The organism is Bacillus sp. CGMCC 1.16607, assembly GCF_042683745.1.
GTDB lineage: Bacteria > Bacillota > Bacilli > Bacillales > Cytobacillaceae > Pseudoneobacillus.
The window spans coordinates 115,344-173,014 of the sequence record NZ_JBHUJX010000007.1; the positions used below are offsets into that span (position 1 = coordinate 115,344).

Genomic DNA, 57,671 nt, shown 5'->3' on the forward strand with positions numbered 1-57,671 from the left:
TTACTTGATTTGACTCAAATGGATTTAGCAAATGGAATTTGTACACAAGCCCAAATTAGTAAAATAGAAAATGGGGACATCAATCCATACAGTTCTACCTTATACCAGATTTCACAGCGATTAGGGGTAGATGTCAACTACTTCTTTGATATCGGTTCGACTCCAAGACTTGATTATGTAAATGAAGTTAGCCGACAATTAATGATTGCCAGAAGAAATGTTAACTACGAGGAAATGAAGCAATTAGTCGAAAATGAGGAACAAAATCCTTTATTTACACAAAATCGTAAAAATCTGCAATTGTTATTATGGCACAAAGGGATTTACGAATATAAATTATTTCGAAGAATTGAACGATCGATTGAACTATTAGATGAGGCTATTACACTTACACATACAAAGCATTGGACAGAGCGGGAAATTGAAATTTATATAAGTAAAGGAGTCATCCTTTTTGAAGAAAATCAATTGGAGGAGGCACTGTCTATTTATAATCCGGCTAAAGAACATTTGAGACTCCTTCCCCATCTTCAAGATAAAACGATTATCAGCAGACTATATTACAACATTGCACGAACACTCACTCGGCTTCAGGATTATGAACAATCCATTACAATTTGCAAAGAAGCTATTAACTGGTGTATTGAGAAGGACAATCTATATTTGCTTGGTGAACTGCACTACCATATCGGATATAACTACGAGCTGCTAAATAATTTAAAGCAGGCAAAAGCTTATATGGAGAAATCGTTAATCATCTTTGAGCTCCAAGCCGATCAAAAATACATAGCATTTATTCGGACGAAAATGAAAGATTGGTAGTTGGCTAGTTTATTTATAATCGAAGGAATAATTCACTAAAATGTCGAATGTAATAGGTTGAAGAAAAATTAATCTTTCACAAGAGGAGTGAATACTTTGAGAATACCTCATTTTAGTAAATTCATTGTTTGGGTGGCTACTTTAACCCTATTGTTAGGGATTGGTGCCCCTACCATAGCTCAAGCAAATACACAAAAGGTTAACTATGTGGCATTAGGTGATTCATTAGCCGCAGGTATGACCCATGAAACGGATTTAGCAAAAAAAATCAGCAAAGGGTATACAGGCATGATTGCAGATGCTCTTGAAAAACAAGGCACTTTAGAAAGCTACACAAACAAATTTGCAGTACCTGGTTACACCACTCAAAATGTATTGGATGATCTTGTTAATAACAAAGCGATTGACGAAAAAAAAATCCAAGATACAGTCAAATCAGCACATATCATCACGCTATCTGCTGGAGGCAATGACTTCTTACAGGCTGCAAAGATTGATAAGGAAAAAGGAACAGTAACCATTACCCCGGCGCAAGCTTTTCAAGTTGCAGGAAAGATCGAAGCTAATCTGGCAAATATTTTTAAAACAATAAAGGAACTGAATCCTTCTGCAAAAATATACATCTTAGGCTATTACAACATCCTACCTTATCTATCGGCCGAACAACAGCCATTAGTTAAGCAAGTTCTAGAATCTCTAAATGGAATTATCCACAGAGTGGCGAATGAAAACAAAGCAACTTACGTACCACTATACGGTCTTTTCGATGCAGATGTCGCTAAGTATTTACCAAATAAAATGGACATTCATCCATCCCTTGATGGATATCAATTGATTGCCGATGCCCACTTAAAGGCGTTTAAAACAACACCGAATTTCGAGGATGTAACCGAAACTCATTGGGCTTATAAAGAAATTATGCAGCTTGTTGAAGGAAATGTTTTAAAAGGTGTGTCTAATTCCGAGTTTGGTCCTGAAAAAACGCTTACTCGCCAAGAAGCAGCTGAAGCAATTTTCCAACTTATCCCATTAGAAAATTCAGTTCCACCAAACCCAGGCTTTACTGATGTAGCAGTGGATCACGAGTCTTACCCTGCTATTGCCAAACTTACTCAAAAGGGAATTTTCGCGAAGGCTGAAAAGTTTAATCCCGATGCACCTTTAACAAGAGCACAAATGGCAAAAATTTTAACACTTGCTTTTCAACTAAAAGGTAATCAATCAGCGAATTTCAAAGATATATCTGCTAATCATTGGGCAAAAACATATATCGATGCTCTATTCACTTCAAAAGTAACAACCGGCTATTCGAATCATACGTTCAAACCTGCAGCAAATACAACAAAAGCGGATTTTGCGGTGTTTTTAGTAAGAGCATCCTCTGTTAAGTAGATATCTTCGGCCATTCCTTAAAGGGATGGCTTTTTATTTGTGGATAACTGCTGGGGAATGGGGAGAACCTTTTAGAATTTGTGACAAAGTCCGATAGAATTGTGAACTTGTCCGATAGGCGGCTGAATTTGTCCGATAGAACGCATGAATGGTCCGTTAGCCGACTTAATTTGTCCGATAGACTGTATTTGTGAGGCGAAAGTCGCCGTGAGCTACGTGATAGAACTTCATTTATTCCACTAAAATTAAGTTAGCCTGTGAGAAATGTGGGTAATTCGGTTGATAAGTGGACTTTTTTTAAGTGAAACGGCTTCATTTGTTGATAACTGATCAGGATTTTCCCGACTATTCAATATAAATCTGTTGATAACTTCACTTATCAACAATTCCTCCAATAAAAAACCCTTTAGAGATTAATTTCTCCAAAGGGTTGATGTTTTATTAACGGTTTCTCGCAACATTATACTTGATACCTCGTGCAATCTTATGCAGTGGACGGTGATCTTTGCCCATGAGGCCAATTTTTTCAGCAAATACTTCAATGACAAGAAGCAATACCGCAATGACCACGAATGAGCCCCAAATCTTCGCTTGCGAGAAGATAACAGCTACTAAACCGAAGAAAGCAGCTAAAGCATAAATCATTAATACCGTTTGACGGTGTGTATAGCCTAAACGCAACAAACAGTGATGCAAATGTGATTTATCTGGTGCAGACAACGGTTTCTTATTAACAATCCGGCGAATAATCGCAAAGAATGTATCAGAAATCGGCACACCGAGGATAATAACGGGAACAATGAATGAGATTAAGGTTACGTTCTTAAATCCGAGTAACGATAACACGGAGATAATATAACCTAGGAACAACGCGCCTGTATCCCCCATGAAAATCTTAGCAGGATGGAAATTATAGATCAAAAATCCAAGTGTACTTGCCATTACAATCGAACCCATGGCAACCACATACGTATCACCCATAATGATTGCCATACCAGAAATGGTAAGCAATGCAATAGTGGAAACGCCCGCTGCTAAACCGTCTAGACCATCGATCAGATTGATGGCATTCGTGACACCAACGATCCAAAGAATCGTAAGCGGAATACTTAGCATTCCGAATTCTACGGAGCCATTGAAGAACGGAAGGTTAACTTCGGTAACATGTACGCCGCCCCAAAGGACAACAACAAGGGCTGCAGCAATTTGACCGAAAAATTTAATTTTCGCTGAAAGCTCAATGATATCATCCAATATACCCGTAATGATAATGATGACACTCCCAATTAGAATCGCTGTGTTAAGAGAGGAAGTATCTAGGTTCGGATCATAAATATCAAATGGTCTTAAAACAATCACGCCCACGATAAAACTAATATAGATAGCCAAGCCACCGAGGCGCGGCATAATTTTTTCATGAACTTTCCGTTGATTGGGTTTATCTGTTGCGCCAATTTTAAAGGCTAATTTTTTCACTAGCGGTGTGATTAAAATGGAGGTAACAAAACAAATAAACATGGTCAAGTAAATCATGTAATTCCTCCTTGAATATTAGCATAACCATTCCAAAACAATTTCCAACATATAAATGATGTATTTTTCGACATTAATTAACAAAAAATAGGACCACACAAAATGGATTATAGCATACTCGCCCATACTCTTAAACAACTATTTTGCTAATCTTAGAAACTTAAATGTTTAGTCACACTCTCTTAACAAATTCGTTACATACTGATTTTTTATGTACGTCGTATTAGGCTCATCCATTATTTGACGAGGGATTCGCAAGAAAGTTTCACATTTCTTAACAAATTTTGTTATTATTCTAATCTGTACTATAATAATAAAATAAATGGTATACTAATAGACGAATTTGCATAAGGAGCGTAAAAAAATGCTTTCACTGCTAAAAAAAACATTCGGTGATTCCAATGAACGCCGTCTCAAAAAATATAAAAAACTTGTTGATAAAATTAATGCCATAGAACCTCAGCTTGAACAGTTAACGGATGAGGAACTCAAGCAAAAGACTTTTGATTTTAAAAATCAATTAGAAAACGGTCAAACGGTTGAAGACATTAAAGTAGAAGCATTTGCTGTCGTACGTGAAGCTTCTAAACGTGTACTTGGAAAACGTCATTATGATGTGCAATTAATTGGTGGTCTTGTCCTAAGTGAAGGAAATATTGGAGAAATGCCGACTGGAGAAGGGAAAACACTTGTTGCCTCTCTTCCAAGCTATCTTCGCGCACTAGAAGGTAAAGGCGTTCATGTAATCACGGTGAATGACTACTTAGCAACACGTGACCGTGATGAGATCGGAAAAATCCATGAATTCCTTGGACTCACTGTTGGACTTAATATTCCAATGATGCAGCCTGAAGAAAAAAAGCAAGCATATGAAGCAGACATTACTTACGGAATCGGCACAGAATTTGGCTTCGATTACTTAAGAGATAATATGGCTGGAGATGTTTCGCAACGTGTTCAGCGCCCCTACCACTTTGCCATCATTGATGAAGTAGACAGCGTATTAATTGACGAAGCAAAAACACCGTTAATTATTGCAGGCAAAATGCCATCTAACTCTGACCTTCATTATATTGGCGCAAAGTTAGCCAAACGATTCAAATTAGATGTCGATTATGAATTTGATGAAGAAACAAAGGCAACAAGCTTAACCGATGAAGGTATCGAAAAAGTGGAAAAGGCTTTTGGCGTCGATAATTTATACGAATTAGAGCACCAAACGTTATATCATTATATGATCCAAGCTGTTCGTGCTCATGTGATGTTCGAGCGTGACGTCGATTACATTGTCAAAGACGGTGAAATCATGCTTGTCGATATGTTTACTGGACGGATTATGGAAGGTCGGACATTAAGCGATGGGCTCCATCAAGCGATTGAGGCTAAAGAAGGACTTGAAATTACCGACGAAAATAAATCACAAGCAACGATTACCATTCAAAACTATTTCCGTATGTATCCACTTCTATGTGGTATGACTGGAACAGCCAAAACAGAGGAAAATGAAATTCGTCAAGTTTACGGGATGTCTGTTATTCAAATTCCAACGAATAAGCCTGTAATCCGGGATGACAGACAAGATCGGATTTATAAAACGAAAGATCAAAAATATCTTGCCGTAACTAAGGAAGTAAAAGAATGTCACGAAAAGGGGCAGCCTGTCTTAGTCGGTACGACTTCCATTCTGCAATCTGAAAAAGTGGCTGAATATTTAACAAAAGAAAATCTTCCGTTTGAACTATTAAATGCGAAAACGGTTGAACAAGAAATTCGCCTGATTTCTCAAGCAGGTCAGTTAGGCCGGATTACGATTGCGACGAATATGGCTGGACGTGGTACAGACATTCTTTTAGGAGAAAGCGTTCCAGAGCTTGGTGGACTCCATGTTATCGGCACAGAAAGACATGAAAGCCGTCGCGTTGATAATCAATTAAAAGGCCGTGCTGGTCGTCAAGGGGACCCAGGATCAAGCCAGTTCATCATTTCCTTAGAAGATGATATGTTCCGTCGATTCGCGAAGGAAGAATTGGAGAAATTATCTCCAAACCTTACTTCGAATGATGAGGGTCTAATTCAAGATAAAAAAGCGAAGGAATTTGTTGATCGGGTGCAACGAATTGTTGAAGGCTCCAATTCCTCCTTCAGAGAATATAATTTAAAGCTAGATGATGTCATAAACGAACAGCGTAATGTTGTTTATCATCTACGTAACAAGGCCTTAGAGGAAGATGATTTAGTTTCTATCGTTATTCCAAGGATTGAAGCAACAGCCCATCATCTGATCACGAAATATTGTTCAGATGAAGTGATCCCAGAGAAATGGCCACTGCCACAACTAAAAGCTGAGATTGAAAATATCCTAATTGATAAAGAGATTAACTTCCCTAGTGACCAATATGAGCTTGAAGACATTCAAAAAGTGGTCATGGCAAGTATCCATGAACATATCGAAGTACTTCAAACTTATGTTGAAAATGAGAATCTTCAATACGGGTTAAAACAAATCATGACTGCAGTTATCGATCATAATTGGATCAAGCATTTGGAGAATATGACCCGTCTAAAAGAAGGAATCGGCATGCGTCATTACCAGCAAGAAGACCCAATGCGACTATATCAACAAGAAGGTTTAGAATTATTCGAACAAATGTATGCTCAGCTTTCCAAAGAAATGAGCATTCACACTACTGCTCTGATTAAAAATTTGTAAGGTTTAAAAAGGCATTAAGGGGCAGGTTAAGTCATTTCTGCCCCTTAAATTTATTGCGATAAGAAAGGATACATACTTATGTCAATGCTATCTTTTTTCAAAAAAAAGAATAAAAGTGGAAAAGACAGTACGATTTCTTCAAAAGAGTTACTAAAAGATGTAACTGAACTACAGGACGAATCTGAAATTACAACAGAATTATCTATCCATCCTAGTCTCGACATTCCTCAAGAGCAGCAATATGTACTTAGATTTTTAAATAATGATCTTCCCCCACTAAAGCCTAACCAAATTTCCTTGGCTGGAATTGAGCTGCATCAAACAGGTGATGCCGTGATTGTCTCTGCTTTTGTACGTAATAGCCTACTGCAAGCGGTACGATTAAATCAAACACATTTATTATTAATCGGTCCAAACGACGAGAAACTCGCTCGTAAGGCTTTTGATTTATCAGAACTTGGGGAGTTGCCAGCGAGAAGCAGTCGTCCATGGAATTTCACTTTTGAAAAATCAACTCTATTAACTGAAGAAATTCCTAAAGAGGGATGGAAGCTTGCATTTGAACTTAAAACGAAGCATCGATTAGACTTGGCAGAATCATGGGAGAAAAGCCTCTCCCCTGAAGATAAGGAAAAACTAACAACTATGGTCGAAAAAATAGATCCTCCAAAAGAGGGTGAAGTTAATTTCCTTGGATTACAGGCAAAAATCACAGAACAGAAAGAATTACATGTAACGATGTTGATTCGAAATGGTAGTGACAAGAATATCAAGTTGGAGCAGCTTCCATTACTGGTTGAGGATGCGACTGGCGACGCTATCGCAAAAGGTGGATTTAAGCTTGAAGATTTTGAGGTAAAAGCTAACACAAGCAAACCTTGGACATTCATTTTTCCAGAGTCATTATTATTAAAGGAATCTCCTGACTTAAGCCGTTGGAAAGCATCTGCTATACAAGGCTAAAAACAAGATGCGTAAGCGCCTTGATCAGCCCCGATAAAGAAGACTGGTCGATTGGCGAGAGTAGCGAAGCCAGAGACCCTAGTCGCACTTATGCAAACCGTTCTATGGTTTGCCAAGCAAATGCTTCACGGGCCCGGAAAGTAGTTCTTTGACTTTTTGGGCCCGCGAACATTTGACCTCGAGGTCGACAAGAGCGCGACGTCCTGTCGCATTGTCGACACTTGTACATCCTGTACGTCGGGGCTAGGCGCTGGAGCTGGATTACGATAAACTTCTTCAGAGTAAACCACATCTTGTTATTTTATAAAATCTTTAAGCTAAAAAAAAATCTGAGCCCATTGGCTCAGATTTTTATATATCAAGGTATAATTGTCATAAAAAAAAATGATGAGTACCTACTAATGTAGGTACCCCCCACCGGCCTGAACCCAACCATTTTTAATTATATAGGGTAGAACAAAACAGGAATTGTCTCTACTTTTTTATTTTATCACATAACAAACGATATACAAGGTTAAATTTGGGCAAAATGGAATTTTTAATTAAAAATATTATCGATATTTCTCGTAAAAATAAAACAAATTTTGCAAATACTCACTTAGCGACTACAACATAAAAACAAGCTGTTCCTAAGAACAGCCTGCTTTTCGAACTAGTTCATATATACCTTTAACTTATACGGTGTGATTGTTGCGTTACCAAAGAAATCCTTAACTTTCACATGGTACGTACCTTTTTTGAGGCTAACGGACATTACTTCCGCATCACCTGCTGGATAGAAATCAGCAGATGAAATCAATTTACCGTCTTGATATAGTTCAATTTGTCCATCGATTTCCAGCGATGTCTCTAATTTAATCGTCCCACTTGCATTTTTGTCCAAAGTTAACGTATACCAATCTTCATCACCGAAGTCAATTCCTGCATTGAAATTTCCAGCTGATTCCCAAAGTTGTTTGTTAATTTTTTTAAGAGCAATTGGTTTTGATGGTTTATTATTAACGACTTTGTTTCCAGCGTCCTCATCCTTAGCATCCACCGCACCAATGGAAACTTTATAAGGCATCAAGGTTAAAGGAACGATGCTTTCTGTATAGCCAGCTACCGTAATAATATAATTCTTGCCTTTTTCCGCTTTAAACGAACCGAATGTAACCCCATTTAAACCACCTTTTTGAATCATTTGAACCGAATTATTTTCACTAATATCTAGTTTACGGTTATTATTCGTATCTTCAAAGATAGTCATATAGCCATAGAACGGGCTAATAATTTCTTTCGGTAATTTATTCAACTTTTCGTCTAATTTTCCACGTTCGATCTTCACACCATAAACTTGTTCGGATTTAGATTGGAAGTAGAACACATCTTGGTCATTCGGCATTGCAAAATTTCCTTCGAATACAAGTCCTGGGATATCCTTCACGTTTTCAGTTTCATTGTTATCTTCATATTTGTCACCAGGATTTTCAATTAAAAGATTAGAAGTAAAATTATAAGGATCAAAGGATATCTTATTGTCAAACCAGCTTGTGCTTACTTTGACATAATATGTTTCCCCTGCCAGTAATCCTGTAAGGAGCTTTTGAGTCATTTCAGGAGCTGACCATCCATAATTCATGTTTGATCCAATAATATTTAAATTGGAGTATTCTTCCCCTTTATCATCCTTCTGTTTCTTCAATTGATATACTTCCATCATTGGTAAATCAGTGGAATTGGTAAAGTTGAACTCATAGATTCCTGTTGCAGTTGGAGTAACCGTAAACCAATCCTCATCACCCATAAATTGAAGGTAACCATTAGAAGCATCACTGATAGCATGAGGTCTTGCCGCTTCTTTTATTTTTGTAAAATATTCGTCAAACCATGGATCGTGAGCAGCTTTATAAGTATTAAGCTTGTTAATGATTGTTTCTGTCTTTATTTCTTTCGTTTCTTGACCAGGCATTTCACCCATCATTGGATAGTTATCTTCGTCTGTTGGCAATACCTTTCCATCAATATTGACGGAATATGGAATAACAGATGCTTCCGCCTTAGCAGGTTCACTCATTCCCATATAAGGGTCAAACATTCCATAATAGTTATAGAAATTTGTTGGTTTGTTTGAAACTTTAATTACATATGGAATTTCTGGTTCAGCTACAAATGTTAATACTTCTCCTTCACTAATTCCTTTCGAATTAGCAGAGAACATCGGATAAATTTCTTCTTTAGGAACTTCATGTGCCGCAGTAACCTTCCCCTCTTCTGGTTGAGCTGGAGGAACTAGCATATCTGCAGTATATACGCTAATACTTGAGTTAACACCTGGGACAGCACTTGTGTTAATTTTAATGACTTGCTTTTCCTTCACTGAGAATTTCAGATAGTCATCGTCGCCTTCTTCTCCAGTGAATGTCATTGGAATTTCTTTCGATTGGAATGGAAGCTCCTTTACTTCAATTGGAGCTTCTAATGTTGATTCATCCTTCGGAAGCTCCGTTAGTTTTTCAATGGATAAAGTATACTGTGATAATTTCTTATCCGAATCATCATAGCTGCCATTCACGTCTTTCACACCGATGGCGACTGTACCGCTAAATGGTGCTTTTATCAGCTTACCTTCCGCTTTACCTTCACGGACTTCATTCACATTCTCCATATACTTTCCGTCTTTAGAATAAAAATGAATCATCATTTTGTAATCATAAAGTCGGGAAGCATTTAATACGGCTTGAATCGATTGACCTTCTTCAACCGTAAATTGTACCCAATGCTCTTCATATGGCGCTGTAATGGATTCTGTTTCTAAAACGGCTTGTTTATTCGGATTAATTTGCTTTGCTTGTGCTAATATTTCTTTTTCTGTTAATGGTTTTAAGGTGCTTTTCGGTAGCTTATTTATATCAAAATTAAGAGCCGCAACAGGGTCGATTAACCCATTGGCAAACTTCACATCGTAGCCAGGATCTCCTAAATCTTTCGCTGTATGCTCAAGGATATATTCCACTTGAGCAGGAGTAAGATTAGGGTGTTTTGTTAATAGCAAAGACGCTACCCCCGCCACCACTGGTGAGGCCATTGAAGTACCGCTCATTTTTCGGAAAGAAGATAGTTTTTCAATTTCATAAATACTACTATATACTTCTTCACCTGGTGCAACTACATCTACAGAGGTACCGAAAGAGGAATAAGTAGAAAGCTCCTTTTTCGCATTGGTTGATCCAACACTAATAACTCCTTCATAGCCTGCTGGGTAGTTGGTCCAGTCGCTTCCCTCGTTCCCTGCTGCCGCAACAACGACTATATTTTTTTCAACGGCCTGCTTAACAGCATCCTCAATTAAAGGAGAAGTAAAAGGACCGCCAAGACTCATATTGATAACCTGCGCACCACTTTTAATTGCTTGTAGAATCCCTTGAGCGATGGCATAATCGGTAGCGCCCCAGCCACGATCAAATACATCTATTGGGATAATCGTTGCATTCGGATTAATTCCATAACCGCCAATTCCGTTATCCTTTTTACCAGCAATGATCCCTGCTACATGCGTACCATGGGAATCCGGCAAACCAGGATTGATCGGACTTACCGTGTTAAAGCTTGGCAATAATTGTCCCTTAAGTTCTGGGTGCTTGCTGTCCATACCAGTGTCAATGACAGCCACTTTTACTTTATGGCTTCCTGCAAGCTTTTGAGCCTTTTCTATTTGAAGCTGTGAGAGATGGTATTGTTCCCCTACTTTAGGATCTGCCATACCGTAAGATTTATAGAGTACAGATGGACTGACAGAAACGACTGAATTCAGCTTTTGATAATTAGAAATAACATTATGTAATTTCTTTTTATCCTGAACTTTAACCACTGCATAATTTAATTCGGAGATTTGTTTTACTAACGTTGCACCCATTCGTTGATGATCGGCGACTGTTAGTGGCTTTTGATAACGTATAACTAATGTATCCTCGCTAAATGGAGATTGCTTTGCTTCATCTATTTTCTGTTGTAACCAAGGCTGATTCATATCGATTGAGGCAGCCGTATATTTGTTCACTAAACCCTTCGTTGATAATGGCTCAGCAAGTGCATTTACTGGAGCAAGGGCTACACCAGCTAGCAAACTTGCACTTAAACCAACCGTGGCAACCTTTTTCTTCCACTCTCTCATTTCCATCCTCCTAATCTCTCCTAAAAAACTGACTGTCATTCTATACTAAACTCTAAATCTCATAGACACAACAGGTAAAAGGGATTATTTTCCACCCAATTCACCCAATTAAAATTTCGACACCTTAATAGACGATTATAACCACAATTTGGTTTCAAAAAAATAGAAAAGAATTGTGACAAATTTCTTACTAAATAAATAATACGCTTTACCCCTTTAAAGCACCGGGGGTCAGTCCCCCGGAACGTTAAAGCACTAAAGTGTATTAAAGTAATGTAAAACTATTAAAATATCTCTGCAATAAGGAGGTTACTTTGTTACAATTATTATTGGAAACTACTATTTCTACTTTTCGCTAGGTATAGAATAGTAGTCTTTAAATCACAAGAATCGAGGAGGAAGTAAAGGATGAATTTCACTAAGTCTTACAGAAAGTTGTTAGCAACAGCTACTACCGCTACTCTTGTTGCAGCTGCGATGACACCTGCTGCCTTTGCAGCGGATAGTCAATTTACTGATGTGCCAGATAGTCATAAAGCAGCGGTTGATTTTCTAATATCTAAAGGAGCTACAGGAAAATCAGCTACCCTTTTTGGAATCAACGATTCGATCAAGCGTGCAGATGCAGCGATTCTACTAGCCAAGGTTCTTGGATTAGATACAGAAAATACTCCTGATGCAGACTTTACAGATGTACCTGAACAAGCCAAAGGCGCCGTTAATGCGTTGAAAGCAGCAGGAATCACTTCTGGAAAAACAGCCACAACCTTTGGTTCTGACAGCACGATTTCTCGTGGTGAATTAGCGATTTGGATTACAAATGGCTTCAAGCTAATCGGTCAAAAGGAATATACTTATACAGATGTAAATAGCAAATATGGAACAGCTATTCAATCTATCGTAGCAAACAATGTAATCAAGGGCATATCTCAAACGAAATTTGGATTTAATCAAAGTGCAAATAGTGGCGAAGTGGCTATTTTCCTTTATGCTGCAGCTCAAGCCATTGAAAAAGGTAAATTAGATTTGACGATTATGCACACGAATGACACCCATGCAAACGCTGCAAGATTTGCTAAACGTGCAACGGCAGTGAAAGAAGTTCGTGCCCAAAAACCAAATAACCTTTTAATTGATGCTGGGGATGTTTTCTCAGGTACATTATATTTTAACGAGTTCCAAGGACAAGCTGACCTCGAATTAATGAATTATCTTGGCTACGACATGATGACATTCGGTAACCATGAATTCGATTTAGGCGCTAGTCCTGATGGACATAAAGCTCTTTCCGAATTTGTGAAAAAAGCGAAATTCCCGTTCATCAGTGCCAATGTTGATTTTTCAAAGGATGCTTTATTTAACGGCTTACAAAACCGTGGCACTGTAGCTGAGAAAATTGAAAATGGACAAATTTTTGACGGAATCATTAAAGTTGTTGACGGTCAAAAAGTGGGTATTTTCGGTCTAACGACAGCAGAAACCGCTGGCATTTCCAGTCCAGTTAACGTAACCTTCAGTGATTATGTGAAGGAATCAGAAAGAATGGTACAAGAGTTTAAAAAGCTTGGTGTGAACAAGATTATCGCCGTATCGCATTTAGGCTACGATGATAATGTTGCGTTCGATAACGATTTAGAGTTAGCTAAGAAGGTAGAAGGAATTGACGTCATCATCGGTGGTCATACTCATACGAAGCTAGCTGAACCTACTGTCATTAGTGAAGGAAAGCAAGAGCCTACGATCATCGTTCAAGCTTATGAATATGGTCAAGCTCTAGGTACATTAGATGTTACTTTCGACTATTATGGAAAAATTACTGGCCATGCAGGCAAACTAATCGTGACAGACGATAAAGCAACGATTGAAGAGGATGCTGGTGCGCTAGAAATCTTAAAACCATATAAAGAACAAGTAACAAAGCTTCAAAACCAATCCATTGGAGCGGAAACAACGACTAAACTTGATGGCGAACGTGCTAATGCTCGTACGAGAGAAACAAATTTAGGAAATTTAATTACGGATGGAATGTTGGCGACAGCGAAAACAATTAACCCTGACACAGTAATCGCCTTAACAAATGGTGGCGGAATTCGTGCGTCTATTGATGCTGGAGATATTACATTAGGGGAAATTTTAACCGTTATGCCATTCATTAACACTTTAGGGATTATGAATTTAAAAGGCTCTGAAATTAAGACAGCTCTAGAGCAAAGCGTAAGCCAAGTACCTAAAGAAAACGGTGGTTTCTTACATGTATCTGGATTAAAATTCACGTATGACAGCAGCAAAGAAGCTGGAAAGCGAGTTGTATCTATTGAGGTAAAAGGTAAAGATGGCAGCTTCACCGCTTTAGATGAAAGCAAAAATTATATCGTTGCCACGAATACCTTTACAGCTAAAGGTGGAGACAATTATGACGTATTTAAGAAAGTTTATGCCGAAGGTCGTGTAAGTGAGCCTGGTAATGTCGACTATGAAATGTTCCGCGACTATTTACAAACATCTAAGAAAATTGATGTTAAAGTTGAAGGTCGAATTGTAGATGTGAAGAAATAAATAAAAACAAAAAACACAGTAGCCTTACTCATCCTGAGTCTGGCTATTGTGTTTTTTTGTTTTCTATTAAACTTTTACAAGTGAGACTTCTTCCTTTTCCAATATAACCTTGATTTTCTCCTTTAACTCCTCCACCATGACATCTGCTGTCATTGATTCACTATTTATTCCTCTTTCATAGGCTTCGAAGATAATGGAAAGGATTTTTTCCTTTTGTTCGTTAGACATTTTACCAATAACCTTCCATTTGAAATTCTTAACTCTACTATAATGGTAAATTCGACATTTGAATAGTTTTATTGTCACATTCTAATAAAAGTACCAAAAAAGCAACTGCTCACCTTCAAATAAAAATTGGTAACAGTTACCTTTCTCTTTACCCCTTTAAAGCACCGGGGGACTGACCCCCAGCCGTTTAACGCGTTAAAGGGGTGGGGGTCAGTCCCCCGACGGTTTAGTGCGTTAAAGTGAGATTTTTAAAAGATAAGCATAACATTTTCGGACTTCGAAATTGTCCAGCGCAAGCGTCCTAGCCCCGACGTACAGGATGTACTAGTGTCGACAATGCGACAGGACGTCGCGCTCTTGTCGACCTCGAGGTCAAATGTTCGAAACCCAAAAAGTCAAAGAACGACTTTCTTGGTTTCGAAGCATTTGCTTGTCGGGGCTGATCAAGGCGCTTACGCTTTTCTTATTCGCCTTTGATTTCGAGTAGTTTGACTCTTAGTTGGCCTTCCATTTGTGCAAGTTCATGTTCAGCTTGACGACGTTTGTTTCGTCCGTCTTCTTGAATGCGTAGTGTTTCTTCAAGTGTAGAGATAAGGCTTTCTTGGGTTTTCTTTAATGTTTCGATATCGACGAGGCCACGCTCGTTTTCTTTTGCGGTCTCGATCGTATTGGTTTTCAGTAATTCTGCGTTTTTTAATAGCAGCTCATTCGTTGTTTTCGACACTTGCTTTTGCGCCTCTACCGCAGAACGCTGTCTTAACAAAGTTAGCGCAATTGCCACTTGGTTTTTCCAAAGCGGAATCGCTGTGACGATGGACGATTGAATTTTCTCGACGAGCACTTGGTTTGTATTTTGAATCAAACGAATTTGCGGCGCGCTTTGAATCGTCATTTCACGGCTTAATTTCAAGTCATGTAAACGTTTATCCAGTCGGTCCGCAAACTGGATCATGTCGCTCACTTCTTGGAACTTCATTTGATCGTTTGTCGCTTCCGCTTCTTTTCTTAAAGCAGGAATTGTCTTCCCGTGCAATTCTTCTAGCTTAATCTCTCCCGCTGCAATATACACATTCAAAGCATGGAAATATTCCTTATTCGTTTCATAAAGCTTTTCCAACATGACAATATCTGATAAAAGGACATTTTTACTACGATCCAGCTTCACACTGATGCGATCAATTTGCGCACCTGTCTTTTGGTACTTCGATAATACCTCTTGAACAGAGCCTGAAATCTTCCCGAACATTCTTCCAATTAATGAGCGCTTCTCCGGACTTAACTCGTCTGGGCTCATCTCATTCAAGCGCTTCATTAAATCAGCGATGATTTCCCCGACCTCACCTACATCTTTCTTCTGTACATGCTCGAGCATCGAATGCGAAAAAGACAATAGCTTTCCTTGCGCCTGTGACCCGTATAAAATCATGGATTGATGATTTTTCGGATCAATTTGCGCAGCTAGCTGATAAGCCTTCGCTTTGTTTTCTTCTGGAATTACATCAATTAATTTGACCGGCTTCTCTTCTACCGATTGCGGTACAGATACTTCTTCTTTTACATCTCCAAATGGATTAGCAAGTATATCGTCTAATAAATTACCTGTATTTTGTTCACTCATTTTTTAACCCCCTAAGGATTTCGGGTGCACTGCCCCTATTTTTTCAATGTATTAATTGTATTCTTTGCGACATCAATTTCAAAATTAAGATGATCAATATCGTCTGAAATGACTTGATGCAAATCATTTTCTAAAATTTGTGCTAATTCACTTAATGTACGACGTGTCTCGTTCAGGGATAGTTCCAGCTCGTGATTCTTCTTTGGCTGTGACGCTAAAAAGGCGTATTTTTCTGTTAACTCTAAAATTGAATCAAGATGAGAAAAGTAAAAGGGCTCAGCCTTGTAAAATCGCTTCGGCTCCATTTTCGTTAGTCGGTAAATTTTCCGAGTAACTCGCAGCACATCAATTCGTTCTTTTAATGAAGGTATATGGCGAATCTTAAATAATGACTTATTCAAGCGAGCAATTTTCGGCTTCGCTTCCTTCAAATTCTTCTTTATATATACATATTCCTTTCGAGTGAGCTGGTGTTTTTTCAAGAATCGGTGTTTCGTGTACACACCTGTTCCTAAAAAGGCAACCGCTCCACCTCCAACTGAAATGGCAGAGGAAAGTAGTAAAGTTTGACCGAATGCAAAAAAACTCACTGGCAACACAATGAACGCCGTTGGCAAAGCTACAGACGTTCTTATAATAAATGAAAGAAACGGATTCATCATAATCAACTCCTAGTTCGAGCAAAAAATATCTTACTATTTCATACGAATGAAAAGGAAAAAATGTTTCGTATGTCGATAAAAATTTTCACGAAATTCTATAATTCAACAATACACGATTTTTGTCTTGCTTTCCATTAGTCTGTATCTGTAAATCAATCTAGGTCTTGAGACGTAGTTTATTTATCTTGATTACAATTACATCCATTAAGTGTGTTTTCATTCTATTAATCTACATCCTTATAATCTGAGAAAATTTATCTACGGGGAGGTCTCTTATTATGAAAGGTTATTACATATTAGGAGGGAAATACCTGAGGAAAAATAAACATGCGGGGCAATTCACCCATCTTCATTCGACTATACATTCAATTTGATGAAGCTTATATCATGAGACTCAATTCAATCAAATGTTTGATTGAATTGAGTAACTCCTTCTCTTACTAGTCTTCTTATATATTTTTCTAAATCTATGATTTCTTCATTTTTCGCCTTATTTGACTCGCTACGCTACACAAGCCTAGCCCTGTCACTGCTCCAGCGCTATCAATCAGCACATCCTTCACTTGACTACCTCTCCCAGGAACAAATAGCTGGTGTATTTCATCGGTAATTGCGTAGAGGACACAAACAAGGAGTGCCCATGAAAAGGCTTTATACTTATTCATCCCACTTTTCTTCAATGCCATCCAAATGAAGCAAGCAAGGATGAGATAAGTGAAAAAATGAGCATTTTTTCTAACGATATGATTTAGTCTATCTGTACTCAGATCCATTCCCAGAGACACTTTCTCTACTGTTTCTACAACCGTCTTTGTTACTCCTTTACTTAGTTTGTTCGATTGAGAGACTGGCTGTGCAGATAGACTAAAAATAAGCATCATCTCCAATAATACGGCGATCCATAATAAAAGGGCTTTAGACTTTCTCCCGTTAGACACAAATAATTTCATCCCTTTTTGTAGACAATTTATCAATAATCAACTTTTATTAACTCACCATACCCATTTGGATGAGTCGAATGCCACTTCCAAGCATCTTGAATGATTTTGTGGATCGATGTGCGAGTTGGTTTCCAGTCAAGAACTTGCTTTGCTTTTTCGGAAGACGCTATAAGCTTACTCGGATCACCCTCTCTTCTTTCTGCTACTATTGCAGGAATGGGATGACTTGTTACCTCCCTAGCCGCATCAATGATTTCTTTTACCGAAAAACCGCGGCTGCTGCCAAGGTTAAAGATGTTACTTTTACCTCCGGCTTGCAAATATTTTAATGCAAGAATATGTGCATCAATTAAATCTTCTACATGGACGTAATCCCGTATGCACGTACCGTCTTCTGTTTCATACTCATCACCGAAAATAGAGATGTATTCCCGCTGTCCTAAAGCCACTTGAAGAATCACCGGAATCAGATGCGTTTCAGGATCATGAGCTTCTCCGATCTCCCCTGTTGATCTTGCCCCCGCTACATTAAAATAGCGAAGCGAAACAAACTTTAAACCGTGTGCCACATCGCACCATTTCATTAATTTTTCCATCGTTAATTTCGTCTCACCGTAAGCATTGGTCGGAACGGTCAGCATATCTTCCCTAATCGGCATCACCTCTTGTTCTCCGTAGGCGGCAGCAGTGGATGAGAAAACGATCTGTTTCACCCCGAATTCAACCATTACATCCAATAATATTTGCGTTCCGTATACATTATTATCAAAGTATTGGATCGGATTTTCCATCGATTCACCGACAAGAGAATAGGCGGCAAAATGAAGTACGGCCTCTATCTTTTCCTTTTGGAATACATGCCGTAAAAATTCTTTATCTCGAATGTCCCCGTGAAAAAATTTCGCTTTCGGATGAATGGCTTGGGCGTGACCTGTCTGTAACGAATCGATCACAACGACATCATACTGGTTCTCGATCAGCTGGTAAACCGCATGGGAGCCAATATAGCCTGCTCCTCCTAGAACTAGAATACTCATTTTTACACCTCCAAGTTCATGCTCGAATCAATATCATCACCAGTTATGAATAATTTCCTTCACTTCTTCCATATTAGGAATCCAATAGTAAAGCTTTCTCCTTAATATAGGATCCTGAGCTATATCAGAGTGACCAGGCACTTGAAAATAATGAAGCTGTTCTCCTGACATCCCTTTATAGATAAAGGCAAGACTTAAGATATCCATTTGGGTAAAATTAGTGTCTACTATATCTCGTTTAATCCTAGAATATAACGAGGGTAATCGCGAAATATTGGATGGTTGCAATAATTTTTGAGCCATTGATTGTAAAATCAGCATTTGACTTTCTTGTCTACCGAAATCACCATTTTGTAGATGATACCTTTCTCTAGCAAAAGCTAGAGCTACCTCACCATTAAATTCTTGATGTCCCTTCTTTAACACAACATCATCGTTTATCTGAACTGAATAAGGCAAATCAATTTCCAAACCACCTATATCATCAATAAATTTCACAAATCCATTAAAATCCGTTTTTACATAATAATGAATAGGAATCCCCAATAAATCAGCAACGGCTTGAATTGATGCCTCCGTACCATCCCGACTTTCACCCGACAGTTCTGCCATAAAATGAGCATGATTAATCTTCGTTAGTCCGATGCCTTGAAGATGAACCTGGGTGTCACGTGGAATCGACAAAAGATTGACGGTTTTCTTTTCAGGGTTAATATTCGCAACCATAATTACATCTGTTCGTGTCGCTTTTGAATGTTCACCATCTAACCCTAATAGTAGGACATTGAATGGCTCGATGGCCTTTTCACTTGTTGGTTTTCTATTTTCACTTGGCTTTGAGGGATTTGGGGGTATGTCTTTTTCCTGGATAGTACGCGCGGGCTCGGCTAAAGTTTCAACCTTTTTGAAATGTTGACTTGGTTGGATTTTCTTGTATCCGTACGTTGCACCAAGAACAAGTAAAACGAAAAGGATACCAAATCCCCAAAATAACCATCTAGTTGTTTTTCTAGACTTTTTTCTGCTCTCCATTCACTTCTCCCCCCCCCCTTTTATTCCATCAAGATTACTATTAATAAATACAGAAAATAAAAAATGGAAGTGCCTGATAATGGCTACTTCCATTTTTTATACATTCATCCATTTTATGTCTCAATCGTAAGGTTCCCTCTAACTCCTGTTAGGAAGACAGTTAACCTATAAGATGCGTTGATCAATCATAAATTCAAATAAATTCCCCGTACTAAATTTATATCCTCTTAAACCAACTGCAGCTGCAGCTTTCATATCACTATCTTTATCTCCAATAAAATAACTTCTATTTATATCTATTCTAAACTCAGACAGTGCCTTATTGATTAGACCTGGTCTTGGTTTTCGACATTCACACAATGTTTTATATGGACTGAAACCAATGGTTGGATGATGTGGACAATAGTAAAAGGAATCGATTTGTACATCATGCTTTTGATACAACACATCATTCATCCAATTATGGAGGTCTTTTACATCCTCTTCTGTATAATAACCTCTTGCCACTCCAGACTGATTTGTTATCACTATAATAGTGTATCCATTACTTTTTAAGTGTTTTATCGTCTCAACAGCCCCAGCAATCCATTTAAAATCATTTGGTTTATAAACATATCCAGAATCCTCATTTAAGACACCATCTCGGTCAAAAAAAATGGCTGACTTTTCCAAAACGATCACCTGTTTAAGTAACAAAATTATTTGTTAAAGCTGTATATCAATTAGCTACAGCAAATTTACCTACTTATTCGATCGCTGGTAATTTTAGTTAACGTAGCATAATTACCTTTGTATACTTCTTTTGGCTTTGTACTATTATTAACAAAACTTCCTGCTCCGATAAATGTATCATCTGCAATTTCTATACCATCGCGTATCGTTGTACTTACACCAATAAAACAATTATCTTTAATAATTGCATTCCCAGCAATTACTGAGTATCCAGCAATGAAATTGTTGTTTCCAATTTTCGCATGATGACAAATTTTACTTTCACCCCCAAGTATATTGTTATCTCCTATCTCTACAAATGGTTGTAGGGTCACGTTTTCAAGTATAAAACAATGTTCACCTATTTTTACATTATCGAAAACCGTAGCTTTAGAGCTTATATAACTCGCTAATCGAAAACCCTTTTCCTTCGATTCTTTCACCTTATTTTCTCTCACACGATTCATTTTTTTGGCAGTCAATGCAGCAAAAAAGTCGACTTCATCAACATTTATATTATTTTCAATAGTTTCAAACTCATATACCGGAAGTCCATAAAACTCTTTCGTATTCATATATTCAGCATCAACAGTGAATCCTATTACATCGTACTCTGAATCATTAGTGAAATAATAATGAGCTAATTCCGCTGTTTTCTCAGTTCCGAAAATAACCAATTTCTTCATAGCCCTCTCCCAAAATTATTATTTTTAAAATCAGTAATTCTAACACTCTGTCACCCAAGCGTTTCAAGACATGAAAAAAGGAGTACCTCTCCAAATCCTTATATAATGTAAGTGAACAAACTCAACATTATGCAAAGAAAAGAGATTTCCTCCCATGTCTATTACACGATTATTTAAAAATACTGCGGGTTTTTGTAAAAAATCCTCCTATATATCATAGATAGTTAGATTCATATTTTAATTTGATCACTATTTAACTGAGATAAATTAGCATAATTACTCTTATAAACCTCTTTTTGGTTTGTATTTCTACTAATAAAACTTGCTGCTCCGATCAGAGTATAATTTGCTATTTCTATACCGTCACGTAATGTAGAATTAACACCAATAAAACAATTATCGCTTATCCTAACATTTCCACTAATTACAACATGTGAAGTAATGAAATTATTATTCCCGATTTTTGAATGATGTCCAACATGGTTTCCACTCCACAGGATGTTGTTATCACCGATCTCCACAAAAGGCTGTATGTTATTATTTTCAAGTATAAAACAATGTTCACCTATCTTTACATTATTAAAAATAGTAGCTTTCGAACTTATATAGCTCGCTAATCGAAAACCTTTTTCCCTGGCATTTTTAATTTTAATCTCTCTTATCTCATTCATTTTTGTGTAAGTCAATGCAGCAAAGAAATAGACTTCATCAACATTTATATTATTTTCAATCGTTTCAAATTCATATACCGGCAGGCCGTAAAATTCTTTTACATTCATGTATTTTCCATCAACAGCGAATCCTATTACTTCATATTTTGAGTCATTTGTAAAATAATAATACGCTAATTCTGCCGTTTTTCCAGTCCCGAAGATGATCAACTTCTCCATAATTTTCCTCCCGGAATTTTCATTTATTAAATCCTGATTTATTTGAACATTTACTTAATCTTAAGTAATTAACTATACTCCCCAGCTCTCAACATATTGACTAGCAATCTTTCTATAATCATGTGTTTCCTCAATAAATGTCCGAGATGCCTGGCTCATGTCTTGCATTTGATTTTTGTTCTCCAATATGTTTTCAAATTGATTTAGAATTTGGTTTACATCGGGAGTAATATTGATAACCGGACAATTGCCTAGCTCTAGTTCTTTTAATGCTTCTGGTTCAGAACCACTCATGACAATTTTTCCTTTAGCCATGGAATAAACAGCGTTCATTCCATATGAATACGATCTGCACTGGTCAATGACTACGTTTGTTTTCGATAGGACCTCTAAATATTCATTTAGCGGTAAAAAATCCGCATAGATCATTTCTACATCATTTGGATACTTTTTTTGAAAGATATTCATTGCTTCTTTTATAACACCTGTACCTTTAAATTTAGGCCTATTTGATGCATGATAAAAAACGATTTTGTTCTTCAAAGTATTTTTTTCGTATTGAATTTTATCTGTGTTGATAGGATAAGTAATCGTGTGATTCATTTTATGCGAAAAATCACTGTTCCTATAGCTTTCTGCGTACTCGAACATAACCGGGATAACTCCATCAATTTTTCTCATGAATTTGTTATGAAGATATAAATCAAGTTTATTTGTATACTCTAGTTTTTGATTATCCATTTGATATTCATCAAGTGGTGTGTATTTATTCATTTTGCCAGATAGGACATATTTAACTGACTCTACATCGTCCCCAGCAGCTAGACAGAATATTTTTTTATTATTTTTGAAGATGGAGTTATAGAAAAAAGCACCAAATTTATGTGAAACATATGGATTAATAAATTGGACAATATCATATCCTTTAAAACTTCTTAAATTTTTTACTAATCGGATAAATTTTGCTATTTTATTCTTTGATTTTAATGTTAAATCGATATCACTATTAATTTTCTTATTCCAGTCACCATCTGAAGCGACTAATACTTCATGACCTAACTCTACTAACCCTTCCTTTAGATTCCGATGTAATCCACTGTATTCCCCTAATAATAGAATTTTACTCAAAAAACAATCACCTCATCACGTTCCGAAAGATTTACTCGGCTCTGTTAACTTTGTATTTTCCTTCAAAAACAGCAATTTATAAAATAATAGAAACATAAATAGTAAATAAGAAAAATAATTCAACGCATAGGCTTGCGTCACTCCCACCATCCCATTTAGGTGGACAAACCAGACAGTCATTCCATAAAAAAATAATGAAAATAATATTTCCGTAAAAATAAACATCTTCGTCATTGCCTTTGCAATCATTAAAAAAGATAACGTCCAACTCGCTACTTTAAAAAAATCTCCAATTAATTGAAAGAAAAATAAGTTTCTCATACTAATAAATTCGGGGGTAAACAACAATGAAATAATTGTATCCCTTAAAAAATAAATGAATAACGCCGAAACTGAAGCAAACGGTAAAATAAATTTATATCCAGATAGTATTTCTTTTCGAAGTTCCTCTTTCGTCTGCAACTCTGATAACCTTGGCAAATAATAAGTAGAGAAAGCCGTTGTTACGACCATTAAATACATCGATGAAATTTTACTTACAGATTGCCAGTACCCCGCCTCATCCATGGAAAGATGATTGATTAAATGATTTCTAATCATGATCTGTGTGAGAGAAACAGATATGATCGATATTATGGTCATTAAGGAAAAGCAAATCAATTTCCGAAAATGGCTTTTATCTGCTACTTCATTCCATTTAAACTTAATATCGAGCCTTTTTAGAACAATTGGCAGTGTAATAAGTAAAATAATTGATTGAACAATGACCATCGCTATTAGTGCGCCAACCAATGCATATTTAATGGTCAAAATCGTTGTAATGATGAGAGAGAGCAGACTACTTGATATGTTGATGGTGATAAACAGCTTGATCTTTTTCATTCCATTAATAATGGATAAGAGGATCGTATTAAAGCAAATAAAAAATAAAGTTACACCCAAAAGTTTAAATAAAATATGATATTCGTTTGATTTTAATATCCAATGAGATAAAAAGGTGCTCCCACAAAATATGGAAGCACCTAATACTAAGGAAAATATAACAGTAATGACTAACGATGCACTTATGACATCGTTTCGCTTTTTATCATCTGTTTCATGATACTCTGCCACATATTTTGTCACTCCAGAGTTAATCGCACCGCTTCCGATTGTAATCATAGCATCCAAAAAGTTTTGAAACTGACCAATTAATGCTATACCGGTTGGACCAATAAACACGGCAACAATCTTGTTTATCACTAATCCCGAAGCTAATTTAATACTAGTAGAAAGGGCTGAAAACATACTGGTTTTTATGAAGTTCATACACTTGCTCCTACTTAAACTTATTCAGCGCTTCGATAATTTCCCAAGTATCCTCAGTCGATTGTATGGGTGAGATAGGGATGCTTAATACCTCATCATGAATTTGTTCAGAAATTGGATAGGAAAAATCATTCCATTCCAAATAGGCTAATTGTTTATGAGGTGGTATTGGATAATGAATAAAAGTATGAATTCCATGATTCAATAAATAAGCTTGAAGTCTTTCTCGTTCTTTCGTTCTAATCACAAAAACATGCCAAACATGTTCTTCCTCATTTTCCGGTGAAGCTGGCAAAACAATGAATGGATTATTTATGTTATCTTCGTATAATTTGGCCAGTTTTCTTCTAGCTTCATTCTCTAGATTTAAATATTTAAGCTTGATACGAAGCATAGCCGCCTGAATTTCATCAAGTCGGTGATTGAAGCCTCTATACATATTTACATACTTCTTATGTGAACCATAATTACGTAATGCTCTAATTTTATTCGCTAAATCATCATCATTGGTTGTAACAGCTCCTGCATCACCTAGTGCCCCTAAGTTCTTACCAGGATAAAAGCTAAAGCCAGCAGCATCTCCTAGATTTCCTACCATCTTTCCACCTAGCATGGCTCCCTGTGCCTGCGCCGCATCTTCAATTACTTTCAGATTATACCTACTTGCAATGTCACAAATAGCTTCCATTTCTGCTGTGCGTCCGTATAGATGAACAACCAAGATCGCTTTCGTATTCTCTGTAATATGATGTTCGATTAGATTTGGATCCATATTAAATGTTTCCATATTGGGTTCAACTAAAATAGGTGTTGCTCCAACTTCAGAAACAGCTAAAATAGACGCAATATAAGTATTGGAGGGCACAATGATTTCATCCCCTGGACCAAATCCATAAGCTTTCAAAATTAACTTTAATGCATCTAATCCATTGCTAACACCAATACAATATTTAACGCTACAATAATCAGCGAACTCACGTTCAAATGCTTCTACTTCATCACCAAGAATATACCAGCCACTGTCGATCACTCTAGCGACCGCAGCCTTTAATTCATCCGCATATTGAGCATTGATTTCCTTTAAATTCAGAAATGGAATCATACGTTTAATCTTCCTTTTTATTTTCTATTATTCTATCTACTTCATATTCATACTGCTGATACAATATTCCCCGTGCTCCAAAGCCTTGTTTTTGAAAAATCAGACCTTCATTTAAATAGGTATTTTCACCCCCTGCAGAAGTTCCAAAATCAAAATATTTCACATTTGTAAACACTTGATGAATTAAATAATCAAATAGATAGTCTAAGGCAGCCAGTTTTTTCCCCGTTTCACTCGCAGAAATATATTGGACACGGGCGACGTTTTTACTTACGTACATCACAACCCCAGCAAGACATTCTTTCTCGTAATATACACTGAAAAGACGAATATGATCGTTGAACAGATTTTTCAATTTCTTCATTTCTGATAAAGTATGAACAGGCTTAGAATGATATGTTTTAAGCAAATTTTCCGTTAAGATCCTCCAAAAATCTTCATATTGATAATCAATCTTTATTTCTAAAGGATAATTTTTCGCCTTTTTAATCCCTCTTTTTCTTAATGTGGTAAAGGGGATTCTTTCATCCTTATATATAGTAGATGAAATTCCAGAATGAATGATTTTTGCTCCGAGTCGAAAAAGAACATATTCATCCTCTTGTGATGGGATGCTAGGATAAATAAAAGGAATGGATTTATAGACTACTTTACGTACTTGTTTCTCTTCCTTTAAATATTGATTGATTCGATTAAAATACGTAATGACATCATCAATCTTCGTTTCAGGTAAAGTGAGCAATCCACCATAAGTGATCCCTTTATGGGTATAAAAGGTTGATCCTTCTATATTTCCTGGCATTACGGCTACAATTCGATCTTTTTTCTTGAGAAGTAGTGAACAATCAGTGAATCGATCTTTATGGTAGTGCAGGTAATCAATTTTATGAAGAAACGTGCCATTTTTAGAATGATCAATAAATTCATCCCACTCTATCTTATCTTCATCAGCAAATTCCTTTATTGAAATTTCCTCAAGATTACTCAAATTTCTCCTCCTGACCAACTAATTTCTAATATTAATCAACTCAACGTATTCTGGATAAAGTGAAACTCAATCAGTGGGGGTTCTTCATCCCCACTGATTGTTAGTTGAACCAATCACGCTCAAGTCACGGCACGTCCTGTGCCTTCGCCTGACTAGGACATCCTGTCCGTCGTCAAGCCTTTACGGGCAGTTATCCCCAACTAGGATATCTAGTTTTCACCCACTACCTTGAGGTGGGGGTATTACTGCCCCTTTATGCGCAATAAAATCTTCATAATCTCTTATATAGTCCTCTTCATTATAATAATCACTTGCTAGTACTATCAGGACGCAATTTTCTGAAAAATTATGCATCTCATGCCAAATCATTTTATCAACAAATAGACCTTGATGTGGTTCATTTAAATGATAACAACGTTTTTCTTTTCCATTATCTAACACAACTTCGCACGATCCACTTACACAAATTATTTGCTGTTGCAAATTCTTATGAGCATGAAAGCCTCTGGATAAGTTCGCTTTCGTATTATAAATATAGTAAACTCTCTTTATTTCAAAAATGATATCTCTTAAAGCTTCAAGTGAAATAAGGATCCCACGTACATCTTCTATTTTTGCAAAGTTGGTTAGTTCACTTTTCTTTAATTCATTTATCATGTTCCCACACCCATTTTCGGCAAATTCTTTGTTAAGACATTATAAACATCATCCACCTCAATGGTTGATATACAACCACCTTCAATTACACATTCATGTTTTTCAAATCCTAAGCTAAGTAGATGATCGCACTTTATTCTTGGTTCGAGGATAACAGCTTTCTCTGAAATCGGTCCCCATCTTTGTGGTGATGTAGGTCCATGTATGGCCGTAATACTTGCCCTCGTTGTTGCAGCAAGATGCATGATCCCTGTATTGACCGTTACAATCGTTCCTACTTCATTTATTAAAGCGGCCGTTTCCTCTAAAGAAAGCTTTCCAGCGAGAGAAATACAATTCGTCCCTATTTTCTGGCTGATTTCATTTGCATAGTAACTATCTTGTTTTCCACCAGTTAAAAGAATGGTATAGTTTTCTCCCTTTAAACGGTTTGCTAAACGAATCCAATTTGATTCTGGCCATTCTTTTTTCTCTTTATGGGAACCCGATGCAAACAAATGGAAAATGATATATTTTTGATAAGGATGTAGCAGCATTCTAATTTTTTTCATACTTTTTTCATTAATAATAAATTCAGGTTTAAATCCTAATAAACTACTTCCTAAGGAGCTGAAAAGATTACGGTAATTTTCTAACTCATGTATATGATCTGTATGTTCTACAGTTTGGTCATAAATATAATGTCTAAATATATTCTTTCTTTTAAAGCCAATTTTATAATCCGCTTTAATGACATAGGAGATAATAGCATTTAATCTAGACCAAGCTCCGAAGTCTAGTAAAAGATCATACGCTTTAAGTTTCTTTAAAACTAAAAAACTACTCCATACATTCGACATGTCAAACTTAATGATTTGATTAATATTTGGTATGTTTTTAGCAGCTGAAATATTTCCATTTGAACATACAAGAGTGATGTTCACATTTGGATAAAGATGAGTTAATTCTTTTATAATTGATGAGAGTAATAGTGTATCTCCGATTGCCGCGATCATTACGATAATGATATTTCGCGGATTCAGCCTCTCTCTCTTTTTCTTTTTCTTGAATAACCCAAGGGTAAAAACAATTGGTATTCCAAGAAATTTATCTATTATCTTTAATTTTGTATTTCCTCGTTCTTTCATCATTTCTCACCGTTATTTTATTTGATAATTTACACTTTAGAACGTTCTTTATAAGAAATTTTCTCGATGATATTAGATGTGGAATAACCTTCCACAAAGGAGATGATGACAACCTTGTCTGTATATTCACGACCAACAACTTCTTCTGGCGTATAATCTCCACCCTTTACTAAAATATCGGGTCTTACTTCAGAAAGTAGGTGTAATGGTGTATCTTCATCAAATAGACAAACAGCATCGACAAATTCAAAGAATGAGAGCATTTTTGCTCGATCATTTTCATTTAGTATCGGTCTACTAGGTCCCTTTAATCTTTTTATAGAGCTATCACTATTGAGTCCAACAATTAGTTTATTTCCTAATCGTCTAGCATCCTTCAAATAAGTAGCATGGCCGATATGCAGTAAATCAAAACAGCCGTTTGTGAAAACGATTTTCTCACCATTTGCCCTCCATTTATTGACCAATTGCTTCAATTCGTTTCTAGATGCTACTTTATTTGATAAATTCTCAACACTTTCAATGAATAATTCCAATTGATCCAGTAACTCAAAATCTCGAACAGCATACGTTCCTAATTTGCCAATGACAATTCTGGCGGCAAGGTTGGAGATTTTTACTGCATCATCTATTTGGGCTCCAATCCCTATAAAGGCAGCTATTGTAGAAACAACCGTATCGCCGGCACCAGAAACATCAAAAATCTCTTTAGCTAAAGTAGGAATATGAATGATTTTATCTTCTCCAACTAGACTCATTCCTTTATCAGACCGTGTAACTAACAAATAATCGAAAGCAAATCTCTTCCTTAATTCGGGTCCATATTGATGGATAACTTCATCTGTATTCGATAATTTCCTTCCAATTATTCCACTTAATTCTTTTAGATTTGGAGTAACCATGGTGGCATTTGTATATTTGCTCCAGTCATTTCCTTTAGGATCAATAATGATCGGTATATCATGTTGATTAGCTGTATGAATCACTTTTTGGCAAAGCTCTTTTCGACAGAATCCTTTTTCATAATCTGAAATGATAATCGCATCAAAGTGTTCATGTGCCATTTTATTTAAAAACCATTCTTCAAACTGCTCCAGTATGGAATCTGAAATATCCATTTTTTCTTCATTATCCATCCTAAGAACTTGCTGATTCCCACTGATAATTCTAGTTTTCGTCGTTGTACATCTGTTACCAATAATCATTCCTGAATGGTCAATACTTCCAAATCTCAACATATCGAAAAGTTCATTTTTACCTTGATCATCCCCTACAACTCCAGCGAGAGAAACTTTACATCCTAAATGGGCTAAATTATTTGCTACGTTCGCGGCCCCACCTAGTGTTTTCATTTCTTCTTTCATATTCACCACTGGGACAGGTGCTTCTGGAGAGATTCTTGTCATGTCCCCGAAGCAATATTTATCTAACATAACGTCTCCAATAACAAGAACATGGCAATCTTTAATTTTTGTTTTAAAGAGATCAATTAGAAATGGAACATTTTTAATCATCCATTAATACTCCTCATCTAGGATTTCACAAATCATATGGCCGATTAAAATATGCGCTTCTTGAATTCTAGCCGTATTATTGGAAGGGATTACAAGACAATGGTCACATAGATCTTTTAACATACCACCATCTCTTCCTGTTAAACCAATGGTAGTTGCCCCCAGTTCTGTTGCTTTATTTATTGCTTTAATAATATTTGGACTATTGCCTGAAGTGGTGATACCAATTACAACGTCATCGGGCTTAACTAATGCTTCTATTTGTCTACTGAATATCTCCTCAAACCCATAATCATTTCCAACAGCAGTAAGAATAGATGTATCCGTAGTTAATGCAACCGAAGGCAATCCTTTTCTCTCTTTCACGAATCTGCCGACAAGTTCAGCCGCAAGATGCTGGCTATCTGCTGCACTGCCACCATTCCCCATGAAATAAATCACATTTCCATTTTCTAAAGCTTTTTTACACTCCATACCAACTAATTCAATCTCATTCATTAATGTCTCTTTTATTTTCTCAATTACTTCTATATGGTCTAATACAGCCGAAAATATAGTCATGCGATCTGACCCCCTATTTTTATGGAAACCAAAAATACCACCAGAAAAATTCTCTAGTGGTATTTTTTGTTTCCTTTAGTCATTATCGTTTTTGTATGAATGTCATCATATTTGATTAAAGCTCCAAAAATGCTCTTATCTCATCAACTGTTTCAGCAATAAAAACATGCTTACTTTGACTTGCTTCTTCTTTATTTTTAAATCCATAGCCATAAGTGACCGCAATGAAGTCTATACCCATTTGTTCAGCCCCGATGGCATCATAGATGCTGTCACCGATCATGACTACTTTTGAAGCATCTTGCTGATCCAATTCTTTTAAGCAAATGGAAATAATATCAGCCTTAGAATGGACGTCCCTATGATCTATTCCATTGATTGAATCAAAATAAGGCAATAATTCGAAATGGTTGATCATTTCCTTTGCGAAGGCATCCAGCTTAAGCGTAGCTACGGCAGTTTTACCCTTCATTTCCTTTATCGCAACTAATAGTTCTTTTATTCGGTCATAATGCTTTGCCTCATATATTCCTTTTTCTTTATATCTTTCTCGATATAATTCTACTGCTGTTCTTGCTTCTTTTTCGATAAAGCCACATTCCCGAATAAAGGAATCCAATAGAGGTGGTCCAATAAAGCTTTTTAGCTGATCAATCGTTAATTCAGCAGCCCCCATCCTTCTAACTGTATAACTAGCCCCTAACATGATACCTTCTGAAGTATCAAGTAAAGTTCCATCTAAATCAAAGATAATGGTAGAATATTTCATAGTTCCTCCAAGCCTTCTAGTTAATCACTGCATCTGTATACGCATCATTATAGACGGTTGATGTAATAAAATGAAGATTCATTTTCTTTTGCTTCATTTCCAAAAATTCACTAATCGCTTCGTTTTTCTTTACAAGTTCATGAAGCTCTGTATGATTGTTCATTTCAGTTGAAAAATAGTTGTTACTCTTATTGATACTGAAACCATCAAATCCTGCGAAATATACATTTTTCACCGATAAACGTTGTAAAAGATTTAGTAGCATTAAGCCAGCATTATCGGAAATGATTGGATTATCGTTAAGTAGATCCGAATAATTAACGATGAAAGTGGAATCATTTTTTGAATTAGAAATATTGGAAGTCGTTATGAACGTTGTATTTTCTAATTGATTGTCCATAATATCTGAAACACGTTCAAAGCGTTTTTGGTTACTAATAAACACGGCATCCGTCATAAACGAATGTGGAATAAAATTAACGCTAAACACAAAAGGATCATTCACTCGAATAAAATCATTGATTTCTTCCTTTTGGTTTTCAATCGATTTTCCAGGAGCAATAATAAGTATTTTCCTTTCACCAACCACCCTTCTGATGACTTCAAGATCATCCGAATCATTAACAAAGTGACTTTGATAATCGATATATAAATCTTCAATTAAGTGTTTATCATAAATATCCCTTGTTCTCATTGGTATTTTCTTTAAAATCGTATGGATCGACTTAACAGAAATCGTTTGCTTATTGATTAGATAATGAGCATAGTTAGGGTGACATTTATTGATAGCAGCAAGATAATATGGAATCGAGTAGCCCCATTTCACTTCGGTATTCATCGTACTTAGATGCTCGTCGACAATTTCTAATAAAGGAACCGTATCATATTTATCTTCTATATTCTCATTAATATAATGGGTAATGAGCTCTGTACAAAGATTCCCTGCCCCTCTACCCATTCCAAAAACTGAAGAATCGATAATAATCCTTCTTTTCGTATGCAGAGCTAATAATTCCTGTGCATTGGAAAAGGACAATTGCAGATTATTATGCGAATGAAATCCAATACAAATGGATTCTTTCAAGTTATTATCTAGAAGATGAAACATTCTAAGCAGGTCGTTTTTGTACATGATCCCAAGTGTGTCGACTAAATAAAAAGCGTATGGATTTAACTGATTCACTTTATCGATCAATTCTAATAAGCTTGAATCAGAATAGCTTGTCGTTCCCACTGGCTGAATATAAACCTTATAGCCTTTTTCCATTAATCGTTTTCCATAGATTAAAGCCTCTTCGATTTCATTTTCATGAAAGGTTACCCGTATACCATCAATGGATTTACCGTCACAATCAGAAAGCTTATCAATCGAAATATATGGTTGGGCAATCATTCCAACATAATGTATGTGTTCGTTCTTTGGCTCAATGTATTCTCGTATTCTTTCCACATTATTAAATAGGGTCTTATTTTCATCGAAGTCCTTTTCTTCGATAAATCCACATTCAATAATGTCAATTTTCGACATTGATAATTTAGAAATGATTTTTTTAATGGTTCGTTCTCCAAAGTGCCAACCATTTATATAGCCCCCATCGCGAAGGGTGCAATCAAGAATCATGATTTTACTCATAAATATAATCACCCTGTTTCATTTGATGATGAATAATGGACTTCACCGCTTCTAAATCCTTAGGAGTATCTACCGATAACGTAGTCACATTTGATTCAATAAATTTGATCCTTTGGCCATTTTCTAAAAATCGAAATTCATCAATATCTTCCGCTTCTTCCAAAGGTCCCCTCTGGGCATGAAAACAAAAATCCAATGCACTTTTCGTAAAGCATTGGACACCAACAAATTTCTTATAGGTAAAGCTGTAGGTTCCTTTCGGGTATGGTATCGGACTTCTAGCCATGTACAATCCATATCCATTAACATCCGTTGCAACCTTTATCTTGGAGAAGTCTACCGCTTCTAATGGATTCTTTAGTTCTGTCATAAGATTGGAAACAAACAAGGACTCCGGGTCAATGTTTTCAGGTATGATTTTCTGAATAGCCTCTGCTTCGATTAACGGCTCATCACCATTCACATTAATATAAAAGTCGGCAGCTACTTTTGTAGACACCTCGTAAAGTCGATCTAAGTGAGTTTTGTGACTAGCTGCGGTCATAATCGCGTTCATTTCGAACTCTTCACAAACATCTTTGATTCTATTATCATCTGTTGCAACGTAAACCTCATCCAACTCTGGAACCAGCTTTAGTTGGTTATAAACCCACCAAATCATCGGCTTTCCACAAATATCTGCTAAAGGTTTACCTGGAAATCTTGAAGAATGATATCTAGCTGGGATTACACCAATAATGCTCATAATCCATACCGCCTCCACATTGAACTTGTTATTAATTTGATTCTTGCAACCTCTTTTTTCGCAACAGCTTTGAAGCAAAGAGTTGTTTAAGCCTTTTTAATTCTTTTCTATTTAATGAAGTAATGAGACTCGTAAAATAACCAATCATGCCGCATCCTATGGCAACTAGAGCAAAGTCTGACCATTGATTAATATGGATTAGACGTTGAATCGAATGGAATAAAGCAACTAATACAATTGTTGTGATCAAATTACGTACGATTAAAGGATAAAAAGTGTTCCACTTGATACCCAAGCACCTGGCTGGGTAGATCGGCGTGAACATAAGATTTCGTAAAACACTGATTATGGAACTAGAAATAGGTATGGCTAATAAGCCAAGATTGGTAAATTGGATTAAAATAAACACTAAACCAACATTTACCACCCCAGAAACTAACAACATAATAGAAGGTAACTTGACTTTATTTAAAATCGTATTCACATTAAACAATATATTGATAGAACCATTGATAAAGTAAGGTCCCATCATAATAATCGATAGGACATGTAAATATTCGGCATCTTCTCCTGGAACCCACAGACGATAAAAATCATCTCCAAAAACGATAAAGCCAGAGATTGGAACACTTATTAACACACTTAACACTTTGCAGGAAAAGTGCACCTCCCGTACTAATCCTCCAATATCATTTTCCGCATAACGGGCAGCTAAAGGTGGAACGAATACGCCCACAATCATCCCAATTAGGAAAACTAAAAAAATCGGGACCGTTTGTGCAATGGAATATTCACCTGCTTTTGCAGCACCAAAAAATAGATTGGCTAATAGAAGATCTAGACCGGTTAGTAAAACCACACTTAGTTGATTTAAAGACACCCAAACTCCAGAACTGAGAAGTTCCTTGACCGCTTTCATTCGAAAATAGGATACTGATAGAGATAACCCTGGCAGGAGACGATTTGTCAGATAAATAGAAATAAAGGTTCCGATGACACTCACACTTAAACTAACAATTCCAACATAATAGATTGACGGTGTAAAAATAGTAAATAAAAAGAGAAACAAGCCACCCTTTAAACCACTTTGAACGATATCCTGATAAGATCGTATATCGATTCGATTCATCGCTAATGTGGCCACTTGAAAGACGGAACCTAAAACCGTTATTAAAAAAGTTAAAAAAATGAAACTAAATAGAATTTGTATTTCATTATGCAGGCTTTGTGGTACATGTAAAAAACGATCGATAAAGAATATGATCAAGCAAAGTGGAATCGCTAGCAAAGTGACCATGATCATATTCGAATAAAAGACAGAATTGAAATAGATGTTCGCCTGCAAAAGATCCTTTTTCATCACTTCTAGCATAATAAACCTAGCTGCCATTGAATTTAGGGCAAGGACTACTAAGTTCATATACGTCACAAAATTATTAGCCAAGGGAAAAAAACCATAGGCTTCCTTTCCCACATGTTCAATTAAAAAAGGTGTAAGGATAAAACTTACACCAATACCAATCGAAAAAGACATTAAATTTGCGATTAAATTAATACTGAGCTGCTTTTTATTATCCATATTCTATTCCTTTTTACTTAAGGGTTTTTACATATGATCGATTGAAAGGATTGTTACTTTCCAGCCACGTTGTGTTCTCTATATACCAATTGATCGTCTGTTTAATCCCTTCCTCAAAGGTATAAATAGGTAGCCATCCTAATTCTGTTGTTAGTTTAGAATGATCGATTGCGTATCGTCTGTCATGACCTAATCGGTCAGGAACAAATTGGATTAATGTCTCTTTTTTGCCTAATAAACGGAGAATTAGTTTTACTAATTCGATATTTTCCATTTCATTATTTCCACCTATATTATATACTTCACCAGATCTTCCTTTATGAAGAACGGTATCAATTGCCCTGCAATGATCATGAACATGAAGCCAATCTCTTATTTGTTTCCCATCCCCGTAGACAGGAAGAGTTTTTTCCTGTAGTGCGTTTTTGATCATTAACGGAATGAGCTTCTCTGGGAATTGATACGGTCCATAATTATTGGAACATCTTGTAATATTAATGGGTAATCCATAGGTTTCATGATAAGCCCTGACCATTAAATCGGCAGCTGCTTTTGATGCTGAATAGGGGCTGTTTGGTGCTAAATTTGTTTGTTCAGTAAAATAGCCCTCTTTTCCTAATGTTCCATACACTTCATCTGTTGAAATTTGAATGAATTTAACTCCTTCTTTCCAATGATTCTTAAATACCCAATGCTTTTTGGCGACATCCAATAATGCTTGAGTGCCTAAAACATTGGTTTTTAAGAAGATTTCCGGAGCTTCGATACTTCGATCTACATGTGATTCCGCTGCAAAATTTATGACAACATCGATTTCGTATTTGATGAAAAGTTCATCAAGCAGGTCATGATTCCCTATATCACCTTTTACAAATCGATAGTGAGGATCATCCTCTATTTCTTGTAAATTCCCTAGGTTGCCGGCATACGTTAATGCATCCAGGTTGATGATTGTATAGTCATACTTTGCTAACATATATTTAATAAAATACGAGCCAATAAACCCTGCTCCACCTGTTACTAAAATATTCATCCTATTCCCCTTTCAACCTCAAGAAGAAAACTGTAATGGAACAACCTTACTCGTTTCATCCGCGATATCCATTAAATATTTTCCATAATCTGTTTTAATTAGTGGACGTGCTAACTTGATCAATTGCCCGCTTGTAATATATCCCCTTCTGTACGCAATTTCTTCGATACATGCAATATATAATCCTTGTCGTTTTTGGATGGCTTCAATAAAATTGGAAGCTTCCAGTAGAGACTCATTTGTTCCAGTATCAAGCCAGGCTAAACCTCTACCTAACAATACGACTGTTAGTTCTCCTTTAGAAAGGTATTGATCAATAATAGAGGTAATTTCAAGTTCACCTCTTGCGGACGGTAGAACCTCTTTAGCTCTCTGAACGACTTGGTTATCAAAGAAATATAATCCTGGAACAGCATATTTGGACTTAGGATTTTCAGGTTTCTCCTCAATAGAAATTGGATTCTCATTTTCATCTACTTCAATTACACCATATGCTCTCGGATCATTCACAAAGCAGCCAAAAATAATACCCCCTTTTATTAAGGAGGCAGCTTCTTGTACTCGATGTCCGAAATCGGTTCCATAGAAGATATTATCTCCTAAAACTAGAGCCACAGGGGAATCACCAATAAACTCCTCACCTATGATAAAGGCTTCAGCTAGACCATTCGGTTTCTCTTGCACAGCATATACAATATTAATTCCTAAGTGACTTCCATTTCCTAATAAATCTTGAAACAGGGCAATATCTCTTGGCGTAGAAATGATTAAGATGTCCTTTATCCCTGCTAACATTAAGACGGATAAAGGATAATAAATCATTGGTTTATCATAGATAGGCAAAATTTGTTTAGAGACTGCTTTTGTCAGTGGATAAAGTCGAGTCCCGGAACCACCAGCTAAAATAATTCCTTTCAAAATATCACCCTCTTCTTTTTAATTTATTTACAGCTATAAGATACTCTTCATAATTCCTGATATAATCGTTTTCATCATAATAATCACTTGCTAAAACAAACAAAACACAATCATCAGAAAAATCATACATTTCACGCCAAATGTATCTGTCAACAATCAAACCTTGATTTGGTTTATCCAATTTATATTCTTTTCTATCTTTTCCATTATCGACGATTACTTTACAAGATCCACTTACACAAATAAGTACCTGTTGCAAATCGTAATGTGCATGAAACCCTCTTGCCTTTTTATGTTTGTTACCATAGATATAATAAACACGCTTAATTTCAAAAGGGATATTTTTAAACTGTTCAAGAGCTACTAGGGACCCCCTTTGATCACCAATAACCGGAAAGTCTAGCAATGAATCCTTCATTTCACTAATCAGCCCTCTAAGATTTTTTGTGTTTTACAAAATTCCTTAGTACCACTTTATAAGTTTGTCGCAAAATTAATTAAATATAGACTTGAATTTTTGATAAACCATAATACATTGTGGTAATAAGCGAATTTTATATAAAAATACTTTTATTAATAGTTTTAAATTTATTGGTTTATTCCATTTTAATAATCTCATTATTTTTAAAGATTGAAATATGGTTTCAAAGGTTTTTGCCAATTCCGCAGACCCTTTTACCACCTCTATCGAGACAATATATTCTGACAGTAAACAATTACTCTTGTAAATATAATAGTCATCTTTAAATTCCAAAGTTAAATTTTCCTCTATCAGTATGTCATGAATCATTTCAATAGCTTCAACAAATCCTCTAACGTTTGTTGGATTTTTCGTATTCGTAATGGAAGCAGGATGCTGGACATAATAATATAGATTTTTATTAATAAATTTACAGTTATTGATCTTTGTTAATACTTTAAATATGGTTGGAATATCTTCATATTTAATACTAGGATATCTAATATGATATTCACTGAACAAACTTCGCTTAATTAATTTATTCCACGAAAAGCCTTCCACAAGTTCCTTTTCATTTATTAGAAACTCACGAATCACTTCATTTCGATCTAGAAGTTTTTGATCATACTTTGCATGGTCATGATAACTCAATATTTTGCCATCCGTGTCAACTTTACTCCAATTGCAAATCACTAAATCAAGATTATCCGCTTTAGCCTCTTTAAATAAGGTTTCCATCATATGGTGTTCAATGTAATCATCTGCATCAACAAATGCAATGTACTCTCCACAGGCTATATCTAAAGCACGATTGATCGCTGCAGCCTGACCTGCGTTTCGTTGATTTAAAAGAATAATATTTGAATTTTCACTTTCATATTCCTTAAGCTTCATGAAGCTTCCGTCTGTTGATCCATCATTTATAATAATAATTTCAATCTCATTTAACGATTGGTTTAATACACTAGTAAGGCATTTATCTAGGAATTTTTCATTATTATAGACAGGTATGATGATACTAACTTTCTTTTCTTCCATTCCTAATCACCAACTATTAAACTTCCAGTTTTTTTACAAAAAGCTCTGTTAAACTAGAGTGTTGATTTCCGCTGCAGTCGCTTGCTTTCCGCGGGGCGGGCTGCTTGAACCTCCTCGGCGCTTCAACGCCTGTGGGGTCTCACCTGTCCTGCTAATCCCGCAGGAGTCAAGCGACTTCAGCTCCAATCAACGGTTTAAAAATCAATAACTGAGCTTTTAAAAATTCCCCATAAAAAAATGCAGCCAGAGAATTTCTCTAGTTGCATTAGTTAATGTTTACTGCTTTGTCTTTTAAAAATAGTGAATCGAAATCAACCCTCTCGAATACCTCAAGCATCCCTCCCCTTGTTGCGTTATAAATTTTTATTTGATGATTATCTGCATATTTCTTTGCTTCCTTAAAGGCGCAGATCATTTTTTCACCTGCTGCTGAAGCTAATGGATCAACTATCCCATAATCTTTCACATGATTGTTCTTATTACTAGCATAATTACAATCCACGCCGATTAAATAGATTTCTTCAAATCCCATATAGACAGCTAATTGAATTAAAGAATAAGTGATGGTATATCCACTATAGACAACCTCAAAAGCATCAGCACTAAATTTGGAATGATACTTTTTATGCGTCCAATTATGGTTTAGCATATGAAGTGGATAAATATAATAATCGTCTGATAACTTTACTTGTTTGGATACTACATCCCCGACGAGCTTTAGTTCCACATTTAATTGATCAATTTCATTTTTATATTTATGAAAGAATTCAGGAAATTGAATCCCGTAATAGTTTGGTCTCCAATCCGTTTCATTAAATGATAAAAAGATGGAATTCATACTAAAAGTCATTTCATTTCTTAATTTGTCTAAATCCTCTATTACTAAACTTGGCCCGGTAGCTACAATAAAACATCTTTCTCCCTTATGTTTATCTTTAAGAATTTTCAACTTTTCGTAAGGGCTCCTTCGATATATTCGACTCACTCTTAAAAACTTACTAATTTGAAATTGAATAGTAGAGATGAAAAATTGCACTGTATTCATGATCACGACAAGAAAAGAATAAATATATTTATTCCGTTTTAATATTGTTTTTATAGGCAAGTTTTCTTTCACCACCTACTATTTTTTGCCCACTTACTTCGCTAAATAACGCTTCAAACTCAGGTACAATTTTCTGAAAAGAAAAATCATGTGCTCGTTTCATTCGAATATTTTTTTGCACGTCTCCATCTTCTGTTTTTAATGTTTCAATTATATTCATTGCAAGTGACTTGTAATCATTTACAGGAGATAACAAGCCGTACTTCCCGTTTTCAAGAATTTCGGAAGGCCCACTTGGACAATCCGTTGATACCACTGGAATGCCAACTGATAAAGCTTCCGCAATAACAACTGAAAAACCTTCATATTTGGAACTTAGCACGAACACATTAGCAGAACGCATATACTTGTATGGATTTTCAACGAAGCCCTTTAAGATAACACTATTTTGTACATTTAAATCTACAATCAATTTTTCCAAGTATTCTCTTTGATCACCTTCTCCCAGAATGATCAATTTGTTTTGTACATGGTGATCTAATAAATATTTATGCGCTTTTATTAGATCATCAAATCCCTTCATTTCCGTCAATCGTCCAATGCCTAAAATAATTGGCTCCTTAATTTCATCTAAATCATTCTTTTCGCTAAGCATGCTATTTATTTCCTCTATCCTAATTGGGTTGTATATTCGTTTAATTGGTACGTTAATTTGCGGAAACATTTTCTCAAATGAATCTTTTACCCCGTTTGAAACTGCTATGATCATTTTTAGCTTAGTGTACAGCTTGTTAATAAGGAATTGATGAATTTTCGTATTTGTCTTCGGATATCGTTGGACATCGATGTGTACCCAGCCTATTGAAGGCTTTTTGGTTAGGACTGAAGCAATAGAAGATAAATAAGTAGGAGTTAACTCTAACGTACCGATGATAAGATTCGCATTTTTAGCAGCCATTGTTACAGCTCTTATAACTTTCAAAACATGAAAGATCGTTTTTTCCTTCTCTGAAAGCACCTTTATTACACTTATATCTTCAGGTAAATAAGATATTAATTCTCCAAAATAATTGACAACTACGATAGATGGCTCAAACATATTCCTGTCTAGTTGTCTAATGACATCAAGTGTTACTCTTTCAGCCCCCCCACCTTGAAGACTTTGCATAATAAATAAGATTTTTTGTCTGTTCACAAAAGGAAACCTCACCTTTCATCTTTTTCTTATATTCCTAGCAATAAGTATGATTACCGTATACATCGTTGGTAAAAATCCCACACCTAAGTGATCGATTCTACGAATATAGTTCTCTCCAAATCTGTTAGTAAAATAGCTTTGATTATTCAATAAGAAGGGATTTAACTTCCAATCGGAAAAATACTTGTAAACTAAACTTCTCGTTTCTCTCATTTTTTGATAAAAGGCGATAAAATTAAATTTAAAAAATTTCAATTGTCGATACATATTCGACCACATCAAAATTTTCACATACTGATAACAAAGCCCTTCTTCATTCCTTTTCGTAAGAGCATTATTTTGCTGATAATAGGTATACGTATCGTCTAACATTTCATAAATGTCATTGATCTTCGGAGATATCGTGGTTAAAAGGCTCCCCGCCCGATTTTTTCGATACATATAGAGTGGTTTATTAATATAGATATAATCGTTTACAAACCTTAGTAATTTATAAATGGTACCAACGTCCTCATAAATCTTACCTTTAGGAAATTTCACTTCATTAAATAAGCAAGTTTTATAGACTTTATTCCATGCACTTGGTTGTACAGTCCATAAATGATCAGGAAAATCCATTCCCTTTACAATATTGGTATAATCATCTTCTCCAACATCCATCCAATCGAAGATAATCATATCTGGTTTGTTTTGTAACGCCTCGAAAACCTCAGAAAAATAATTTTCTGCTATATAGTCGTCACTATCTAAAAAAGTTACATAATCATATTGAACATAGTTTAATCCATAATTCCTTGCATCTGATAAGCCACCATTTTCTTTCGATACATAATGACAATGAGGATATTGATTCGCAAATTTTTGTGCGATTTCGCTAGAACGATCCGTTGACCCATCATTCACAAGGATGATTTCAATATTAGAAAAACCACTCATACTTGTTACAACCGATTGTAAACAATCACCAATATATTTCTCCACATTATAGATAGGAATGATCAGGCTTAATCCATTCATTTATACTAAATCTCCTTAAAAAATTAACTAAAAAAAAAGCTATACGGTACAATACCGTGAACATTGATCATAAGCCTCAATATATAATATAAAATCCAAAATGCGATAATAATTATCACAAAAATTTGACCATTTAGTTTCTGTTTATCATTCAATAAAAGGTGTACTAAATATGAATAAAAATAAATGTTGAAACACGAAAAATAAATTTGTAATCTGTCAATTGCCTCTATTCCTGCTAAAGAATATAGACATAAATTTACAATGACAGCATTGGCGCTAAATTGATAAAGTCTATCGTTTATGCCCAGATTCACTTTAGGATTTGATAAATATAGAGAAATGACAACAATCACCATTTGAATAAAAACGGGAATAAACTGCAGTAGCCCCTTTTCCTTATTGACTCCGAAAAAATTATACGAACCTTGTCCATATTTCTCTCCATAGAATCCCGATACGAAAACCATAATCTCCCCTATTTGATTCTTAATGGAGGGAATAAAATAAAAAACGCAAGAGATGAGAAAAAGTGGAATGACAACGATAGGCTTTAATTTTTTCTTAGGAATAAATAACAATGTAAAAAGAAAAATAGCACTATTATGAAATAATAGGGCTAATAAAATAACAAATATATACTTGATCTTATCCATTCTCTTATTCGAAATTAAATAATTCGCAAAACAAAAGAGGATAGATACAGATATCAGCTGGCGAATTTGATTATAACCATTATAATAAATATGCATGATGACAAAAAAGAAAATACTAATTAAATAATTAGGACTATTCTTCCTTATCCCATAGAAAATGAAGAAGAGAAATAGAAAATAAACACCTATTGAAAAGATATAAAAGCTATTGTATCTCACTGCTATGTCATAAATGACACTTACACCTGGTTCAAGGAGTCCGATATAGTGTTTATGAAGAAAAAAACCATAATACATCGGATAATCTACACCGACGCTTATACCTTTAAAAGCAGCTAATCCTAATAAAATAACAAACCAGGAAAATATCGTGATATTATTTCTTGAAACATACATCTCATTACTACCCCAATTACTATTTCTAAAAATAGTTACTCTCGAAAGAAAAAAACAATAGACAATTATTAAGGGCAATAATAAATAAATGAGCATGTACTTCTCCTTAATTATTCATAGCTTTTTCCTTTATTAAATTCCGCTCTCACGGTCTATTTAGTAGGCACCTTTTCTTTTAATAACTTGTATCACTGTCTTACATAGAATTTTAATATCCAATAATAAAGATTTGTTGTAAACATAATACAACTCTATCTCCACCCGCTCTGGGTAACCAACTTCACTTCTCCCATTTGCTTGCCAATAGCCTGTTATTCCGGGTTTTACAGATAAAAATTCACTTATTTTATTTGAGTATTCTTTTAGTTCTTCCAATACAACAGGTCTTGGTCCCACCAAACTCATTTCACCTTTTAAAACATTAAATAACTGGGGTAATTCATCTATACTCGTTTTCCTTATAAATCTTCCAAATTTCGTGATTCTAGGATCTTCATCTTGCTCCAATTTAAAGTTATTTTGTAAGTATTTTCGGTAAAGGACTTCATTCATTTTTAATTTTATTTCCGCATCCACAACCATGGAACGAAACTTATAAACCATGAACCTTTTACCGTATTTCCCCATTCTTTCCTGTTTAAAGAACATTGGACCTTTATTTTCACGCGTGTGATAAATGACTGAGAAGATGATAATAAAGGGTATTATTAGAAAAATACCAACGACTGATCCAATAATATCTATCAATCTTTTACTTAAAAGGTAGAAAAGACTGTCATTATTCTTAAAAGCTACTTCCAAGGTGTTAACATTTAATTCAGTCGATTCAACATTAACCCGCGCCTTCAATCAGTTCACCTCTATAGATGATTTTTCATGGATCATTTTGGTTTTCAAATACTTTATTAGATCATCCTTTAGCTCAGCATTCTCCAAAGCAAATTCAATCGTTGTTTGAATAAAACCTAGTTTTTCCCCTACATCGTACCTTTTCCCTTCAAAATCATATGCAAATACCCTTTGAATGGCGTTTAACCTTTGGATCGCGTCCGTCAGCTGAATTTCTCCACCTGCCCCTATTTCTTGTTTTTCTAAAAACATAAATATTTCCGGAGTAAAAACATAACGTCCCATAATAGCCAAGTTAGATGGGGCAGTCCCCCTTACCGGTTTTTCCACAAAGTTATGAACATCATAACGTCTGCCCATTTGTTTGCCTGGGTCGACAATTCCATAGCGATGTGTTTCATCTTCTGAAACAGTTTGTACGCCGATGATGGACGATAGCGTTTTTCCATACTCATCTATTAGCTGTTTGATGCAAGGAGTTTCAGCTTGAACAATGTCATCACCGAGTAAAACTGCAAAAGGTTCGTTCCCGACAAATTTTCTTGCACACCATACAGCATGGCCTAATCCTTTTGGATCCTTCTGTCTTATATAGTGAATATCCACTTTCGAAGGAGCTTGAACTTTCTCTAATAATTCAAATTTGTTTTTCTCCATTAGACTATTTTCGAGTTCGAAAGCATTATCAAAATGGTCTTCAATCGAACGTTTTCCTTTACCTGTAACGATAATAATATCCTCAATTCCTGAGGCAACTGCCTCCTCCACGATGTATTGAATCGTTGGTTTATCTACGATGGGCAGCATTTCCTTCGGCATCGCTTTTGTAAGAGGTAGGAATCTTGTCCCTAGCCCAGCTGCTGGTATAATCGCTTTACGTATTTTATTCATTATCGCTTTACCCCCCCTTGCTGATTTAATCTTTTTATGAATGATGCCTCAATATTGGCTGTAATAATCTGAACTCTTCTCTTCAACTCCGTTCACTACAACACCAAGAAAATGTGACTTAGCTTTTTCAAGTAATTCTTTTGCTTTTATCGCCTTATCTTTTCGCGTCTTTCCGCTACTCACTACCATTACAACACCATCGCATTTGTTTGCTAAAATTTGTGGATCCGTAACAGCGAGAATAGGTGGAGAATCGAAGATAATAAATTCATACTTTTCTTTCAGTTCCTGCATTAGTATATCCATAGTTTCTGAATTTAATAGTTCTGAAGGATTCGGTGGTAATGGTCCGCTCGTCAATAGATGCAAATTAGGTATATACGTATCCGTGATAGCCTCTTCTAGGCGTATTTTGTATGTTAAAATATTAGTTAACCCTTCCACATTACTAACCTTAAAATCCAAATGAACGGAAGGCTTCCGTAAATCAGCATCTACTAACAATACCCTCTTTCCTTGTTGGGCCAGTACAATAGACAGATTGGCAGCTGTAGTAGATTTTCCTTCTTTCGGTTCAGGGGATGTAATAATAATTGATTTAATACCTTTATCCGCAGAGGTAAATAAAATGTTACTCCTTATTTGTCGATACTGTTCTGTAATAGGCATCATTGGATAACTATGGGCAATTAAATGGACGGCTCTGTTATCTTTCTTTTCCCTATCCTTCAAGTGTTTCAACTCCTTTATTTCTTTTGGAATTGTTTTTGAATTTTTTTTTCGTCATCTTATTGATCGATCCTAACACCGTTATCCCAAGATATGCTTCAGCATCATGACTATCTTTTATCGTATGATTTAGATATTCAAGTAAGAATGCCAAACCAATTCCGACCATCAAACCAAATACAGCTGCAATAGCAATATTCAACAATGGCTTAGGGTTAACTGGAGTTGGATTTTCTGGTAACTCAGCTTCGGCAAGAATACTAACATTGTCAACATTCATAATGCCCATGATTTCTTTTTGGAACGTTTGAGATACCGCATTGGCAATTTCTACAGCCCTACCTGGATTACTATCTCTTACTGTCAAAGAAAAAACTTGAGAATTCTGTTGAATATTAACCGTGATTCTACTACTTAGTTGTCCAACACTTTCTGGAAGTTCGAGATTCATTTTAACAATCTCCAATATAGCTGGAGTTTTTATGATTTCACTATACGTATTTATCAACTCGATATTGCTTCTTAATTGGGTAACATCTAATCGGGCAGAATCCTTCTGATTGACTAATATTTGTACCCGCCCCTCATATATAGGCGTTATGACGAAATAGGTAATCATACCGCTAATCATTGAAGTAATCATTGTTATAATCACGATTAATTTCCAACGTTTCAGAAGGATTCTAAAAATATCTTTAATGCCAATCATTTCCTCCATATGAACCCCCTGTTGTGGTCCCAGTCATTCCGATATAAAATTTAGGTGTTATTCATTATCTATTCGCTTTTAAAAAATCTAATAACACTTCAAACCATATGAAATTACCTTTATCATTAGGATGAATATAATCATTTGCTAAGATGTCGACCAATAATATTTTTTCTGTTCTTACTTTCTTTCCCATTCCTTCTAGACTATTAAAATAGGACCATTGATTATTTTTAATGATTTTCTCCGACTCGCTAATATAATCTAAATAGGTCGCTCCCAATCGATTTGCATTATTATTTGCAATAGGGTTTGGAGAAATTATCATTATTTTCGCATTCGGCAATCCTTTTTGTAGCTTTGACATAATCTCATTCAAATCTTTCTCTGTTTGTTTAAAACTAATAGATTGTAAATAGTTGTTAATCATCGCATTTTCAAAAATGACTAAATCTGGCTGATCGTTTATGACTGCTTCAATTTTCAAACCATTTAATAAATCTGTTGTGGAGTATCCTCTATTTCCATTATTGATTAATTGCAGATTATCTAACCCCTCAAAATCAGATTGCAGTTTTTTCTTTAACAATTCTGGCCAACTATTGAATGTACTGCTCGCACCCACTCCAGCAGTAGCACTGCCCCCTAATACCGAAACAATTACTTTTTCTTTTGTTAGTGCCCTATAATGTAAAAAATCAATAATGGATTGGGTCTTATTGTCCTCTGGCTTCAAACGATTTATCATAATCTCTTTAGATTCTTGTTCCTTTTTCAAGTACTCTTCTTTCGTTTTTCGGCCTTCTAACGCAGCTGCTTTACTATTACCTATCCAATGTAAATGCCCATAATACAGTACAGAGATACAAATGGCAGCTATAAGAAAAACGATATACTTATTCATTTATTCTCCTTATTAGGGATGGTTTTCATTTTTTATATTTGCATTTTCGTTTTGCCATTTAATAAATTCAATTAACGTTTTGTATTGCTGAATTTTCTCTTTTTCGATTCCTGCTTTTTTTAATTCTTTTATAAATTCATCCCATTCCTTTTCCGTATCTAGATGTTTATCCAGATCGGTACCTGTTTTTAATAAAAGTAAAAGATCTACCTTTAATATGGCTGCAATTTTCTCAATCACTTGAATGGATGGGTTTTTGTTTATATTTCGTTCGATATTACTTAAATAAGATTTAGAAATAGTTGATAGTTCCGCAAGCTGCGAGAGGCTATATCCTCTTCTTTTCCTAATTTCAGCTATATTTTTCCCTATCATTTGTTTACCTCGCTATATTTTTCCATTTAGGGCGCATTCTTTTCCCCTCCAAGAAAACTTAGAATATCAATCAATTAATCCATAAGAAAAAATAATAATATGGGCATTTAACCCACCCTCACACTACACTCTTGACGACTTGCGTCTAAGGTCTATTCCAACCCACAGCGTAACCGAGTGCCTCCTTTTATAATGGTTAGGAGACATCACCAAACTCATTATTTATTTCAAAATTTATATGTTCTTTATACCGAATGTATGATCAAAAAGATCTATTTATTTCTCCCATCAACTTTTATTTCAATTCATTTTTACGACTAATTTCTTATTTTTCTATTATTAATTCTCTTCTGAAAATGGGACATCCAAATCATTTCTTTATAAAGAACAAATGTAGATGGTTGGCTAAACAAATGATAAGAAAAGCGGAAGGCGCCCGTAATCGCCGACAAGCAAAAGCCAATCCGTTATGAAGGCTGTTCTTAAACCTTAATGACGGATTGGCTTTTGACCTCGAGCCGATGGGTTCTTACGCTGGACAATTTTCGAAGTCCTGAAAAGTTACTTTCTTACCTAACAAAAAAGAGCCAGTCTCTTATTAAGAGACTGACCCTGTTTCGTATTCTTTCTGCTCACCAAGTGGGAACATTTATGCTATTCAATCGCCTGTAATCTTTCCGCCACTTCTTCCTCCGTTAACTCATGCTGCGCGATATAACGGTTTCTCGGATGCGTTCGGCATTCGTGGGAGCAGCTGCGCAAATATTTATGTTCGTTCTCTTCCGAGCAAAGAATTTTTTTATTACATGCTGGGTTGGCACAGTTTACATAGCGTTCACAAGGCTCTCCATTGTAAAAATCACGCCCAACGACAACATGTTCCTTTTGATTAACCGGAACTCCGATTCTTTCATCAAATACATAGAGCTGTCCGTCCCAAAGCTCGCCTTGAACTTCTGGGTCCTTTCCATAAGTGACAATTCCACCATGGAGCTGAGCGACATCTTTAAAGCCCTCTTTCAGTAACCAGCCAGAGAATTTTTCACAGCGAATTCCACCTGTGCAATACGTGATAATCTTTTTGTCTGCAAACATTTCTTTATTTTCTCTTACCCATTGTGGTAAATCACGGAAATTAAGAATGTCCGGCTTGATGGCCCCACGGAAATGTCCTAAATCATATTCATAATCATTACGAGCATCCAACACAATCGTGTCCTCATCTTGCAATCTTTCATAAAATTCTTTCGGGCTTAGATACGTTCCCGTAAGCTCTTTCGGATTAACATCGTCCTCTAGTCGAAGGGTTACAAGCTCTGGTCGAGGACGAACCTTCATCTTCTTGAACGCATGTTCTTCGGCTTCATCTATTTTATAAACCATATCAGCAAAACGCGGGTCCTGCTTCATTTTTTCCATATAGGCATTCGTTTGTTCCACCGTTCCTGAAACGGTACCATTGATTCCTTCATTCGCAACAAGGATTCGGCCCTTCAAACCAAGTTCATTACAAAAGGCTAAATGCTCCTTCGCAAATTCCTCAGGATTTTCAATGGAAACATACTGATAATACAATAACACTCTGTACTCTTTATTCATTTTTTTGCCACCTATCTACTAATATTTGCAAGATATTATGTGTTTAGGTTTATACACGATATTCTTACCGAACTATTATAACACTTTTGTCGGATCATGCGGAAATTGGTGATTGATTGGAAAAAATAGGGCTTCAACTGGCTGAAATTGTGACAAAGTCCGATAGAATTGTGAACTTGTCCGATAGACGCCACAATTTATTCGATAGAAGGGGGCTAGTTGTCCGATAGAAGCCCATTTTTGTCCGATAGACTAGGTTAATTCTGACTTTTACAAAAAATATCCTCCTTACCCTGTCCTTTTCCCCCTTCACTTTATATATAGAGGGTGAAAGGAGGTGAAAAAAGAATGGCACAATCAATGTTAGTAGAATCAAGCTTACGTTTAGTGTACGAAACAGGATTAAACGAGAAGGGCGAGCCGATTTACAAAGGAAAAACGTACAACAATGTGAAAAAAGAAGCGACCGTGGACCAACTTTTTCAAGTGGCTCAAGCAATCGGTACGCTTTCCACTGATCCGATCCACGCGGTAGAACGTAATGATCGCTCGGATATTACGGCTTAATGACTAGGATTTATTTTTCAAAAAGGAGGAGGTGAATCAGAATGGCAAAAACACTAGAATTACAGTTTAGTACCGAGCTTGGTGGGACGGCACGAATCACGGTTGATCATCCGAAGGAACCAATCGACGAGGCAGCTGTCAAGCAAGCGATGGAAAAAATCCTTGCGGCTGGCGTTTTCTTTACAGCTACTGGGAATTTTGTAGCTGTGAAAGGTGCACGCGTGATTGAACGCAATGTGACGGACTTTGAATTAGTCTAATAGTGAGGACCAGTTTCAGTGATGGAGCTGGTCTTTTTGTAAAATCAAGAAAGGAGGAACCTAAAATGGAACAGCTCATCCCTCTCATCAGCGAGGTTGGTTTTCCGATTGTCGTCACGCTCTACTTGCTTTATCGAATTGAATCAAAGCTTGATTTAGTCGTGCAATCGATTCAAAATCTGCCTGAGCGATTGAAGGAAAAAATGTAATTTGTAACAAGCAGCTTCAGCCAATTTTAGGCTAGGCTGTTTTTTTATAGAAAAAAATGAACTATTTGTCAGACTAAATCGTATTACTACTAGATTACTATTTTAGGAGGCGTCAAAATTGAAACGTTTTTCAAAGTCAGTTGGGAAAATTGTCCTTGCAAGCTCTATTGGTTTATCAGGAGCCGCAGCTAGCTTTACACTGCCAGTTCAGGCAGCGGATGTGACACAGAAAGTCGAGTTTGATAAGCTTGGTGATCAGTTCATCACTTATACAAAAGAGAATAAATGGGATCAAGTTTACGGGATGCTTAGCGCAAATCTTCAACCATCTTTCACGAAAGAAGCACTGCCGCTTATTTGGGCAAGTATAACTACACCTTATGGAAAAATAAGTGACATTAAGCAGTCAAATGTCAGCTTTAATGGAGTACATACGAAGGTATCCTACTTGTTCACAACGGAAAAAGGACCGTTTGAGTTAGTGGTTTTATTTAACCATTTAGGTCAAATTGATGATTTAAATGTGAAGCAGGTATATCCACCAAACTTTTTCTTGAATCCGTCCTACAATCACCCAGAAAAATATACGGAAAAACAAGTAGTTGTGGGTGAAGGAGCATTTGCTTTATCTGGAGTGTTAACTGTTCCGAAAGGCGAAGGTCCGTTTCCAGTGGTTGTATTGGTTCATGGTTCAGGTCCGAATGATATGGATCAAACCGCTTATTCTTTCAAATCATTTAGAGATTTAGCCGTTGGGCTTGCAAACCAAGGAGTGGCTGTTCTTCGCTATGACAAGCGCACGAATGTCCATCCTTTAAAAGTGAGCACTACTCCGAAATTCTCGATCCAAGAAGAAACGGTCATCGATGCAAACTTGGCTGTAAAGGCCTTGAAATCCATCCCAGAAGTCGATTCGAAAAATATTTTCGTCGTTGGTCATAGTCAAGGTGCCTTTGCCCTTCCTCTCATTGTAGAAGGCGACAAAAATCATGATATTAAAGGTGCAATTGGGATTGCTGGAAATGCATCGAAATTCCATGAATTATACTTATGGCAAATGGAACAAATTTTAGCAAGAATGCAAGCAGCGAATGCCCCTGCTGAACATTTAAAGGTGCAAGAAGCAAGCGTTCAAGTTCTTCGCGAGCAAGTTGCTTTAATTAATAACCCTAGCTATTCTAAAGACAATCCACCAGCAAATTTCCAGCTTGGCAACCCGTACTGGTGGTATGATCTTCGCGACTATCAACCAGCAGAATTAGCGAAAAAGCAGGATCTGCCTTTACTGCTTTTACAAGCAGGAAAAGATGTTCAAGTTCCTGTTTCAGAATTCCAACTATGGAAAGATACCTTAAAAGATCGAAAAAATGTCGACTACAAATTGTATCCTAATATGTTCCATGTACTAGTGGATTACGCAGGACAACCTGACGGTCAAACAGAATATATGACACCTGGAAATGTTTCAGAGGAATTAATCGCTGACATCTCTACATGGGTAAAGACAGGAAAACTAGCGTCTAAAGTGGATCTAACGATTTTTAAAGATTACAAAGCTGGGCAAGATTGGTCTGATGCCTTTGCCTGGGCACTTGAAAAAGGAATCATTCAAGGCTTTGCGACAGAAAAACTTCTGAAGCCAGAAGAAGCCATGAGTGAATCGCAATTTTTAAAAGTATTCTTCCGTTATAGCTTAGGTGCTGAGTTGAAGGATGAATCAACAAAAGCAATTTACCAACTGGCGAAAGAACAAGGACTTCCGGTAACAGGTAAAGCAAATGCATCTATATCAAGAGGAGATGCTGCCCTTTTACTTGCAAATAGCTTTTTAAAATCAAAGAAAAGCATGACTAAAGAGGAAGCGGTCCAATGGCTTTACGAAAGTGGAGTGACGAATGGATACGCTGATCAAGACGGAAACTTCCCGAAAACATTCAAATCATTTAAACCTGAAGCGGCCATTTCCAGAGGGGAATTTGTCACTTTGTTGAAGGGATTAGATGACAAATAATGGATTGCATGTAAGAGCTCTATTTAATAGGGCTCTTTTGTTTAGAGGAAGTGCTAAATACCTATTAAATTATTAGGATTTTTGTGACATTCCCCATAATTCATGCTATATTTTATAAGGTTATTTTTTTGAAAATGTGGGATTATCTAGGTATTTTTTGGAGGAATGAAAAAATGCAGCTTAGTGTAGGCAAAAAGATTTTAACAGGATTTGGGGTCGTTTTATTATTAATGGTCATTTTTGCAGGTGTTTCTATCAATCGGATGTACTCTATGCAGGAAAAGACGGAATCTATCGTAGATGTTTGGATGCCTGGGGTGGAGTTGATTAACTCGATTGCTTATCAAACGGAACATGTTTTAACTCTTTCACTTAGATATATTGAGTCAGACGATGATCAAGAAAAAGAGATGCTAAAAAAGGAACGATCTAGTTACATAAGCAAAGCAACAGAAACATTTAAAACTTATGAAAATCAACTTGATTCAAAAGAGGAACGCAATCAATATAACGAATTTCATTATAAGTGGGACTTTTTCATAAAAGTTAATGAGGAAACACTTAGGCTAAGTGATAAAGGGAAAGACGAATTTGCTTATCTCTATTTTAAAAAAGGAGCTAAGGCGTTTGATTCGATGAAACTAAACTTAGTAAACTTAATGGAATTAAATCAACAAGGAGCGCATCAGGCAGGGGCTGATTCAAAAGCAACCTTTAAGCAAACAGTATTGACGATTATCACCTCCATTGTGATTGCATTATTATTAGGGATAGTGGCGGCAATTTTCATTACAAGAAATATTGCCAAGCCACTTCGTTTAGTCACTAGTCGAATTGATGAAATATCAAAGGGAAATCTGGCTGTAGACTCCATACATATTAAAAATAAGGACGAAATTGCGATACTAGCACAATCTGTCAATAACATGAAGGATAATTTACAAGCAATTGTTACACAGGTTGTCGCAATATCAGGTAAAGTGAATCTTCAAAGCACAGAACTATCCGTTTCTTCTAATGAAGTAAAACTCGGAAGTCAGCAAATTGCGACCACTATGCATGAATTAGCTGGGGGGACAGCGGAGCAAGCAAGCTCTGCTCAAGAATCTGCTCAAGCCATAGAGCAATTTAATGTGGAAATTAACGAAGCCAATCTCGCTGGAGAAAAGCTAAAGAATGCTTCAAGCGATGTGTTAGCAAAATCAGAGGAAGGCAAGCAGCTCATGCTTCAATCGGTGCATCAAATGGATTCGATCAGTCAAATCGTATCCGAATCAATGTTAAAAGTCATTCAATTAGATGAAAAAAATAAGGACATTTACCAATTAGTCAATGTTATACAAGCCATTGCAGCACAAACGAACCTGTTGGCCTTGAACGCGGCCATTGAAGCAGCAAGAGCTGGTGAACATGGAAAAGGCTTTGCTGTGGTAGCGGATGAAGTAAGAAAGCTAGCAGAACAAGTCAGTATCTCGGTTAATGACATTACATCAATTACCCAAGGGATCCAAACAGATTCTAAACTCGTCGTTGAAACCTTACAAAATGGTGTAGAACAAACTGAAGTCGGCAATAAACAAATGAAAGCCACTGGAGAAACGTTCGGCCATATTACCGAATACGTCTCAATAATGGTTCAGATGATCGATCAAGTTGCTATGAATTTAAATAAAATGAAGCTTGGTAGTGAACAATTGAGTGCCTTTAGTGAAGAAATTTCTGCGGTTACTGAACAATCGGCAGCTGGAGTGGAAGAGGTATCGGCTTCCGCTGAACAGCAAGCTGGTTCAATGGATATGATTGCCGAAAGCACCGAAGCTTTAAAGAAGCTCTCCATTCAATTAGAAGAACTTGTTAAGCATTTTAAACTATAATGACATCTAGATTTAAGGAGAATGTTGAAATGAAGATAGGCTTAATAAAGAAAGTCCTGCTGACAGCTCTTTCGATGAGTATTATTCTAACTGGATGCTCATCCAATGAAAAAGCAACGGAAAAATCGAAAGTCAAAAAGGTTGTTACATTAGAAAATGTTCCAGAAAAATTTAAGCAGAAAGATTCTGTAAAAATTAAAGTCATTCGAAAAATTGGTGGAGATGAAAATACAGCGCAATTTTTAGCTGGGGCAAAAGAGGAAGGCGAAGCTATGGGACTTACTGTCGATGTTTTTACGGCAGATGGTGATAGCGCTAAATTCCACGAAGCACTTGAGCAAGCCCTTGATGAAGATTACGATGGATTTATTATCTCACACGGGGATGATGCAGCTACAGTGGATGATGTGAAAAAACTAGTTGAAAAAGGTAAAAGCGTGGTAACATTCGATTCGACCCCTGACCTAGCAACCGTCGAAGGTGTTTCGCTTTCCTCTCAAGATGATGAAACATTAGCCACGCTAGCGATGGAACAGCTGATAGAGGATCATGACGGGAAAGCAAACATTGTATATCTTTGGGTAGATGGCTTTGCACCAATGATTAGACGCAATGTCATTTATAAAGAAAAATTAGCGAACTATCCAGGAATAAAGGAAATTGAACGATTTGGTGTTGCCGCTGCAGACACATCTGAGCAAACGAAGAATGCTGTTACAGCTATGCTAAATAAGCATCCAAAAGGAGAAATTGACGCCATATTTGCTACTTGGGATGCCTTTGCGATTGGAGCTGTTGACGCGATTAAAGAAGCAGGCAGAGATGAAATCAAGATCTATGGCATAGACGTGTCCAATACCGACCTCAAGTTCATGCAAGAACAAAATAACCCATGGAAATTCACAGCAGCTGTTGATCCAAAATTAATTGGTGCCATTAATTTAAGAATGGTGGCCAAGAAGATTGCTGGGGAAGAAACGCCACAGAAGTACGACTTAGAAGCCTACCTCATTTCACAAGAGGAACTTCAAGTCTCTAAACAACCTGTCGAGATGACAACCTTGGCGAGTGTTCTTCCAGGCTGGGGGCTTTCAACAGAACTAGAAGAAGATTGGATGAAAACACTGAAGGAATATTATAAGAAGTAATAAGAAAAGCGGAAGCGCGCTTGTAAGCCCCGATAAAGAAGACTGGTCGATTGGCGAGAGCAGCGAAGCCAGAGACCTAGTCGCACTTATGCAAACCGTTCTTTGGTTTGCCAAGCAAATGCCGTCCCGAAGAGGAGGTTTGTCTTTAACCTCATCTTTGGGGCGCCATTTGACCTCGAGGTCGACAATAACTCGGACGTCCTGTCGCATTGTCGACACTAGTACATCCTGTACGTCGGGGCTAGGACGCTTACGCTAGACAATTTTCGAAATCCAACCTTATCTTTAAATAAAAGGGCCAGCGCAATATATCACATTGCACTGGCCCTCTTCTTATTCCACACTAACCTCTAAATACGTTCCGTTCAACATTTTCCCCTTTCTTTTCCCAGTCCAGTTTGGATGGATTGCTAACAAGTATTGGCCCTTTGATTCAAGCTTTTGTTTTGGAATGATTTTAATCGTTTTGTCGTCGACTACTTTGAGATCTACTTCTACTTCTTTTCCACCTAGCTGAATGAGCCCTACATCGCTCGCTTTTAATCCCGTCCAGTTCATTGGAGTGGACATTTTGACGGTAAAGGTTTTTGTCACGGGAACATTTTTCAACGATGACAGCTCTTTGTAGCCTTTTAAAGCGTTAATCAATTGATCTCGATGAGAAGCGATGAGCTCTTCCCCTTCGGCTGTCTTAACGTCTGGTGCAACTCCCACTTTATTGATCGCCGTTCCTTTTGGTGAAAAGAACTTCGCTGTTGTTAATTTTAAAACACTGTTATCACTAAGCTGAATGAGGCTTTGCATTACGCCTTTTCCATACGTATTCTGCCCGTATAAAATAGCCCCTTTTTGTTCCTTCACCGTTGCAGAGACCATTTCTGATGCGCTGGCACTATGTCCATTAATTAATAGATGTGTTGGTGACGTAAATTTATTTGGCTGATCGATGACGTCATAAACCTCTATTGCATTGGATTTATCCCTTAACTGGAAGGCTTTTTTTACATTTGGAAAAAAGCCAGCTACCTCTTGAGCTGCAGAAATATAGCCTCCACCATTGTCCCTCAAGTCAAAAATCCAGCCCTTCGCCCCTTTAAGCGCTTGAATAGCAGGTAAAATTTCCTCTGCCGAATCTTGAGAAAAACTATTAAGCCTTACATAACCAATCTCTCCACCTAACATTTCATATTCCACATTTGGAATCTCAATCTTTTCACGAAGAATGGATTTTTCTAGCGATTCATTCGTCTTTTCTCTAAAAATAGACAGGAAAACCGCAGTATTTTCATCTCCAGAGATAAAGGTGATAGCCGTCTGAATGGATATTCCTGCTACACTTTTTCCATCTACCTTCGTAATAATATCCCCAGGTAAAACTCCAGCCCGTTCTGCTGGACTATTTGGAAGCACAGAGAGAATTTTTACCCCTTTTGCATTTTCCTCTAGAACGACACCAATCCCTATCAACTCTTGGTCAATCGCATTTATAAACTGCTGATATTCAGCAAAACTCATGTAAACCGAATACGGGTCAAGATAAGAGGTAATTTCTTTTGCCGTTGGTTTGGCAAGAACCTCTGCTGGAACGTCCTCGATATAATAATCACGGATATATCCGCGAATCTCCTCGATTGGTTCAGAAGCTGCCCCAACAGATGCTGGGAATAAAATGGAGAATAATAGAATGATAATGGCATATTTTTTCAGCATCGATTCCGCTCCTTTATATTTCGATTATATTTATTGTAAACGGTAAGGGGGATATTTGAAAGTGGATCTAGTAAACTATTAGATTTACAAATTTAGGCAAAAAAAGGCCCCATATATTGGGACCTTTCATTCTATTTATTATTTGTTTAGGAACGAATAAACTACTTTCGCGCCTTCAGCACGTGTTGCTGTGTTTCTCGGTAGGAATTTACCACCGTTGAATCCGCCCATAAAGCCAAGCTCATATGCAGCGTTAACTTCGCTTACGAGGTTTTTGCTGATTTTCTTGCTGTCTTTGATGGATGCAGATTTTGTTGCAGAGAAATCTTTACCTGTTTTCTTTTCGTAAGCGCGAACGATCATTGCCGCCATTTGTTCACGAGTGATTTCATCGTTTGCTCCGAATTTAGCAGGTTCTAAAGTTGTGATTCCGTTTTTGTAAGCAATTTCTACTTCTTTCGCTACGCCAGCAGATCCATCGCTTAGACCCATTGCACGTACGATCATTGCTACGAATTGTCCACGAGTGATTTTGCTTTCTGGAGCAAAAGTTGTTTCTGTTTTACCAGAGACAATATTTTTCGCAACTAGAGCATCGATGTATGATTTAGCCCAGTGCTTTTCCGTAACATCCGTGAAGCTTGGTGCTGCAGGTGTAGACGCTTTGCTTAAATCAATCTTGAAGATACCGAAGCCCTTGTCATCTGTTTTACCAGTGTAAGTGATGTTGTTTGTTAACTTCGCGTATTCTTCTGCTTTTGGATTAGACGTAAATGTTACATTAACATCGCCTTTAATTGGTGCGATTGACCAGTTGTTATCAGCTGTTGGATTAATTTCTTTCGTTTCTGTGATGTAATCCATTAAGATTTGACGGTTTTCTTCCGCTGAGTCGATGATGTATTTGCTTCCTTTCACACCAGGGAAGTTACCGCCGCCGCTTGCACGGTAGTTATTCGTTACAATGATGAAGTCTTGGTTTGGATCGATCGCTTTACCATTGTATTGCATGTTTACGATACGGCTAGAG

General features: G+C 36.4%; 51 protein-coding genes (2 of these 51 cut by a window edge). 11 read left to right on the forward strand and 40 right to left on the reverse strand.

Annotation, left to right across the window (positions count from 1 at the left end):
• Both ACFSO7_RS01910 and ACFSO7_RS01915 read left to right on the forward strand, forming a co-directional pair.
• Positions 1-822, forward strand: partial view of a helix-turn-helix domain-containing protein gene (locus ACFSO7_RS01910; protein ID WP_377874838.1) — the 3' portion only. The gene continues 45 nt to the left of window position 1, outside the view; only the last 822 of its 867 coding nucleotides appear in the window; its start codon lies beyond the left edge, outside the window; the stop codon is at positions 820-822.
• Positions 823-918: 96 nt separating this feature from the next.
• Positions 919-2,214, forward strand: coding sequence for an S-layer homology domain-containing protein (locus ACFSO7_RS01915; protein WP_377874840.1), 1,296 nt, complete (start codon positions 919-921; stop codon positions 2,212-2,214).
• 441 nt (positions 2,215-2,655) lie between these two features.
• On the opposite strand, the gene ACFSO7_RS01920 is transcribed toward ACFSO7_RS01915, so the two are convergent.
• Positions 2,656-3,747: a glycosyltransferase family 4 protein gene (locus ACFSO7_RS01920; protein ID WP_377874842.1), complete on the reverse strand. Its 1,092-nt coding sequence runs from the start codon at positions 3,745-3,747 to the stop codon at positions 2,656-2,658.
• A 364-nt stretch (positions 3,748-4,111) separates the two neighbouring features.
• On the opposite strand from ACFSO7_RS01920, the gene secA2 reads away from it, so the two are divergent.
• On the forward strand, positions 4,112-6,457 hold the full coding sequence (secA2, locus tag ACFSO7_RS01925; RefSeq protein WP_377874843.1) for an accessory Sec system translocase SecA2: 2,346 nt from the start codon (positions 4,112-4,114) through the stop codon (positions 6,455-6,457).
• 84 nt (positions 6,458-6,541) lie between these two features.
• A complete protein-coding gene (locus ACFSO7_RS01930; RefSeq protein ID WP_377875080.1) occupies positions 6,542-7,420 on the forward strand; it encodes an accessory Sec system S-layer assembly protein in 879 nt (292 codons plus the stop codon).
• Between the two features lie 652 nt (positions 7,421-8,072).
• On the opposite strand, the gene ACFSO7_RS01935 is transcribed toward ACFSO7_RS01930, so the two are convergent.
• Complete coding sequence (locus tag ACFSO7_RS01935) at positions 8,073-11,573, reverse strand: S8 family peptidase (protein ID WP_377874845.1); 3,501 nt, start codon at positions 11,571-11,573, stop codon at positions 8,073-8,075.
• 408 nt (positions 11,574-11,981) lie between these two features.
• On the opposite strand from ACFSO7_RS01935, the gene ACFSO7_RS01940 reads away from it, so the two are divergent.
• Entirely contained in the window at positions 11,982-14,129 is a 2,148-nt protein-coding gene (locus tag ACFSO7_RS01940; RefSeq protein ID WP_377874847.1) for a 5'-nucleotidase C-terminal domain-containing protein, read from the forward strand.
• Between the two features lie 66 nt (positions 14,130-14,195).
• On the opposite strand, the gene ACFSO7_RS01945 is transcribed toward ACFSO7_RS01940, so the two are convergent.
• The 36 genes from ACFSO7_RS01945 to trhO form a co-directional block, all read right to left on the reverse strand.
• Positions 14,196-14,357 (reverse strand): YwzD family small protein, encoded by a 162-nt coding sequence (locus ACFSO7_RS01945; RefSeq protein WP_377874849.1) that lies wholly within the window; start codon positions 14,355-14,357, stop codon positions 14,196-14,198.
• 463 nt (positions 14,358-14,820) lie between these two features.
• Positions 14,821-15,975, reverse strand: a complete 1,155-nt coding sequence (locus ACFSO7_RS01950; protein WP_377874851.1) for a toxic anion resistance protein — start codon at positions 15,973-15,975, stop codon at positions 14,821-14,823.
• 35 nt (positions 15,976-16,010) lie between these two features.
• The gene (locus ACFSO7_RS01955) at positions 16,011-16,634 is read right to left on the reverse strand and encodes a 5-bromo-4-chloroindolyl phosphate hydrolysis family protein (protein WP_377875081.1); all 624 of its coding nucleotides are present in this window, start codon (positions 16,632-16,634) and stop codon (positions 16,011-16,013) included.
• Positions 16,635-17,104: 470 nt separating this feature from the next.
• Entirely contained in the window at positions 17,105-17,575 is a 471-nt protein-coding gene (locus ACFSO7_RS01960) for a VanZ family protein (RefSeq protein WP_377874853.1), read from the reverse strand.
• A gap of 32 nt (positions 17,576-17,607) precedes the next feature.
• The gene (gene galE / locus ACFSO7_RS01965; protein WP_377874855.1) at positions 17,608-18,615 is read right to left on the reverse strand and encodes a UDP-glucose 4-epimerase GalE; all 1,008 of its coding nucleotides are present in this window, start codon (positions 18,613-18,615) and stop codon (positions 17,608-17,610) included.
• A gap of 36 nt (positions 18,616-18,651) precedes the next feature.
• Positions 18,652-19,647, reverse strand: a complete 996-nt coding sequence (locus ACFSO7_RS01970) for an LCP family glycopolymer transferase (protein ID WP_377874857.1) — start codon at positions 19,645-19,647, stop codon at positions 18,652-18,654.
• Positions 19,648-19,812: 165 nt separating this feature from the next.
• Positions 19,813-20,319 (reverse strand): D-glycero-beta-D-manno-heptose 1,7-bisphosphate 7-phosphatase, encoded by a 507-nt coding sequence (gene gmhB, locus ACFSO7_RS01975; RefSeq protein ID WP_377874859.1) that lies wholly within the window; start codon positions 20,317-20,319, stop codon positions 19,813-19,815.
• Between the two features lie 65 nt (positions 20,320-20,384).
• On the reverse strand, positions 20,385-21,044 hold the full coding sequence (locus ACFSO7_RS01980) for an acetyltransferase (RefSeq protein WP_377874861.1): 660 nt from the start codon (positions 21,042-21,044) through the stop codon (positions 20,385-20,387).
• 230 nt (positions 21,045-21,274) lie between these two features.
• Positions 21,275-21,934: an acetyltransferase gene (locus tag ACFSO7_RS01985; protein WP_377874863.1), complete on the reverse strand. Its 660-nt coding sequence runs from the start codon at positions 21,932-21,934 to the stop codon at positions 21,275-21,277.
• Between the two features lie 72 nt (positions 21,935-22,006).
• Positions 22,007-23,062, reverse strand: coding sequence for a glycosyltransferase (locus ACFSO7_RS01990; protein WP_377874864.1), 1,056 nt, complete (start codon positions 23,060-23,062; stop codon positions 22,007-22,009).
• A gap of 15 nt (positions 23,063-23,077) precedes the next feature.
• Complete coding sequence (locus ACFSO7_RS01995; protein ID WP_377874866.1) at positions 23,078-24,370, reverse strand: O-antigen translocase; 1,293 nt, start codon at positions 24,368-24,370, stop codon at positions 23,078-23,080.
• A 10-nt stretch (positions 24,371-24,380) separates the two neighbouring features.
• Positions 24,381-25,472 carry a DegT/DnrJ/EryC1/StrS family aminotransferase gene (locus ACFSO7_RS02000; protein WP_377874867.1) on the reverse strand — a complete coding sequence of 364 codons (1,092 nt, stop codon included), beginning with the start codon at positions 25,470-25,472 and terminating at the stop codon, positions 24,381-24,383.
• A gap of 4 nt (positions 25,473-25,476) precedes the next feature.
• Positions 25,477-26,460, reverse strand: a complete 984-nt coding sequence (locus tag ACFSO7_RS02005) for a GNAT family N-acetyltransferase (RefSeq protein WP_377874869.1) — start codon at positions 26,458-26,460, stop codon at positions 25,477-25,479.
• A gap of 216 nt (positions 26,461-26,676) precedes the next feature.
• Positions 26,677-27,117, reverse strand: coding sequence for a sugar 3,4-ketoisomerase (locus ACFSO7_RS02010; protein ID WP_377874871.1), 441 nt, complete (start codon positions 27,115-27,117; stop codon positions 26,677-26,679).
• A complete protein-coding gene (locus ACFSO7_RS02015; protein WP_377874873.1) occupies positions 27,114-28,244 on the reverse strand; it encodes a glycosyltransferase family 9 protein in 1,131 nt (376 codons plus the stop codon). The genes ACFSO7_RS02010 and ACFSO7_RS02015 overlap by 4 nt, the downstream gene beginning before the upstream one ends.
• A gap of 29 nt (positions 28,245-28,273) precedes the next feature.
• Complete coding sequence (gene rfaE1 / locus ACFSO7_RS02020; protein WP_377874875.1) at positions 28,274-29,758, reverse strand: D-glycero-beta-D-manno-heptose-7-phosphate kinase; 1,485 nt, start codon at positions 29,756-29,758, stop codon at positions 28,274-28,276.
• A gap of 3 nt (positions 29,759-29,761) precedes the next feature.
• On the reverse strand, positions 29,762-30,319 hold the full coding sequence (locus ACFSO7_RS02025) for a D-sedoheptulose 7-phosphate isomerase (RefSeq protein ID WP_377874877.1): 558 nt from the start codon (positions 30,317-30,319) through the stop codon (positions 29,762-29,764).
• 115 nt (positions 30,320-30,434) lie between these two features.
• The gene (locus ACFSO7_RS02030; RefSeq protein WP_377874878.1) at positions 30,435-31,088 is read right to left on the reverse strand and encodes an HAD hydrolase-like protein; all 654 of its coding nucleotides are present in this window, start codon (positions 31,086-31,088) and stop codon (positions 30,435-30,437) included.
• A gap of 16 nt (positions 31,089-31,104) precedes the next feature.
• Positions 31,105-32,721, reverse strand: coding sequence for an aldolase catalytic domain-containing protein (locus ACFSO7_RS02035; RefSeq protein WP_377874880.1), 1,617 nt, complete (start codon positions 32,719-32,721; stop codon positions 31,105-31,107).
• Entirely contained in the window at positions 32,714-33,466 is a 753-nt protein-coding gene (locus tag ACFSO7_RS02040; RefSeq protein WP_377874882.1) for a 3-deoxy-manno-octulosonate cytidylyltransferase, read from the reverse strand. Before ACFSO7_RS02040 ends, ACFSO7_RS02035 begins: the two co-directional genes overlap by 8 nt.
• A gap of 31 nt (positions 33,467-33,497) precedes the next feature.
• A complete protein-coding gene (locus tag ACFSO7_RS02045) occupies positions 33,498-35,045 on the reverse strand; it encodes a lipopolysaccharide biosynthesis protein (protein WP_377874884.1) in 1,548 nt (515 codons plus the stop codon).
• A 13-nt stretch (positions 35,046-35,058) separates the two neighbouring features.
• Positions 35,059-36,078 carry a dTDP-glucose 4,6-dehydratase gene (gene rfbB, locus ACFSO7_RS02050; RefSeq protein WP_377874886.1) on the reverse strand — a complete coding sequence of 340 codons (1,020 nt, stop codon included), beginning with the start codon at positions 36,076-36,078 and terminating at the stop codon, positions 35,059-35,061.
• A gap of 18 nt (positions 36,079-36,096) precedes the next feature.
• The gene (rfbA, locus tag ACFSO7_RS02055) at positions 36,097-36,996 is read right to left on the reverse strand and encodes a glucose-1-phosphate thymidylyltransferase RfbA (RefSeq protein ID WP_377874887.1); all 900 of its coding nucleotides are present in this window, start codon (positions 36,994-36,996) and stop codon (positions 36,097-36,099) included.
• A 4-nt stretch (positions 36,997-37,000) separates the two neighbouring features.
• Positions 37,001-37,414 carry a sugar 3,4-ketoisomerase gene (locus ACFSO7_RS02060; RefSeq protein ID WP_377874889.1) on the reverse strand — a complete coding sequence of 138 codons (414 nt, stop codon included), beginning with the start codon at positions 37,412-37,414 and terminating at the stop codon, positions 37,001-37,003.
• A gap of 75 nt (positions 37,415-37,489) precedes the next feature.
• Positions 37,490-38,494, reverse strand: a complete 1,005-nt coding sequence (locus tag ACFSO7_RS02065; protein ID WP_377874891.1) for a glycosyltransferase — start codon at positions 38,492-38,494, stop codon at positions 37,490-37,492.
• A 265-nt stretch (positions 38,495-38,759) separates the two neighbouring features.
• Positions 38,760-39,599 (reverse strand): 6-hydroxymethylpterin diphosphokinase MptE-like protein, encoded by an 840-nt coding sequence (locus ACFSO7_RS02070; RefSeq protein ID WP_377874892.1) that lies wholly within the window; start codon positions 39,597-39,599, stop codon positions 38,760-38,762.
• On the reverse strand, positions 39,568-40,734 hold the full coding sequence (locus ACFSO7_RS02075; protein ID WP_377874894.1) for a glycosyltransferase: 1,167 nt from the start codon (positions 40,732-40,734) through the stop codon (positions 39,568-39,570). The genes ACFSO7_RS02070 and ACFSO7_RS02075 overlap by 32 nt, the downstream gene beginning before the upstream one ends.
• 18 nt (positions 40,735-40,752) lie before the next feature.
• Positions 40,753-41,754: a glycosyltransferase family 2 protein gene (locus ACFSO7_RS02080; RefSeq protein ID WP_377874896.1), complete on the reverse strand. Its 1,002-nt coding sequence runs from the start codon at positions 41,752-41,754 to the stop codon at positions 40,753-40,755.
• Positions 41,755-41,777: 23 nt separating this feature from the next.
• Positions 41,778-42,806: an EpsG family protein gene (locus ACFSO7_RS02085; protein ID WP_377874898.1), complete on the reverse strand. Its 1,029-nt coding sequence runs from the start codon at positions 42,804-42,806 to the stop codon at positions 41,778-41,780.
• Positions 42,807-42,962: 156 nt separating this feature from the next.
• A complete protein-coding gene (locus tag ACFSO7_RS02090) occupies positions 42,963-43,655 on the reverse strand; it encodes a sugar transferase (protein ID WP_377874900.1) in 693 nt (230 codons plus the stop codon).
• A complete protein-coding gene (gene galU, locus ACFSO7_RS02095) occupies positions 43,656-44,546 on the reverse strand; it encodes a UTP--glucose-1-phosphate uridylyltransferase GalU (RefSeq protein WP_377874902.1) in 891 nt (296 codons plus the stop codon). It abuts the gene before it with no gap.
• Between the two features lie 48 nt (positions 44,547-44,594).
• Positions 44,595-45,278 carry a CpsD/CapB family tyrosine-protein kinase gene (locus tag ACFSO7_RS02100; protein WP_377874904.1) on the reverse strand — a complete coding sequence of 228 codons (684 nt, stop codon included), beginning with the start codon at positions 45,276-45,278 and terminating at the stop codon, positions 44,595-44,597.
• A complete protein-coding gene (locus tag ACFSO7_RS02105) occupies positions 45,268-45,993 on the reverse strand; it encodes a YveK family protein (RefSeq protein WP_377874906.1) in 726 nt (241 codons plus the stop codon). Before ACFSO7_RS02105 ends, ACFSO7_RS02100 begins: the two co-directional genes overlap by 11 nt.
• Positions 45,994-46,048: 55 nt before the next feature.
• Positions 46,049-46,888 (reverse strand): SGNH/GDSL hydrolase family protein, encoded by an 840-nt coding sequence (locus tag ACFSO7_RS02110; RefSeq protein WP_377874908.1) that lies wholly within the window; start codon positions 46,886-46,888, stop codon positions 46,049-46,051.
• Between the two features lie 12 nt (positions 46,889-46,900).
• A complete protein-coding gene (locus tag ACFSO7_RS02115) occupies positions 46,901-47,263 on the reverse strand; it encodes a helix-turn-helix domain-containing protein (protein ID WP_377874909.1) in 363 nt (120 codons plus the stop codon).
• 654 nt (positions 47,264-47,917) lie between these two features.
• The gene (trhO, locus tag ACFSO7_RS02120) at positions 47,918-48,862 is read right to left on the reverse strand and encodes an oxygen-dependent tRNA uridine(34) hydroxylase TrhO (protein WP_377874911.1); all 945 of its coding nucleotides are present in this window, start codon (positions 48,860-48,862) and stop codon (positions 47,918-47,920) included.
• Positions 48,863-49,210: 348 nt separating this feature from the next.
• Here trhO and ACFSO7_RS02125 point away from each other — a divergent pair, with 348 nt between their 5' ends.
• From ACFSO7_RS02125 to ACFSO7_RS02150, 6 genes are all read left to right on the forward strand, one after another.
• Positions 49,211-49,429, forward strand: coding sequence for a DUF1659 domain-containing protein (locus ACFSO7_RS02125; RefSeq protein ID WP_377874913.1), 219 nt, complete (start codon positions 49,211-49,213; stop codon positions 49,427-49,429).
• A gap of 41 nt (positions 49,430-49,470) precedes the next feature.
• The gene (locus ACFSO7_RS02130) at positions 49,471-49,689 is read left to right on the forward strand and encodes a DUF2922 domain-containing protein (RefSeq protein WP_377874915.1); all 219 of its coding nucleotides are present in this window, start codon (positions 49,471-49,473) and stop codon (positions 49,687-49,689) included.
• Positions 49,690-49,754: 65 nt separating this feature from the next.
• On the forward strand, positions 49,755-49,898 hold the full coding sequence (locus ACFSO7_RS02135; protein WP_377874917.1) for a YvrJ family protein: 144 nt from the start codon (positions 49,755-49,757) through the stop codon (positions 49,896-49,898).
• Positions 49,899-50,016: 118 nt separating this feature from the next.
• Entirely contained in the window at positions 50,017-51,909 is a 1,893-nt protein-coding gene (locus tag ACFSO7_RS02140; protein ID WP_377874919.1) for an alpha/beta fold hydrolase, read from the forward strand.
• A gap of 173 nt (positions 51,910-52,082) precedes the next feature.
• Complete coding sequence (locus ACFSO7_RS02145) at positions 52,083-53,783, forward strand: HAMP domain-containing methyl-accepting chemotaxis protein (RefSeq protein ID WP_377874921.1); 1,701 nt, start codon at positions 52,083-52,085, stop codon at positions 53,781-53,783.
• Positions 53,784-53,812: 29 nt separating this feature from the next.
• Complete coding sequence (locus tag ACFSO7_RS02150) at positions 53,813-54,931, forward strand: sugar ABC transporter substrate-binding protein (RefSeq protein WP_377874923.1); 1,119 nt, start codon at positions 53,813-53,815, stop codon at positions 54,929-54,931.
• A 333-nt stretch (positions 54,932-55,264) separates the two neighbouring features.
• On the opposite strand, the gene ACFSO7_RS02155 is transcribed toward ACFSO7_RS02150, so the two are convergent.
• Both ACFSO7_RS02155 and ACFSO7_RS02160 read right to left on the reverse strand, forming a co-directional pair.
• On the reverse strand, positions 55,265-56,641 hold the full coding sequence (locus tag ACFSO7_RS02155) for a S41 family peptidase (protein WP_377874925.1): 1,377 nt from the start codon (positions 56,639-56,641) through the stop codon (positions 55,265-55,267).
• A gap of 138 nt (positions 56,642-56,779) precedes the next feature.
• A protein-coding gene (locus ACFSO7_RS02160; RefSeq protein WP_377875083.1) for a bifunctional 2',3'-cyclic-nucleotide 2'-phosphodiesterase/3'-nucleotidase crosses the window boundary here: on the reverse strand, positions 56,780-57,671 show its final stretch. The gene runs 1,598 nt beyond the window's last position; only the last 892 of its 2,490 coding nucleotides appear in the window; its start codon lies beyond the right edge, outside the window — the gene reads right to left on this strand; its stop codon occupies positions 56,780-56,782.

Excerpts from the sequence above, each read along its gene's own strand:
- ACFSO7_RS01920 (WP_377874842.1), bottom strand. The coding sequence starts at position 3,747 with ATGATTTACTTGACCATGTTTATTTGTTTTGTTACCTCCATTTTAATC.
- secA2 (WP_377874843.1), top strand. The coding sequence starts at position 4,112 with ATGCTTTCACTGCTAAAAAAAACATTCGGTGATTCCAATGAACGCCGT.
- ACFSO7_RS01930 (WP_377875080.1), top strand. The coding sequence starts at position 6,542 with ATGCTATCTTTTTTCAAAAAAAAGAATAAAAGTGGAAAAGACAGTACG.
- ACFSO7_RS01935 (WP_377874845.1), bottom strand. The coding sequence starts at position 11,573 with ATGAGAGAGTGGAAGAAAAAGGTTGCCACGGTTGGTTTAAGTGCAAGT.
- ACFSO7_RS01940 (WP_377874847.1), top strand. The coding sequence starts at position 11,982 with ATGAATTTCACTAAGTCTTACAGAAAGTTGTTAGCAACAGCTACTACC.
- ACFSO7_RS01945 (WP_377874849.1), bottom strand. The coding sequence starts at position 14,357 with ATGTCTAACGAACAAAAGGAAAAAATCCTTTCCATTATCTTCGAAGCC.
- ACFSO7_RS01950 (WP_377874851.1), bottom strand. The coding sequence starts at position 15,975 with ATGAGTGAACAAAATACAGGTAATTTATTAGACGATATACTTGCTAAT.
- ACFSO7_RS01955 (WP_377875081.1), bottom strand. The coding sequence starts at position 16,634 with ATGAATCCGTTTCTTTCATTTATTATAAGAACGTCTGTAGCTTTGCCA.
- galE (WP_377874855.1), bottom strand. The coding sequence starts at position 18,615 with ATGAGTATTCTAGTTCTAGGAGGAGCAGGCTATATTGGCTCCCATGCG.
- ACFSO7_RS01970 (WP_377874857.1), bottom strand. The coding sequence starts at position 19,647 with ATGGAGAGCAGAAAAAAGTCTAGAAAAACAACTAGATGGTTATTTTGG.
- ACFSO7_RS01980 (WP_377874861.1), bottom strand. The coding sequence starts at position 21,044 with ATGAAGAAATTGGTTATTTTCGGAACTGAGAAAACAGCGGAATTAGCT.
- ACFSO7_RS01985 (WP_377874863.1), bottom strand. The coding sequence starts at position 21,934 with ATGGAGAAGTTGATCATCTTCGGGACTGGAAAAACGGCAGAATTAGCG.
- ACFSO7_RS01995 (WP_377874866.1), bottom strand. The coding sequence starts at position 24,370 with ATGAACTTCATAAAAACCAGTATGTTTTCAGCCCTTTCTACTAGTATT.
- ACFSO7_RS02000 (WP_377874867.1), bottom strand. The coding sequence starts at position 25,472 with ATGATTCCATTTCTGAATTTAAAGGAAATCAATGCTCAATATGCGGAT.
- ACFSO7_RS02010 (WP_377874871.1), bottom strand. The coding sequence starts at position 27,117 with ATGATAAATGAATTAAAGAAAAGTGAACTAACCAACTTTGCAAAAATA.
- ACFSO7_RS02015 (WP_377874873.1), bottom strand. The coding sequence starts at position 28,244 with ATGAAAGAACGAGGAAATACAAAATTAAAGATAATAGATAAATTTCTT.
- rfaE1 (WP_377874875.1), bottom strand. The coding sequence starts at position 29,758 with ATGATTAAAAATGTTCCATTTCTAATTGATCTCTTTAAAACAAAAATT.
- ACFSO7_RS02025 (WP_377874877.1), bottom strand. The coding sequence starts at position 30,319 with ATGACTATATTTTCGGCTGTATTAGACCATATAGAAGTAATTGAGAAA.
- ACFSO7_RS02030 (WP_377874878.1), bottom strand. The coding sequence starts at position 31,088 with ATGAAATATTCTACCATTATCTTTGATTTAGATGGAACTTTACTTGAT.
- ACFSO7_RS02035 (WP_377874880.1), bottom strand. The coding sequence starts at position 32,721 with ATGAGTAAAATCATGATTCTTGATTGCACCCTTCGCGATGGGGGCTAT.
- ACFSO7_RS02040 (WP_377874882.1), bottom strand. The coding sequence starts at position 33,466 with ATGAGCATTATTGGTGTAATCCCAGCTAGATATCATTCTTCAAGATTT.
- ACFSO7_RS02045 (WP_377874884.1), bottom strand. The coding sequence starts at position 35,045 with ATGGATAATAAAAAGCAGCTCAGTATTAATTTAATCGCAAATTTAATG.
- rfbB (WP_377874886.1), bottom strand. The coding sequence starts at position 36,078 with ATGAATATTTTAGTAACAGGTGGAGCAGGGTTTATTGGCTCGTATTTT.
- ACFSO7_RS02060 (WP_377874889.1), bottom strand. The coding sequence starts at position 37,414 with ATGAAGGATTCATTGCTAGACTTTCCGGTTATTGGTGATCAAAGGGGG.
- ACFSO7_RS02065 (WP_377874891.1), bottom strand. The coding sequence starts at position 38,494 with ATGGAAGAAAAGAAAGTTAGTATCATCATACCTGTCTATAATAATGAA.
- ACFSO7_RS02080 (WP_377874896.1), bottom strand. The coding sequence starts at position 41,754 with ATGAATGGATTAAGCCTGATCATTCCTATCTATAATGTGGAGAAATAT.
- ACFSO7_RS02085 (WP_377874898.1), bottom strand. The coding sequence starts at position 42,806 with ATGTATGTTTCAAGAAATAATATCACGATATTTTCCTGGTTTGTTATT.
- galU (WP_377874902.1), bottom strand. The coding sequence starts at position 44,546 with ATGAATAAAATACGTAAAGCGATTATACCAGCAGCTGGGCTAGGGACA.
- ACFSO7_RS02105 (WP_377874906.1), bottom strand. The coding sequence starts at position 45,993 with ATGGAGGAAATGATTGGCATTAAAGATATTTTTAGAATCCTTCTGAAA.
- ACFSO7_RS02110 (WP_377874908.1), bottom strand. The coding sequence starts at position 46,888 with ATGAATAAGTATATCGTTTTTCTTATAGCTGCCATTTGTATCTCTGTA.
- ACFSO7_RS02115 (WP_377874909.1), bottom strand. The coding sequence starts at position 47,263 with ATGATAGGGAAAAATATAGCTGAAATTAGGAAAAGAAGAGGATATAGC.
- trhO (WP_377874911.1), bottom strand. The coding sequence starts at position 48,862 with ATGAATAAAGAGTACAGAGTGTTATTGTATTATCAGTATGTTTCCATT.
- ACFSO7_RS02125 (WP_377874913.1), top strand. The coding sequence starts at position 49,211 with ATGGCACAATCAATGTTAGTAGAATCAAGCTTACGTTTAGTGTACGAA.
- ACFSO7_RS02130 (WP_377874915.1), top strand. The coding sequence starts at position 49,471 with ATGGCAAAAACACTAGAATTACAGTTTAGTACCGAGCTTGGTGGGACG.
- ACFSO7_RS02135 (WP_377874917.1), top strand. The coding sequence starts at position 49,755 with ATGGAACAGCTCATCCCTCTCATCAGCGAGGTTGGTTTTCCGATTGTC.
- ACFSO7_RS02145 (WP_377874921.1), top strand. The coding sequence starts at position 52,083 with ATGCAGCTTAGTGTAGGCAAAAAGATTTTAACAGGATTTGGGGTCGTT.
- ACFSO7_RS02150 (WP_377874923.1), top strand. The coding sequence starts at position 53,813 with ATGAAGATAGGCTTAATAAAGAAAGTCCTGCTGACAGCTCTTTCGATG.
- ACFSO7_RS02155 (WP_377874925.1), bottom strand. The coding sequence starts at position 56,641 with ATGCTGAAAAAATATGCCATTATCATTCTATTATTCTCCATTTTATTC.